A 57,671-nucleotide genomic window follows, 5' to 3' on the forward strand; every position below is an offset into this window, starting at 1 on the left:
GATGGTACTGCAGGGGGGACCCTGTGGGAGAGTAGGACGCCGCCGAACAATCATTCAGAGAAGCCCCCGCCGGGTAACCGGACGGGGGCTTTTCTGTTGTAGGGTCATCGTGCAGAACTGTCGCAACTTACAGGAGGCCCCCGGGTGGAGGTCCAGGAGACGCGGGTCCAGACCGATCGCGTCCTCACCATCCCCAACCTGCTGAGCATGGGCCGGCTGGTCGGCGTGCCGATCTTCCTCTGGCTCATCCTGTGGCCGGTGTTCGACGGGCCGAACAACGACGGCTGGGCCGTCCTCCTGCTGATGCTGAGCGGCATCAGCGACTACCTCGACGGCAAGCTGGCCCGCAGGTGGGGGCAGATCAGCCGGGTCGGCCAGATCCTCGACCCGCTGGCGGACCGCCTCTACGTGCTGTCGACCCTGCTGGGGCTCACCTGGCGCGGCATCCTGCCCTGGTGGGTGACGGCGATCCTGCTGGCCCGTGAGGCCTTCATCGGCTGCCTGCTGCCGATTCTCAACCGGCACGGCTACGGTCCGCTGCAGGTGAGCTTTCTCGGGAAAGCCGCGACCTTCAATCTGATGTACGCCTTTCCGCTTCTGCTGCTGGGCACCGGGGACACCTGGATCGCCGAGCCGGCGAACGTGGTCAGCTGGGCCTTCATCTGGTGGGGGACCACCCTCTACTGGTGGGCCGGCATCCTCTATGCGGTGCAGGCCCGGCAGATCGTGAAGGCGGACGCGGCCTCCGCCGTTTGAGACGCGATTGGGAGAAGTCCCACGACGACACGGTGCGTCGGATGATTTCATCCGGGTAGAGAAGCTCTGGAACGGTTTGATGGATCCGCAGGGTCCACCACCGCGAAGGAGGACGCACCCGTAATGAAAGCCGTTGTGATGGCAGGGGGCGAGGGCACTCGACTCCGCCCGATGACCTCAAGCATGCCCAAGCCGCTGCTGCCGGTGGCCAACCGGCCGATCATGGAGCACGTGCTTCGGCTGCTGAAGCGGCACGGCCTCACCGACACCGTCGTCACCGTCCAGTTCCTGGCCTCGCTGGTCAAGAACTACTTCGGTGACGGCGAAGAGCTCGGTATGCATTTGACATATGCCAACGAAGAAACGCCGCTGGGCACCGCGGGCAGCGTCAAGAACGCCGAGGACGCGCTCAAGGACGATTCGTTTCTGGTGATCTCCGGTGACGCCCTCACGGACTTCGATCTCTCCGACCTGATCGCCTTCCACCGTGAGAAGGGGGCCCTGGTCACCGTCTGCCTGACCCGGGTGCCCAACCCGCTGGAATTCGGCATCACGATCACCGACGACGAGGGCCGGGTCGAGCGCTTCCTGGAGAAGCCGACCTGGGGCCAGGTCTTCTCGGACACGGTCAACACCGGTATCTATGTGATGGAACCCGAGGTCTTCGACTACGTCGCGGCCGGCGAGTCGGTGGACTGGTCGAGCGACGTCTTCCCGCAGTTGCTGAAGGAGGGCAAGCCGGTCTTCGGCTACGTCGCCGAGGGCTACTGGGAGGACGTGGGCACGCACGAGAGCTACCAGAAGGCCCAGGCCGACGTCCTGGAGGGCAAGGTCGAGGTCGAGCTGGACGGCTTCGAGATCTCGCCCGGGGTCTGGGTGGCCGAGGGTGCGGAGGTCGATCCGGAGGCCGTCCTGCGCGGGCCCCTCTACATCGGCGACTACGCCAAGGTCGAGGCCGGCGTGGAACTGCGCGAGCACACCGTGCTGGGCAGCAACGTGGTCGTGAAGCGCGGCGCCTTCCTGCACAAGACCGTCGTCCACGACAACGTGTACATCGGGCCGCAGAGCAACCTCCGCGGCTGTGTGATCGGCAAGAACACCGACGTGATGCGGGCCTCCAGGATCGAGGAGGGCGCGGTCATCGGGGACGAGTGCCTGATCGGCGAGGAGTCGATCATCGCGGGCAACGTCCGGGTCTACCCGTTCAAGACCATCGAGGCCGGCGCGGTCGTCAACACCTCGGTGATCTGGGAGTCGCGCGGCCAGGAGCACCTCTTCGGGGTCCGCGGGGTCTCCGGCATCCTCAACGTCGAGATCACGCCGGAGCTGGCCGTCCGGCTGGCGGGGGCCTACGCGACGACGCTCAAGAAGGGCGCGACGGTCACCATCGCGCGTGACCACTCGCGTGGCGCGCGTGCGCTCAAGCGGGCGATGATCTCGGCGCTGCAGACCAGCGCGATCGACGTCCGTGACCTGGAGAACGTACCGATGCCGGTGGCCCGGCAGCACACCGCGCGGGGCAGTGCGGGCGGGATCTTCCTGCGGACCACGCCCGGTGTGCCGGACTCCTTGGACATCCTGTTCTTCGACGAGCGCGGCGCCGACCTCTCGCAGGCCGGGCAGCGCAAGCTCGACCGGGTGTACGCCCGGCAGGAGTACCGCCGGGCCTTCCCCGGTGAGATCGGCGACCTGCTCCACCCGGCCAGCGTCTTCGACTCGTACGCGGGCAACCTGCTGCGGGCGATCGACACCACGGGTGTGCGGGAGGCCGGGCTCAAGGTGGTGGTGGACACCGCCCACGGCAGTGCCGCGCTGGTGATGCCGAGCATCCTGGGGCGCCTGGGCGTCGAGGTGCTGACCGTCTCGGGCGGCCTGGACGAGTCCAGGCCGACCGAGGACGCGGAGTCCCGCCGGGCCGGCCTGGCCAGGCTGGGCGAACTGGTGGCGTCCTCCCGGGCGGCCTTCGGCGTCCGGTTCGACCCGGTCGGTGAGCGGGTGTCCTTCGTGGACGAGCTCGGCCGGGTGATCCAGGACGACCGGGCGCTGCTCGTCCTCCTGGACCTGGTCGCGGCCGAGCGTCGCAGCGGGCAGGTGGCCCTGCCGGTGACCACCACCCGGATCGCCGAGCAGGTGGCGGCGTACCACGGCACCCAGGTCATCTGGACCACCACCACCCCGGACGACCTGGCCAAGGCGGCCTCCGCCGAGGGCACGGTCTTCGGCGGTGACGGTCGTGGCGGCTACGTGGTGCCGGAGTTCAGCGGTGTCCTGGACGGGGCCGCGGCCTTCGTCCGGCTGGTCGGCCTGGTGGCACGGACGCAGCTGACGCTGAGCCAGATCGACGCCCGGATCCCGCAGGCCCACATCCAGCGGCGGGACATCGCGACGCCGTGGGCCGCCAAGGGCATGGTGATGCGGTCCGTCGTGGAGGCGGCCGGCAGCCGCCGGCTGGACACCACCGACGGGGTGCGGGTGGTCGAGGCGGACGGGCGCTGGACGCTCGTCCTGCCCGACCCGGCGGAGGCCGTCACCCACCTCTGGGCCGAGGGGCCGGACGACCAGGCGACCAGCCAGCTGCTGGACGAGTGGGCCGCCGTCGTCGAGGGCGCCGGGAGGTAGGCAGCGGGACCGGCGCCGGGAGGCGAGGACGAGGGGTGGTGCGGCGGTTGCCGTGCCACCCCTGTCCGGTTCGTCCCGTTGGTCACGATCCGACGGGCAATCCGGCTTCCTGGCCCAGGGGTTGTGGTCAGGGCACTCCGCCGACGTGGGACGATGGTCCGCATGCCAGCGACGCCGACGCCGAGTGCCAGGGACGGACGATACAACCGCCCCGACGCATCGATGTCCCTGCTGACCGCTGTGATGGACCACGGGTTGGACGAGGGCTACGCGGAGGCGGCCGCGGCCAGGGGTGACGGCCGGGCCAGCCGGGTCCCGACCACCCGGCGCGGGCTGGCGACCCTGGGGCTGGGGCTCGCCCTGGTGGGTGTCGTCCTGACCATCGGGGCGGTGAACGCGCACGACGCCCAGCCGGCCCTCGCCAAGGAGCGGGACGCACTGGTCCACCGCGTGACGGACACCGCGGGGGCCGCGGACCGCCTGCAGCAGCAGGTCCAGGAGCTGCGGCGCAAGGTCGAGAGCACCCAGCAGCAGGCCCTGCAGGCGGCCGGCGGCGGCGGTCTCGCCGACCTGGCCGGCGCGGTCGGGACGGGAGAGGTCTCCGGGCCCGGCATACGCCTGGTGCTGGAGGACGCGGCGGGCACCGGTGCGGGCGGCAACGTGGACCCCCGCCAGGCCGACGGGTTCGAGAACAGCGGCCGGCTCCGCGACCGCGACCTGCAGCTGGTCGTCAACGGGCTCTGGCAGGCCGGAGCCGAGGCGGTCTCCGTCAACGGACAGCGGCTGACCGCGCTCTCCGCGATCAGGGCGGCCGGCGAGGCCGTCCTGGTGGACAACCGCCCGCTGGTGCCGCCGTACACCGTGCTGGCCGTCGGCGACGGACCCAAGCTCGGCCCGGCCTTCGAGAGCGGGGTGGCGGGGCACTACCTGCACCTGCTGCAGGACAGCTACGGCATCAAGTTCAGCCTCTCCGTGCAGAGCAAGGTGACCCTCCCGGCCGCGGTCGGTGTGACCTTGCGGACCGCGCAGCCCGTACCGTCGGCGCCGGCGACCTCGCCCGCCGCCGCACCGGAGGTCCCGGCCGCGACCGGGTCCGCCGCCGGCCCGTCGGGGACGCCGGGTACCGGTCCGTCGCCGTCCGCGTCCTCGCCGGGCGCGCACCCGTCGGCGACGAAGCCGTCCGGCAGCAAGACGACCAGCAGCAACTCGCCCAGAGCGACCGGCAGCTCGCCGACCGCGACCGCCGGGTCGACCTCCGCAGGGACAAGGAGCAACTAGACCGTGATTGCCGTACTGGGTCTCGTGATCGGGGTGGTCGTCGGACTCTTCGTCCAGCCCGAGGTGCCGGACGCCGTCGTGCCGTACCTGCCGATCGCGGTGGTGGCGGCGCTGGACGCGGTGTTCGGCGGTGTCCGGGCGATGCTGGACGGGATCTTCGACGACAAGGTCTTCGTGGTGTCCTTCCTGTCCAACGTGGTGGTCGCAGCGCTGATCGTCTTCCTCGGTGACCAGCTCGGGGTCGGCTCGCAGCTGTCGACCGGTGTGGTCGTGGTGCTCGGCATCCGGATCTTCTCCAACGCGGCCGCGATCAGGCGCCATGTCTTCCGGGCCTGAGCCGGACCGGGCGGGGACCGGCAGCGAGGACGTGCCCGAGCGGGGCGCGGGGGCGGCAGGACCGGGGGGACCGGCGGGACCACCGGGATCAGCGGCGAAGTCAGGAGCGGACGTGGCGCAGGACGAGACGGCGAAGGGCCCCGGGCGCGCCGAGGCTCCCGAGGCCGCAGGGGCCACCGAGGCTCAGAGGACTGCCGGGGCCCCGGACGCGCCCGAGCCGTCGGCGACCGGTCCGGCGGATGCCGCGGAGCCTTCGGCCCCCGCCGGGCGGACGCCTGCCGTCGTCCGGGCCGTGGACGCGGAAGGGGCCGGTCAGGAGGCCGGGCCGGCGCCCGTCGCCGGCTCCGGGACCGCCGGGGCGGTGCGGCCCGCGGCGGACCACGGCGAAGCCGGGCAGGGCGAGCCGGCCCCGGTGCGGCCGCCGCGGGTGCGGGCGGCCCGGGTGGAGTCGGACACGGTCGTGCTGGGGACGGCCGGGCCCCGGAACGACGAGCGGGCCGGCACCGATGCGGCGGCCCGCTCCCTCGCCGAGGGCCCGGACGAGGCGGCTGCCGCCCCGGAGCCCCAGGCTGACGCGGCGGCCGTGGGCGACGAGGTTCCCGTCCCCGCCCCCGAGGTGCGGCCTGCGCCGATATCCGAGGCCGCTTCGGAGCCGGAGCCGCAGCCGGAGCCGGAGCCCGCTTCGGCGTCGCAGTCCGAGGCCGGGCCCCGGCCGGTGCCGGCCGCGGCCGGCGGTCGTAGGCGGCTGCGGGCCGCGATGTGGCCGCCGCGGGTGTCCCGCGGCCAGCTGGTGGTGGCCCTGCTGCTGTTCTCCCTGGGGCTGGCGCTGGCCATCCAGGTGCGCTCCACCAACGACCACGACCAGCTGCGCGGTGCCCGGCAGGAGGATCTGGTTCGCATCCTCGACGAACTGGACAGCCGTCAGCAGCGTCTCCAACAGGAGAAGGCACAGCTTGAGCAGTCCATGGCCCAGTTGGAGAACAGTTCCAACCAGGCCAAGGAGGCCCAGGAACAGACCAGGAAGAAGTCGACCGAGCTCGGCGTCCTCGCCGGGACGGTCAAAGCCACTGGTCCGGGCATCGTACTGACGGTCGATGATCCCCAAGGGCAGGTGAAGGCGGATATGCTGCTGGACACCCTGCAGGAACTGAGAGCGGCGGGGGCGGAGGCGATTCAGATCAACGACGTGCGTGTGGTGGTGAACACCTTTTTCACCGACGCTCCGGGGGGCGGTGTGCAGATCGACAGCAAGAAGGTCTCGCAGCCCTACCGCTTCACCGTGGTCGGGAACCCGCAGGACCTGACGCCCGCGCTGAACATCCCGGGCGGTGTGGTCCGCACCCTGGAGAGCCACCAGGCCCGCGCCACCATCGCCGAGCAGCAGAAGATCGTCGTCGACGCGCTCACCGAGCTGCGCACGCCGCAGTACGCCAAGCCGGCGGCGAAGTGACGGGGCGCCTCTCGTACGGTCCGTCACCTGCGGGGAACCCCCGGTGGAGGCTGCCGCAAGGCGGTCAGAGACACTGGTTCGTGCCGCTGTTTGTCGGAGCACCACTCCCATCGGCCCGGCGCTCAGCCGGGCTCGCAGCCTGTCCGAGGTTCTCACCCTGCCCCGCGGGCGGGTCTGTCACACGCAAGGGGATTCGCCCGTGAGTTTCTTCTCGAAGTTGTTCGGCCGCAACAACCGCAGTGGTGCGGCTGTCGAGGCGCCCACCGCGCGCCACCGCCGGGCCGACGAAGAGCCCGCCGTGCCGGGCATGCGCTCCGCTCCCGAGGGAGTCGAGTACGCGGCCGACCGGCCGCTCTTCAGGGACGGTGCCGGTGCCCCCCAGGGAGGGAATCCGGCGGGCTACGGCGCGTCGGTTGACCCCTCCGGCGCCCCGCGCATAGGTTTCCCGACAGGACCCTCAACCTCTGGTGGAGGGTTTGCCCCGGATCCCTACGCCGGGCACGACCCGTCGGGTCTGCCGCGCCAGGAGGCTGTGAACATGGGTGGCCCCACTCCGTGCCCCAGGTGCGGGAACCAGAACCCCGTCGCGGCCCGCTTCTGTTCCAACTGCGGCACCGCTCTGCGTGGCGGCCTGCTCCCCGAGGGCGCCGCGGAGACCACCTCGACCATCTCCATCTCCGGCCTTGAGTCCTACGACCCCAACGCCACCCAGGCCGGCACGGGCACCCAGCCCGCGCTCTCGCCCGAGGTGCTGTCGGCGATCGACGCGCTGCCGCCGGGCTCCGCACTGCTGATCGTGCAGCGCGGCCCGAACTCCGGCAGCCGCTTCCTGCTCGACTCGGACAAGACGACGGCCGGCCGCCACCCGCAGGGTGACATCTTCCTGGACGACGTCACGGTGTCGCGCAAGCACGTCGAGTTCCGCCGGACGCCGGGGGGCGGCTTCACCGTCGCGGACGTCGGCAGCCTCAACGGCACGTACGTCAACCGGGAGCGGATCGACGAGGTGGCCTTGAACAACGGCGACGAGGTGCAGATCGGCAAGTACCGGCTGGTGTTCTTCGCCAGTCACCACCGGGGGTACTGACCACGACTTCGGCAGGAGCCCGAGTGAGCGCGAACCCTCCCACATCTCTCGGGGCGATCACCCCCGCACACCCCGGCCCGGAGCCGGCGCCCCCGTCGCAGCCGCGGCCGGAGCAGGGTGTGCGGGGGGTGATCGCGGCCCCCAGGCAGCACGGCCGCACCGTCCACCGTCCCGGTGAGTCCCGGTGGCGCGGTGAGGAGCTGCTGAGCATCGGCGCGGTGCTGGCCTTCCTCCGGGACGACTTCCCCGAGGTCACCATCTCCAAGATCAGGTTCCTGGAGGCGGAGGGCCTGGTGGAGCCGCAGCGCACGCCCTCGGGCTACCGCAAGTTCAGCCCCGCCGATGTCGAGCGGCTGGCGTACGTGCTGAGGATGCAGCGCGACCACTACCTCCCGCTGAGAGTGATCCGCGAGCACCTGGACGCGATCGAGCGCGGGGAGGCGCCGCCGGCGCTGCCCGCGCCGGAGACCCGCCCGGGCCCGATGGAGGAGGCCGACCGCGAGCTGGTGGCCGCCTCCGGTGCGGCCTCCGGGGTCCGGCTCGGCCGCGCCGAGCTGCTGGCCGCCGCCGAGGCGGGGGAGCGCGAACTCGCCGAGTGGGAGTCGTACGGCCTGGTCGTGCCGGGCCCGGACGGCGGGTACGACGGCGAGGCCCTGCAGGTCGCCCGGCTGGTGGCGGAACTGGGCCGGTACGGGCTCGAACCGCGCCACCTGCGCGCGATGAAGGCCGCCGCCGACCGTGAGGTCGCCCTGGTGGACCAGGTGGTCGCCCCGCTGCGGCGGCACCGGAACCCGCAGACCCGGGCGCACGCCGAGGCCACCGCGCGCGATCTCGCCACGCTGTCCGTCCGGCTGCACGCCGCGATGGTCCAGGCCGGGATGCGGACCCGTCACTAGGCAGGCCGCTCACCGGGCCGGCCGGCCTCGGGCGGTGGCCTCCGGGGGCCGGTCGCAGGGCTGTGACCAGCCCGGTCCTGGTTGCGCTTTCATATCCGGGGTGTGGGCCATAGGGTTGCGACTGTGAATGAGCTCGACGTCGTGGGTGTCCGGGTGGAGATGCCGTCGAACCAACCGATCGTGCTGCTGCGCGAGGTCGGGGGCGACCGCTACCTGCCGATCTGGATCGGTCCGGGTGAGGCGACCGCGATCGCCTTCGCCCAGCAGGGCATGACGCCGGTGCGCCCGCTGACGCACGACCTCTTCAAGGACGTGCTGGAGGCCCTGGGCCAGCAGCTCACCGAGGTGCGGATCACCGACCTCCGCGAGGGCGTCTTCTACGCCGAACTGGTGTTCACCGGCGGGGTCGAGGTGAGTGCCCGCCCGTCCGACGCGATAGCGCTCGCCCTGCGGACCGGGACCCCGATCTACGGGAGCGAGGAGGTGCTCGCCGAGGCGGGCATCGCGATCCCGGACGAGCAGGAGGACGAGGTCGAGAAGTTCCGCGAGTTCCTCGACCAGGTCTCGCCCGAGGACTTCGGCGGCGGCCAGCAGTAGGCGCCGCCCGCCGGCTCCCCGCCCGTGCCGTTCGCGCGGGCTTCTTCTGCTGTCGCCGGCCGGCGGTGCACCCCGCCCCCGAGGTGGCCCGACGGGCGGCTGAAGGCCTCGTTGCCCGGCGCCCCCGGCCCGAGGCCGGCCCGCCCGGTGTCCCGAATGACCGGCCTGGTGTCCCGGAGGGGTGGGACGGGTCTTCCGGCAGCGGTGGCAGCACTACCCGATGTGAGCGCCGGACGCACCCGCAGCGATCGCCCGCGCCACGGACGGTGACCGGCCGTTCTGCCTGCGGTGACCGTCGAAGCCCGTCCTAGGGGGCCGTACCGGCTGCTCGGGCCCGCCGTCGCGGTTTTGCCAAAAGTCGTCCACTTACCCACACTGGGGGCACGAAAAACCACTCTCCCGAGTGACGCGGTTTGGCGTGCCCGGCGTGGCGATCGTTGACGGGCCATGGGTGACTGCCTACCGTCAGGAGTGGCTGCGGATTGTCACCCGTGGCCGGGCAGCCCGCAGCACAGGTGGACGGAGGTAGGCATGACCAGCACCGGCGATGACGTGGCCGTGGGTGGTGTGTGCTCCGTGCATGTGCAACGCACCGGCCGGACCGCGGCGGACCGCGGCTGGGAGGCCAGGCCGGCGGAGCCCGGCGGCGCCGAGCCGGCCCGGGTCGGGCCCAGGATCGGGCGCTTCCCCGCCGTCCAGGGCGGCCAGCCGGACATCGAACGACTCGCCCCCACCTCCGCGCTGGTCGGCTACCGGGGTCCCACCGCCTGCGCGGCGGCCGGCATCACCTACCGCCAGCTGGACTACTGGGCGCGCACCGGGCTGCTGGAGCCGAGCGTGCGGTCGGTGTACCCGGCGAGCACGCACCGCCTCTACAGCTTCCGCGACATCCTGACCCTGAAGATCGTGAAGCGCCTGCTGGACGCCGGCGTCTCGCTGCAGAACATCCGGGTGGCCGTCACCCACCTGCAGTCCGCCGAGATCGGCGACCTGGCGGGGCTGACCCTGATGTGCGACGGCGCGACGGTCTACGAGTGCAGCACCCCGCAGCAGGTGGTCGACCTGCTGAAGGGCGGTCAGGGCGTCTTCGGCATCGCGGTCGGCGCGGTCTGGAAGGAGCTGGAGTCCTCCCTGGGCCGGCTGCACGCCGAGCGCACCGACACCGGCGAGACGCTGGTCGGCCAGGACCCGGCGGACGAGCTGGCCCAGCGGCGCAACCGCGCGGGCTGACCGCGGGCGGTCCGCCACCAGGAGCAATCGAAGAGCACGAGCGATCCGGCAGCACCGGAGACCGGCCCGGACGGGGAACCGTCCGGGCCGGTCGTGTCGTCACCGGTGGTGAACCGATCAAGGAGGGGTCGTGCGGGTCATACGCTTCGTGCGGGTCGTACTCGGCGGGCCGGCCTGGCTGCGGCAGCGCCGCGGGCAGCGCCGGGCCTTCCAACTGCTCGTCCTGCTCTGCGTGCTGGCACTGGCGCCGAGCGCCTGGCTCTGGACGAGCACGGCCGACCGGGTCCGCACCGTGCAGAGCGTGCCGCAGGCCCCCGTCGCGGTGGTGTTCGGCGCCGGCCTGGAGAACGGCACGCCGTCCCCGTACCTCGCGCACCGGCTGGACGCGGCGCTGGAGCTGTACCAGCGGCAGAAGGTCTCGGCGATCCTGGTGACCGGCGACAACGGTCGGGCCGCCTACGACGAGACCGACGCGATGCGGCGCTACCTGATCGAGCACGGCGTGCCGGAGATCCGGGTGGTCGGCGACTACGCGGGCTTCGACACCTGGGACTCCTGCACCCGGGCCCGGCGGATCTTCGGGGTCCGGCGGGCGGTGCTGGTCAGCCAGGAGTTCCACGTCCGCCGGGCGCTGGCCCTCTGTCAGGCGGCGGGCGTCGACGCGTACGCGGTCGGGGTGCAGGAGTGGCACGACGTCACCTGGTACTACGGCGGCCTGCGGGAGATCCCCGGTGCCGGGAAGGCCGCGTTGAACGCCTGGCTGCGGCCCGACCCCGCGCTGCTCGGCCCGCAGGAGCAGGGCATCCCGCGCGCGCTGGCGGACGCGGGCGCGCGCTGACCGGGCCCCGAGCGGCGGGACCTCGCGCCGCCGGGCGTGGCCACGCGCCGCGGGCCCGGGGCCGCCCGCGGGCGCGCCGGGCCGGTCGCGTGGACGCCTGATTGTCGGACCCCTGCGGCATGATCGGCAGGTGCGGTCACTGCCGAGCATCATCCACCTCGACATGGACGCCTTCTTCGCCTCGGTGGAGCAGGCGGCCAAGCCGAGCCTGCGCGGCAAGCCGGTGATCGTCGGGGGTCTGGGCGGCCGCGGCGTGGTCTCCACCGCCTCGTACGAGGCCCGCACGTTCGGGGTGCACTCCGCGATGCCGATGGCCCAGGCCCGGCGGCTCTGCCCGAACGCGGCCTTCCTGACCGGCCGCTTCGAGGCCTACCGCCGGGTCAGCGACCTGGTGATGGGCCTGCTGCGGGAGCTGTCCCCGCTGGTCGAGCCGCTCAGCCTGGACGAGGCCTTCGTCGACCTGGCGGCCGGTCCGTACGGCCCGGCACTCGCCGCCTCCTCCGACGCCGCGGCCCTGGTGCTGGCCCTGGCCGAGGACCTCCGGGCCGACATCGAGCGGCGGACGGGGCTGACCGCCTCGGTCGGCGCGGCGGGCTCCAAGCTGATGGCCAAGATCGCCTCCGAGCAGGCCAAGCCGGACGGCCTGGTGCTCGTCGTGCCCGGCCAGGAGCGGGCGGTGCTCGGCCCGATGTCCGTCCGGGCGCTGCCGGGCGTCGGCCCGGCCACCGAGCAGGTGCTGCGCCGGGCCGGGCTGACAACGGTGGCGGACCTGGCCGAGGCGGGCGAGGCCGAGCTGGTGCAGCTGCTCGGGCGGGCGCACGGCGCCGGCGTGCTCCAGATGGCCCTGGGGCTGGACGACCGGCCGGTGGTGCCCGACCGGGACGCCAAGTCGGTCTCGGTGGAGGACACCTTCGAGGTGGACCTGGCGGACCGTGACCGGATCCTGCACGAGGTGGACGTGCTGGCGGCGCGCTGCGTCGGCCGGCTGCGGGCGGCCGGGCGCTCGGGCCGCACGGTGGTGCTCAAGGTGCGGCGCTTCGACTTCTCCACCCTGACCCGTTCAGAGACGCTGCGCGGTCCGACCGACGACGAGACGGTGATCACCGACACGGCGCGCCGGCTGGCGGCGCAGGTCGACGTCACCGGTGGGGTGCGGCTGCTCGGGGTCGGCGTCTCGCAGCTCGCGGACTACACCCAGGAGGACCTCTTCGCGCAGGCCGTGCGCGAGGCGGCGCGGGAGCAGGCCGAGCTGCGGGAGCAGGCGGCCGCGGCGGAGCCGGGGCAGGAGGGTGCGCCGGAGCCGGCGGAGCGGCCGGCCGAGGCGGTGGAGGAGGCCGCGGAAGCGGGGGAGGGGCCCGTCGTCCGGCGCTGGATGCCGGGGCAGGACGTGACGCACACCGAGTTCGGGCCGGGGTGGGTGCAGGGCAGCGGCGTCGGGCGGGTGACCGTGCGGTTCGAGACGCCGTGGAGCGGGCCGGGCCGGGTGCGGACCTTCCTGGTGGACGATCGGGCGCTGGAGCCGGCCCGGCCGCTGCCGTTGCGGCAGGAGTGACGCCGCCCGCCGGAAGGGCCGCCGGCGCCGGGTGCCGGAACGACGGAGCGGCCCCGCCCGGAGTCGTCCGGGCGGGGCCGCGTGTCGGGCCGGGCCGTGGGTGATCGCGATGCCCTCGTCGATCCCCGGTGGCCCGGTCCCCCCGCGCCCTGTCCCTGGGCACGGGGGAGGACGCCTCGTCAGGCGTCGGTCTTGACCAGCACGGGGCTGGAGTTCGGTGCGTCGGCCAGGTCGGCCGCGGGTGCGGCCGGCTTGATCCGGCGGATCAGGAAGGGCACGGCGCCGGCGACGAGGCAGACGGCGGCGGCGGTCCAGAACGCGTGCTGGTAGGCGTTCAGGGTCGGCAGGGCGACCGGCAGGCGCGGGATGGTGTCGCCGGTCAGGATGGCGGCCATCACGGCGGTGCCGATGGCGCCGCCGACGGTGCGCAGCACGGCGTTCATGCCGTTGGCGATGCCGCTCTGCTCGACCGGGACGGCGCCGTTGATGTAGGCCGGCATCGCGGAGAAGGCGAGGCCGATGCCCAGGCCGAAGATCGCCGAGGCGGTGTAGAGGTCGGCCTCGTGGCTGTGCCGCACGGCCAGGTAGGACATCGCGACGGCGCCGAGGACGCCGCCGAGCACCAGCGGCAGGCGCGGTCCGCGACGGGCGATCAGGACGGCGCCGAGCGGGGCGGCGACCATGCTGCCGACCGCCGACGGCAGCAGCATCACGCCGGCGTGCAGCACGGTGGCGGTGAAGCCGTAGTGGGTGAGGCGCTCGGGGGTCTGGGCGAAGTTGCTGATCACCATGAAGGAGCCGTACATGCCGAACCCGATGAGCAGACCGGCCAGGTTGGTGAAGGCGACGGCCGGGCGGGACATCATCGACATGTCGACCAGCGGGTGCTTGACCTTGACCTCGATGATCCCCCAGATCAGGGCGACCACGGCGGCGACGGCGAACAGGCCGAGGGTCTTGTTGGAGGTCCAGCCCCAGGCGTTGCCCTGGCTGACGGCGACGAGCAGGGCGGAGAGCCAGCCGGCCAGGGTGATGGCGCCGAGCGGGTCGGCCCCGCCCTCGGTGTCGACGACCGGGTCCTTGGGGACGCGCAGGGCCACCAGCGCGACGGCGATCAGACCGAAGACCAGGCCCATCCAGAAGATGGACTTGTAGCTCCAGTGCTCCAGCAGCAGGCCGGTGGCCACCAGGCCGAGGCCGCTGCCGACGCCCATCGATGCGCTGATCCCGGCGACGCCGCCGGTGACCTTCTCCTTGGGCAGCTCGTCCCGGACGATGCTGATGGCGAGCGGCAGCACGCCACCGCCGGCGCCCTGGAGGACGCGGGCCACCACGAGCCAGGTGAAGGAGTGCGTGCTCACCGCGAGGGCCGAGCCGGCGACCAGCCCGGTCAGCGAGATGAGCAGCATCGGCTTGCGGCCGCGCAGGTCGCCGAACCGGCCGAGCAGCGGGGTGAGGACGGCTGCGGAGAGCAGGTTGGCCGTCATCAGCCAGGTGATGTTGGAACCGGAGACGTTCAGTTCCTTGGCCAGCGAGGGCAGGATCGGGACGACCGCGGTCTGCACCACGCTGAACGCCAGCATCGCCAGGATCAGGGCAGGGAGTACCCGGGCACTGCTCTGCTTCGCTGCCGCGGTGGTGGGCTGTGGTGCCTCACTCACGGTGCTTCCTCCAGTAGGTGTGCCCGAGGACATTGCTTCAGGCGAGTGAAAGTGAACTAGCTGAAGTAACTTTGGCGGCAGATACTTCAGTGTGTCAAATATCGATCGGTGAAGCTTTGGCAAAGTGCAGGCCGGAGCGGGTCCGGCCGGCCGGCCCCGGCCGCGCTTCCCGGCGTGCCGGCGTGCCGGGGACGCGCACGCCGAGCACCGGCATGTCCTACGCAGCGCGGCACGCCGAGGACGGGCGCGCCGATGGCGGGCATGCCGATGGCGGGCATGCCGATGGCGGGCATGCCGAGGACGGACATGCCGAGGACGGACATGCCGAGGACGGACAGGGCTCCGGACCGCGTACGGTCCGGAGCCCTGCCCGTCTGCCGGGGGTGGGGCGGCCGCTCAGCCCAGGGTGCGCAGCGGCTCGGGGTGCGACTGCACGCCGGTCTGGGCCGCGGCCGGGGCGGCGGCCGAGCTGTCGGTCGGCCGGCCGGCCGAGGGGGAGTCGGCGGCGGAGTCCGGCCGGCCCGCCGCGGGCCCGCCGGACGCGGACGTACCGCCCGAGGGCTGCGAGGCCTGGGCCGGCTGCGCGGCCGGGGAGGTGTGTCCGGCCTGGGCGGAGTGCCCGGCCGGTGCGGCGTGCGCGGCGGCCGGCCCCGGGGTGCCGGCCGTGGAGCCGTCCTGGATCTCGACGTGCTCGCGGTGCAGCTCCTCGCGCACCACGTGGTCGTCGGTGAACCGCTCGACCACCAGCCGCACCCGCTCGATCGGCACCAGGTACTTGCGCACCACCGGCCGCTCCTCGCGCAGGGTGACCTCCTCCACCGCTTCCGCGATCTCCTCCTGGGTCAGCGCGTCCCGCTCGCCCTCGGTCACGGGCACCCGCTCCACCCGGACGCGCTCGCGCACCACCGGGACGTGCCGCTCGACCGTCTCGCTGGTGACGTACTTGCGGAGCCGGGCCGTGTACGTCACCTGCCACTCGGTGGTGATGTCGAGCCGTTCCTCGTGGCAGGTGATCTCGACCGGGCCGCCGGGCGCGGAGGTGGCGGCGTCCGCACCGGGCGCGGCGAGCGGCGCGGCCTCGGCCGGCTTGGCGTACATCGGGGCCGGGGCGGCCTGGGCGGCGGCGGGCGCGGGAGTGCCCACGGTGCGGACGTTGGTCTCCTCGGCGGCCGGCGTCCGGCGCTCGGGTGCGGCGGCCGGGGCGGCCGCGGCGAGGCCGACGGCGGTGGCGGGCGCGCCGCCCGCCGGCGGCTCGACGGGCCGCTCAAGCTTCTCCAGCTTCTCGGCCTTCTCCGGTGCCGGGGTCTCGGTGCCCCGGCCCGCCGTGGCGGCGGCCGTGCCACCCGCCACCGCCGCAGCGGCGGCCGCCGGCGCGGCCGCACCGGGCACGGCGCCGAAGTCCAGGTCCGCGGGGCGGTCGTCGGCGCCGGTGTCCTTGGCCGAGCCGGAGCGGTTGTCCGCCGGGGTGTCGAGCCCGTAGTAGCGGTACAGCTGGAGCTCCTGGGCGGGGGAGAGGTGCTGGCCCACGCCGAAGTCCGGTGAGTCCTTCACCAGCGACTTGTCGTAGGGGACCCGCAGCTCCTCGCCCGAGAACTCGCTGGTGGTCAGCGGGACGAAGGCGTCGCGGCCGAAGATGCCCGTCCGGACGGCCGCCCACTCGGGCTCGCCGGTCGCGTCGTCCAGGTACACCTCGTCCACGGTGCCGATCTTGTCGCCGTTGCGGTCGACCGCCCGGTGCCCGATCAGGTCTCTGGGGTCGATGTCGGTTTGCACTCAATTCCTCCGGTGCGGATGCTCCTGCGGAACTCCCGCAGGGGTACGGCTGGAGGGTCCGGCCCATCCGCCACTTCATACGAAAAGGCATGAACCGGGCGCCTGCGAGCGGAGCGCCGCCGTCCGGGCGGGCCGTCCGCCCGCCCGGACCAGTGCGTACTCCGGTCCGGGGCGGGGGCGCACCCGTGATCGGGAGGGCTCCCGCTGGTACCCTGGGCGCGACCGCCGAGCCCGCTCGGGAGAGTCCCCGGCCGACGAGACGCCGGCGGGGGCGCCGAAGGAGCAACTCCTCCCCGGAATCTCTCAGGCATCCGTACCGTGTGGGATAGGTCACTCTGGAAAGCAGGGCAGGACCGCCGGCGAGGGAGCCGACGGCCACCACCCTCACCGACGGTGCAAGCCGACGGGATGCTCAGGCATCCCGCGCGGGCGAAGCTCTCAGGTCCCGATGACAGAGGGGGAGGCCTGTTGGGTTCGTTCGCCAGGGCCGGCCCGCTGTCCGCAGCGGTCACGGCCGACCGGCGTGCGCGCCCCCGCCGGTCCGTGACCAGGAGGCCTCGACCATCATGAACGCCCAGCCGAACGCCGGTCGCCCGCTCAGCTCCGCGACCCTCACCGAGCTTGAGCAGGCCAGCCCCTTCGAGACCCGCCACATCGGCCCCGACTCCGGGGCCCAGGAGAAGATGCTCGCCCACGTGGGCTACGGCTCGCTGGACGAGCTGTCCGCCGCCGCCGTGCCCGAGGCGATCCGCTCGATCGACGGCCTCGACCTGCCGGCCGGCCGCAGCGAGGCCGAGGTCCTCGCCGAGCTGCGCGAGCTGGCGGCCGCCAACCAGGTGCTCACGCCGATGATCGGCCTGGGCTACTACGGCACCTTCACCCCGCCGGTGATCCTGCGCAACGTCATGGAGAACCCGGCCTGGTACACCGCCTACACCCCGTACCAGCCGGAGATCTCGCAGGGCCGCCTGGAGGCGCTGCTCAACTTCCAGACCGTGGTCTCCGACCTGACCGGCCTGCCGACCTCCGGCTCCTCGCTGCTCGACGAGGGCACCGCCGCCGCCGAGGCGATGGCGCTGACCCGCCGGGTCACCAAGGTGAAGGGCGGGGTCTTCCTGGTCGACGCCGAGACCCTGCCGCAGACCGTCGCCGTCATCCGGACCCGCGCCGAACCGACCGGCGTCGAGGTGGTCGTCGCCGACCTCTCCGCCGGCATCCCGGCCGGGATCGCCGAGCGCGGCGTCTTCGGCGTGCTGCTGCAGTACCCGGGTGCCACCGGCGTGGTCCGCGACCTGGAGCCGCTGATCGAGCAGGCCCACGGGCTCGGCGCCGTCGTCGCCGTGGCCGCCGACCTGCTGGCGCTCACCCTGCTCAAGTCGCCCGGCTCGCTCGGCGCCGACATCGCCTGCGGCACCTCGCAGCGCTTCGGCGTCCCGATGGGCTTCGGCGGCCCGCACGCCGGCTACCTCTCGGTCCGCGCCGAGTACGCCCGCTCGCTGCCCGGCCGCCTGGTCGGCGTCTCGGTCGACGCCGACGGCAACCGCGCCTACCGCCTGGCGCTGCAGACCCGCGAGCAGCACATCCGCCGTGAGAAGGCGACCAGCAACATCTGCACCGCGCAGGTCCTGCTGGCCGTGATGGCCTCCATGTACGCCGTCTACCACGGCCCCGACGGCCTGGCCGACATCGCCCGCCGCACCCACCGCTACGCCGCCGCGCTCGCCGCCGGGCTGCGCGCCGGGGGCGTCGAGCTGCTGCACGGCGAGTTCTTCGACACCGTCACCGCCCGCGTCCCGGGCCGGGCCGCCGGGATCGCCGCCGCCGCGCGGACCCACGGCATCAACGTCCACCAGGACGGCGCCGACCTGATCTCGGTCTCCTGCGACGAGACCACCACCCGCGAGCACCTGGCCGGTGTCTGGGCCGCCTTCGGCGTGCCGCAGGCCGAGATCGACGAGACCGCCGAGGCGCTGCCCGCCGCGCTGCTGCGCGAGGACGAGTACCTCACCCACCCGGTCTTCCACAGCCACCGCTCCGAGACCGCCATGCTGCGCTACCTGCGCCGCCTGTCGGACCGCGACTACGCGCTGGACCGGGGCATGATCCCGCTGGGCTCCTGCACCATGAAGCTCAACGCGACCACCGAGATGGAGGCGGTGACCTGGCCCGAGTTCGGCCAGCTGCACCCCTTCGCGCCGATCGAGCAGGCCCAGGGCTACCTGACCCTGATCCGCCAGCTGGAGCAGCAGCTGGTCGAGGTGACCGGCTACGACGCGGTCTCCATCCAGCCCAACGCCGGTTCGCAGGGCGAGCTGGCCGGCCTGCTGGCGGTCCGCGCCTACCACCACGCCAACGGCGACACCGGCCGCGACGTCTGCCTGATCCCGTCCTCCGCGCACGGCACCAACGCGGCCTCCGCCGTGATGGCCGGCATGCGGGTGGTCGTGGTCAAGACCCTGGTCGACGGTGACGTCGACGTCGACGACCTGCGCGCCAAGATCGAGCAGCACCGCGACCAGCTCTCGGTGCTGATGGTCACCTACCCGTCCACGCACGGCGTGTTCGAGGAGACCATCACCGACATCTGCGCGGCCGTGCACGAGGCCGGCGGCCAGGTGTACGTGGACGGCGCCAACCTGAACGCGCTGGTGGGCCTGGCGAAGCCGGGCAAGTTCGGCGCGGACGTCTCGCACCTGAACCTGCACAAGACCTTCTGCATCCCGCACGGCGGCGGCGGCCCGGGCGTCGGCCCGGTGGCCGTCCGCGCCCACCTGGCGCCGTACCTGCCGAACCACCCGCTGCAGAGCGAGGCGGGCCCCGCCACCGGTGTCGGCCCGATCTCCGCCGCGCCGTGGGGCTCGGCCGCGATCCTGCCGATCTCCTGGTCGTACGTCCGGCTGATGGGCGGCGAGGGCCTCAAGCACGCGACCCAGGTCGCGGTGCTGAACGCCAACTACATCGCCAAGCGCCTGGCCCCGCACTTCCCGGTGCTCTACACCGGCCCCGGCGGGCTGGTCGCGCACGAGTGCATCATCGACATCCGCCCGCTCACCAAGGAGACGGGCGTGACGGTGGACGACATCGCCAAGCGCCTGATCGACTACGGCTTCCACGCGCCGACGATGTCGTTCCCGGTGGCCGGCACCCTGATGATCGAGCCCACCGAGTCCGAGGACCTGCACGAGATCGACCGGTTCTGCGCCGCGATGATCGAGATCCGCGCGGAGATCGAGAAGGTCGGCTCGGGCGAGTGGGCCGCGGAGGACAACCCGCTGCGCGGCGCCCCGCACACCGCCGCCACCCTGGCCGGCGACTGGACCCGCGGCTACACGCGCCAGGAGGCGGTCTTCCCGGCGGGCGTCAACCCGGCGGACAAGTACTGGCCGCCGGTGAGCCGGATCGACGGCGCGTACGGCGACCGCAACCTGGTCTGCTCCTGCCCGCCGATGGACGAGTACGGCGCCTGACCGGTGCCGCGCCCGCGGGCGTGAGCTGACCCGGTGCGAAGCGGTGGGCCCCGGCGGATTCGATCCGCCGGGGCCCACCGCTGTCCGCCGTACCCGCCGCGGGGCTTCGCACCACGCGCCCGGGGCACCCTGCCGTACGGACCCGGTGCTGCGCCGGCGGCGAGCGGGTCAGGCCGCGAAGGCCAGCGGGCGGCGCGGGGCGATCACCCGGCCGTCGGGCAGCAGTTCGCCGGTGTCCTCGAAGAGCAGGACGCCGTTGCAGAGGAGGCTCCACCCCTGCTCGGGGTGGCAGGCCACGGTCGCGGCGGCCTCGCGGTCCTCGGAGTCGGCCGAAGGGCACTCCGGACGGTGCTGGCACATGGGTCGTACCCTCGCTTCGCTAGCGATCCTCCCCGTGATGCGGTTGCCGTCGGAATAGCCGGCGGGAGCCGCCGCGGTAGCCGGATCCTGTCCCGCCGGCCCAGGTGTGAGCCGGCGAATCTGTGGGTAGGACAGGTGGTCCTTCCACGCTGGCTCCCAGTGTCGGCGTCCGTCGGCCTTTGCGCAGCAATTTGGTGACATGCGCCACAACTCCCGGGCATAGATCACCCATTCAGATGGCGCGAAGCCGAAATACATGCCGGACGGGCCATGCCGGGCATGGCCCGATCGGGCTACCCGGGATGACCCGTCCGGAGGATCGGGGCGTCAGGAGACTCCGAGCACCAACGGCTTGGCCGGCGCGGGGGCGGCGAGCAGCGCCAGCAGGTCCGTCGCCGGGTAGGCGCGGTGCGCGGTGACCCCCAGCGGCGCGGGGGCCAGCGGGATCATCAGGTCGGCCCCCGGTGCCGCGTCCGGTGCGTGCAGCCACAGCGCCGTGGCGTACTGCCCGGGGAAGGTCAGCAGCCGCGGCTGGTGGCGGGCGCGCGAGGTCTGCGCGAGCTGCCAGGCCTGCCGCAGCGCCCGGACGGTCGAGTCCAGGTAGGGGCCGGCCGTGAAGTGGGAGAAGGTGTGCCCCTCGACGCTCTGGACCACCTCGGCCGCCGCCGCCACCTCGCTGCCGTCCTTGATCAGGAAGCGCCAGCCCGTCCGGCGCGCCGCCGTCAGCCGGGGCCTGGGGCCGTCCAGGACGTGCACCGCGAGCGGGTGCGCGGGCAGCAGGGTGCCGTGGGGATGGCGCAGCGCGGCGGCGGCCGGCTGGCGCAGCGCGGTCTCCGAGTCGAGGGCCGCCAGGACGGCGCGCAGGGCGCTGGGCGGAGGCTGGGGGGTCTGCAATGTCATGGCGGGGTCGCCTCTCCGTGAGAGATCGGCGTGCGAGTGCGGCATACCGGCGTGGCGTGTCTGGTGTGACGGGACCTGGGCCGTGTCCGGTTGTGCATGATCGCGGTGCGGGCGCGGCCGCCACCGTAGGGGGCCCCGGCATCGTCGTCGACGTCGGAGCGGTGGCAGGCCGGGCTTGAGCGCAGTGCGAATTCTACTCGAACAGGTGCGCAGGGTGACCTGTTTATCACGTTCAGTTGCGCGAGGCAAGTCGGCATTCGACTGAAAGAGCGTCAGTTTCCTTGCTTCGTACGACGTTCGACCCCGTCGGGTATCGATCTTCGGGATGGGCATGATGCTTGCACGGTCGGCCTAGAGGAGGGGACCCATGGGCGAGAAGGTCGTGGCCACGCGCGCGGACCTGTCGGACCGGCAGATGTACCGCCGCAAGCTCCAGTCCTGTCTCGACGTGCTCGAACGGATGCTGCGTGAGAACCGCTTCGACCGCCCCCGGGCCGTGATGGGGCTGGAGATCGAGCTCAACCTGGCGGACGAGCAGGGTCAGCCGCTGATGCGCAACGAACAGGTGCTCGGCGCGATCGCTTCCAGCGACTTCCAGACCGAACTCGGTCAGTTCAACATCGAGGTGAACATCGCCCCGCACCGGCTCACCGGCCACGTGCTGGAGGAGCTGCGGGAGGAGATCGACACCGGCCTGCGCTACGCCGACCGGAAGGCCGCCGAGGCCGGCGCCCGGATCGTGATGATCGGGATCCTGCCGACCCTGGAGCACGACCACACCGGCCTGGACTCGATGTCCCACAACCAGCGGTACAGCCTGCTCAGCGACCAGATCCTGGCGGCCCGCGGCGAGGACATCGCGCTGGACATCGAAGGCGTCGAGCGCCTCCAGCTGGAGTCGGTCACCATGGTCGCGGAGGCCGCCGCCACCTCGCTGCAGATGCACCTCCAGGTCACCCCCGAGCGGTTCTCCTCGGTCTGGAACGCCGCCCAGGCGCTCTCCGCGGCGCAGGTCGCGCTCGGTGCCAACTCGCCCTTCCTGTTCGGACGGGAGCTGTGGCGGGAGACCCGCCCGGTGCTGTTCCAACAGGCCTGCGACACCCGTTCGGCGGAGCTCAAGGCGCAGGGCGTCCGCCCCATCACCTGGTTCGGCGAGCGGTGGGTCGACTCCGCGCTCGACCTGTTCGCCGAGAACCTGCGGTACTTCCCCGCGCTGCTGCCGATCTGCGACGACGAGGACCCGGTCAAGGTGCTGGCCTCCGGCGGGATCCCCAAGCTCGCCGAGATGCGCCTGCACAACGGCACCATCTACCGCTGGAACCGGCCGGTCTACGACATCGCGGACGGCGTGCCGCACCTGCGGGTCGAGAACCGCGTCCTGCCGGCCGGGCCGACGGTCGCCGACACGCTGGCCAACGCCGCCTTCTACTACGGACTGGTCCGGGTGCTGGCCGAACAGCCCCGGCCGGTCTGGACCAGGCTGCCCTTCCTCCAGGCCGACGAGAACTTCCACAACGCGGCCCGGCACGGGATCGACGCGGTGCTGCAGTGGCCGCGGGCCGGCTGGGGCGGCCGGGGCGGCGGGGTGACCGCCGTGCCGGCCGTCGACCTGGTGCTGAACGAGCTGCTCCCGCTGGCCTACCAGGGGCTGGACGAGTGGGGGGTGGAGCCCGCCGACCGGGATCGCTACCTCGGCATCATCGAGCAGCGCTGCCTGCGCCGGACCAACGGCGCGGCCTGGCAGAGCGCGACCTTCCACCAACTGCGCGAACGCTTCGGGATGGACCGGCCGGCCGCGCTGGCGGCGATGACCCGGCGCTACGCCGAGTACATGCGCGGGGGAGAGCCCGTGCACACCTGGCCGGTGGGCTGACCCGGCTCCCGGCTCCGGGGCCCGGCTCCCGGCGAGGGGGCCGGGGCGAGGCCGGTACCGCGACGGCCCGCGAGGGCCCTTGACGGCCCGCGGCGGTCTTCGCCGGCCGAGGTGCGAGGGACGCCGCACGCCCGCGTGAGCCACGGGGCACGGGCACCGCGCGGGGCGGATCGGGTGGGGCCGTACGCCCGTATGGAAGGATGATCGCCCCGGCGGTCGGCCGACCCCCGGGCGAAGCCCGCCCGCTGGAGCCGCCGTGAGCACCGTCTCGACCGAGCCCGGGCGCCTGCCCCTGTCCCGCCGGCTGCTCGGCGCCGAACTGCTGATCGTCCTCGGCCTCTCGCTGGGCGCCAGCGGCCTCAGCGCCCTGATCAGCTTCGCCGGCTCGCTCACCCAGCCGCTCGCGCTCGGCCAGCAGGTCGCCACCCTCAACGGGTCCCGCGCTCCGGGCCGCCCGTGGCTGGACCTCGCCTGGCAGCTCTACTACATCGGGCGCGGCCTGATGCCCGTCGTCCTGGTCGGCTACCTGCTGGTCCGTGAGGGCACCTCGCTGCGCGTCCTCGGCTTCGACCTGACCCAGAAGCGGCGCGACCTCGGCCGGGGGACCGCCGTCGCCGCCGCGATCGGCGGCTCCGGCCTGGCGCTCTACCTGATCTCCCAGGCGGCCGGCTTCAACCTGACCGTCGCCCCCTCCGGCCTGCCCGACGTGTGGTGGCGGATCCCCGTGCTGGTCGCCTCGGCCTGGGAGAACGCGATCCTCGAAGAGGTCATCGTGCTCGGCTACCTGATCCGCCGGCTGGGCCAACTCGGCTGGAGCTGGCCGGCGATCGTGGTCGCCAGCTCGGTGCTGCGCGGGTCGTACCACCTGTACCAGGGGGTCGGCGGGCTGGTCGGCAACATGGTGATGGGCGTGGTCTTCTGCCTGGCCTACCGCCGCTGGGGACGGGTGATGCCGCTTGTGACCGCGCACGCGCTGATCGACACCGTGGCCTTCGTCGGTTACGCCCTGCTGGCCGGCCACGTGAGCTGGCTGCCGACCGGCTGAGCCCGGCCGGCCGACGTCTGTCACCCGTCCGGACGCGCGCCGCCGACCGCTGGTTGCCCCGTCCGTTCGCCCGTTCGCCCGTTCGCCCGTCTGTCCTCGCCCGTCCGTCCTCGGCCGGTCGTCCGGCGGGCGGGCCCGTTCAGCCGACCGGTGCCGGCGTGGCGGCGGCCTCCACCGGGGCGGCGGTGCGCCGGCTCAGCCGGCGGACCTGCGGTTCCGCCAGCACCACGACGCTGAGCAGGATCGTGACGGCGGCACACGTCCAGAGCGCGCCGCCGGTGCCCAGCGCCCCGGCGGCCGGGCCGGCCAGGGCGGTGCCGACCGGGGCCAGGGCCAGCGAGCCGAAGGCGTCGTACGCGGAGACCCGGGACATCAGCTCGGGCGGGATCTCCTGCTGCAGCGCGATCATCCAGTTCACCCCGAAGACGGTGACGCCGGCGCCGGAGAGGAACATGGCGACCGCCAGCAGCGGCAGCGGTGCGGCCATCGCGAGGGCGGCCGCGGGCAGGGCGAAGAGGAAGACGCCGTAGTTGCCGACCAGCAGGATCCGGCGGGGGCGCCAGCGGGCCATCAGCAGCCCGGTGAGCACCAGCCCGGCGCCGTCGGCGGCGAGGGCGAGACCCCAGTCGCGGGCCCCGCCGAGCCGGGTCTCGGCGACGATCGGTCCGTACACGGCGTCGACCGCGCTGACGCAGGCCATCAGGACGGAGAACTGCAGCACGATCACCCAGAGCCAGCGCCGGGAGGCGAACTCCGTCCAGCCCTCGCGCAGTTCGCGGATCATCCCGCTGCCCTCCGGCTGCTTCGCCGCGGGCTCGACCCGCAGCAGGACGCGCAGGGCGGCGGCGGCCAGGAAGCAGCCGGCGTCGATGGCGAGCACCCAGCCGGCGCCGACCGTGGCGGTGAGGGCGCCGCCGAGGGCCGCGCCGCCGATCTGGGCCCCGTTCATGGCCATCCGGTAGACCGAGAAGGCGTGCGAGGCGTGCTCCGGCGCCACCGTCTGCATGATCAGGCCGCCGGAGGCGGGACCGTAGAAGGCCTGCCCGGCGCCACCGGCCGCCGAGAGCAGCACCAGCTCCCACAGTCGCACCGTGCCGGTCAGCACCAGGGCCGCCAGGACCGCCTGGGACAGGGCGTTGAAGGTGTTGGCGGCGACCATCACGTGGTGGCGCGGCAGCCGGTCGGCGAGGGCGCCGCCGACCAGGAGCAGCAGGACCAGCGGCACCAGCCGGGCCGCCGTGACGTAGCCGATCTCGGTGGTCGAGCCGCCGACCCCGAGGACGGCGAAGGCGGTGGCGATCGGCGCCCCGGCGTTGCCGAGGCCGCTGACCACCGTCGCGGCGGTCTGGATGCGGTAGTTGCGGCCGGCCCAGGCGAAGCGGCGGGGGAGGGTCGTTTGGCTGTGCACGTGCGCGACTATGACGGGTACCCGGTCAGGTGTCTAACCGATATTTGGTCCTGCCGGACCGGAGACCGGTCAGGGGGGCCGGCCAGGGAGGCGGCGGGGAGACAGGCCGGGGAGTCGGGCCGGCGAGTCGGGCCGGGGAGTCAGGTCAGGGAGGGGCTCGTCCGGGGTCCGGCTCGGGCCGACGGTCCGGCGCCGGTTCCGCACTGCGGCCCCTGCGGCCGGCGCCCGTGGTCAGCCGAGGTGCCCCCACAGGAAGCTGAGGGTCCGCCGCCAGGCGATCCGGGCCTGCAGCGGGTCGTGGCGGCCGCCCGGGTTCTCGTCGTTCATGAAGGCGTGCCCGGCCGGGTAGAAGTGGATCTCGGGTCGGCGGTCGGTGGCCTCCCCGATCCGGATCGCCGCCTCGTCCACGGCGGCCACCGGGATCGAGCCGTCCAGTTCGCCGTAGTGCCCGAGGACATGGGCGGTCAGCCCGCGGAAGTCGAACTCCGGGTCGGGCGGCAGCCCGTAGAAGGGCACCACGGCGGCGACCCGGTCGCCCTCCTGCGCGGCCAGCACCAGGGCGAACCCGCCGCCCATGCAGAAGCCGACCACGCCGATGGCGTCGCCGACCACCGCGGGGTGTCCGAGCAGCAGGTCGACGGCGCCGCGCAGGTCCCGCGCGGCGCGCTCCACCGGCAGTTCGCGCTTCAGCCGGGCGGCCTCGGCGCGGTCGTGGGTGGTCGCGCCGCCGTAGAGGTCGGGGGCGAGGGCGACGAAGCCCTCGGCCGCGAAGCGGTCGGTCAGGGCCGCGATGTGCGAGGTGAGCCCCCACCACTCCTGGATCACCACCAGCCCGGGGCCGGTGCCCTGCGGCGGCAGCGCGAGGTAGCCGTGCGCCCGCCGGGCGGCCCCGCCGGCGCCGTTCCCGCCGTTCCCGCCGGGCGGGCCGTCGGTGCCCTCGGCGCGGGGGAAGGTGATGTTCTGCCGGGAGCCGCCCTGGTCAGGCATGGCTGTCTCTCCGTGGGACGGGGCCGTGGCCGGTCGCGGCCCGGCGGGGGAGGGGGGTGTCGTGGGGAGGGCGCGCGCCGGGAGCGGGCGTCAGCCCATCGACTCCAGGGTGCGTCCCTTGGTCTCCTTGATGCAGAAGGCCACGAACGGGATGGACAGCAGGGCGAAGCAGGCGTAGATGACGTAGGTGGCCGACAGGTTCCAGTCCGCGAGGTCCGGAAAGGTGACGGTGATGGCCCAGTTGGCGATCCACTGGGCGGAGGCGGCGACCGACAGGGCCAGCGCCCGGATCCGGTTGGGGAACATCTCGCCGAGCAGCACCCAGACCACCACGCCCCAGGAGAACGCGAAGCAGAACACGAAGACGTGGGCGGCTACCAGCGCCGTGGTGGCGTAGGCGTCGTCCAGGGTCGCGGTGGCCCCGGTGCCCACCCGGAAGGAGAAGGCCCAGGCGGCCACGCCGAGCGAGACGGCCATGCCGGCCGATCCGGCCAGCGCCAGCGGCTTGCGGCCGATCCGGTCCACCAGGGTCATCGCCAGCACGGTGCCGATCACGTTGACGATCGAGGTGGAGAGGCTGATGAGCAGCGAGTTGCTCTCGTCGATGCCCACCGACTGCCAGAGGAAGGACGAGTAGTAGAAGATCACGTTGATGCCGACGAACTGCTGGAACACCGAGGCGCCGATGCCGATCCAGACGATCGGCAGCAGCCCGAACCGCCCGCCCAGCAGATCCCGGAGCCGCGGTTTGTGGGTGGACCGCAGCACCGCGCGGATCTCGGCCGTCCGGGCGTCCAGGTCCACCGCCTCGCCCTCCACCTCGCGCAGCACCTCGCGGGCCTCGTCCTCGCGTCCGGCGGCGATCAGGTAGCGCGGCGACTCGGGGATGGCCAGTGCCATCAGCCCGTACACCAGGGCGGGCACCGTCTCCACGCCGAGCATCCACTGCCAGGCCTGGATGCCGGCCAGGTGCCCGGTGGACTCCCCGCCGGCCGCCTCGTTCAGTGCGTAGTTGGCGAGCTGCGAGACGGTGATGCCGAGGACGATCGCCATCTGCTGGAACGAGGCCAGCCGGCCCCGGTACGCCGTCGGCGCCACCTCGGCGATGTAGGTGGGCGCGATCACCGAGGCGATGCCGATCGCGACGCCGCCGACCACCCGCCAGAGTGCCAGGACCTGGATGGTGGGCGGGAACATCGAGCCCACGCCGCTGATCGCGAAGAGCACGGCGGCCAGCAGCATCGTCCGGACCCGGCCCAGGTGGTCGGCGAGCCAGCCGGCCGCCATCGCGCCGCCCGCGGAGCCGAGCAGGGCGATCGCCACCACGAACGCCGTCTCGCCGTTGCCCACCTCGAAGTGCTTCTGGATGCCGGTCACGGCGCCGTTGATGACGGCACTGTCGTAGCCGAAGAGGAAGCCGCCCATCGCGGCGGCCGCCGAGATGAACACGACATGCCCCAGGTGCGCCTCGCCGGCGTCCTTGGGTGGGTGGGTGGTGGCCACGACGAGCTCCTGAGGGTGCGACGGCCCGCCGGCACGGCCGAGTGGACAGGATCCGCCTCACATTCGATCAGGCGGGTGACCCGTCCGCCCGGCCTGCAGCCCGTTCGGCGGCATGTCGCGGCGGACGCAACCCGTCCGGGCGTACGGGGCCACGGCCCGTCAGCTCCGGCCGGCTCCCGGCGGCGCGGTCCGGCGCCGGCCGGACCCGCGGTCCGGGCAACGTCCCGCCGGCCGGTCCGGCGCCGGCCGGCCCGTGGTCCACCCGGCTGCTCAGCCCGCCGGACAGCCCCCGCGATCCGTCGCCGCCGGCCCGGAACGTCCGGCGCGCTCGGCCCGGACGGGCGCCGGGCCGTCGCCGCGCCGGGCGTTGCGCCGCAGCAGCTGCGTCCGGGCGCCCGGGTCCAGCCCCTGCCCGCGCTCCGCCAGCAGCCCGGCGATCGCGAACTGTTCCGCGGCCGGCTTCTTGTCGTCGTACTTGAACTTGGCGCGCACCTCGCGGACGGTCAGCCGCAGCCCGCGCAGGCCCGTCAGCAGCGGGCCGAAGGGCCCGGCCCCGGGCACCACCCGGACCTCGGGCGTCTCCGGCTGGAAGTGCGCCAGCTGGCGGTTCAGGATGGCGGCCTTGCCCGCCGCGTCCTCCACGATCTCGGCGGTGCAGGCGAACTGGACCGAGGCGTAGTAACTGGTCGGGGTGCCCGGCTCGCCGCGCCAGTGGCCGGGGGCGAAGACGTAGTCGTCCGTCACCGACAGCGTCACCTGCGGGTCGGCCCGCAGCGCCGCCCAGATCGGGTTGGGCGTGGCGAGGTGCAGCAGGATCTCGCCCGCGTCCGGGTCGAGGAGGAAGTGGGTCGGGACGAGGACGGGCCCGTGCCCGGGGGCGCCGTTGGCGGCGAGCAGCCCGAAGTCGCGTCCGGCGGCGAGCCAGTCGCGCCATTCGGCCTCGTCGCCGCGGTCCCAGCTCCTGATCAGCATCTCCCCCTCCGGTCAGCGCAGTTCGCGCAGGTAGGCGGGCAGGGGCACGGTGCTGGAGGCGTCCGGGACGGGGGCGCCGTGCACCGTCGAGACCGGGACGACGCCGGCCCAGTAGGGCAGGTCGAGGTCGGCCTCGTCGTCGTCCGCGCCGTCCGCGCGGGTCTTGGCCGAGACCTCGTCGAGGTCGAGCCGGACGACGGCGGTGGCGGCGAGCTCCTTGGCGTTGGGCCGGCGCACGTCGCCCGAGCGGCCGGGGACGGCCTGGTCGACCAGGGCGTCCAGGGCGACGGTCAGCTCCTCGGGGTCGGTGACCTGGCGGGCCGTGCCGTGGGCCACCACCGAACGGAAGTTGACGGAGTGGTTGAACGCGGACTTGGTGAGCACCAGCCCGTCCACCAGGGTGACCGTGACGCAGACCGCCAGGCCGGGGCCGGCCGCGCCGCGCATCGGCCGGCTGCCGGTGGAGCCGTGCACGTAGAGGCGGTCGCCGACCCGGGCGTAGATGGTCGGCAGCACGACCGGCGCACCGTCGGCGACGAAGCCGAGGTGGCAGATGTACGTGCTGTCGAGGATCGCGTGGATCGCGTCGCGCTCCCAGGTGGCCCGGTCCTTGTACCGGGTCGGGGTGGTGCGCGCGGTGCGTGCGTAGGCGGTGCCGTCCGACATGACAACCTCTATGTACTAGTGCATAATTCCTTTTGTGCTAGGAGAATATACGATCAAGGGACGCCGGGCCAGCGATATCGCGGCGGACATCGAGGCCGCCGTCGGCTCCGGGCAACTGGCACCCGGCGCGGCCCTCCCGCCGCTGCGCGATCTGGCCGAGCGGCTGGACATCAACCCCAACACCGTCGCCGCCGCCTACCGCCTGCTGCGCGACCGCGGGGTGATCGAGACGGCCGGCCGCAAGGGCAGCCGGATCCGCCCCCGCCCGACGGTCGCCGCGCGCGACCGGATGCGCGTGCCCGTCCCCCCGCACGCCCGCGACCTCTCCGCCGGCAACCCCGCCGTCGACATGCTCCCGCCGCTCGCCCCGGCGCTGGCCGTCGCGGGGGCCGCCGCCGACCGGGCCCCCGTGCTGTACGGGGAGCCGTCCGCCGACCCGGGCCTGCTCGGCCTCGCCCGGGCCTCCTTCCTGGCCGACGGCGTGCCCGAGGGCCGGCTGATGGTGGCCTCCGGCGCCCTGGACACCATCGAACGCGTCCTCGGCGCCCGGCTGCGCCCCGGCGACCAGGTCGCGGTGGAGGACCCGGGCTGGGGCAGCCTGCTCGACCTGCTGCCCGCCCTCGGGCTCAGGCCCGTCCCGGTCGCGCTGGACGAGCAGGGCCCGATGCCCGCCGCGCTCGCCGCCGCCCTGGCCGCCGGCGCCCGGGCGGCGATCGTCACCGGCCGGGCCCAGAACCCGACCGGGGCCGCCCTCACCGCCGGCCGGGCGCAGGAGCTGCGCGAGGTGCTGGCCGGCCACCCGGGCGTCCTGCTGATCGAGGACGACCACGGGCACGGCATCGTGGACCAGCCGTTCCGGTCGCTGTCCGGCGGTCCGCGGGGGGTGCCGGTCACCGCGCACTGGGTGGTGGTCCGTTCGGCGGCCAAGGCCTACGGCCCGGACCTGCGCCTCTCGGTGGCGGTCGGGGACGAGGAGACGGTGGCTGGGGTGCTCGGCCGGCAGAGCCTCGGCGCCGGCTGGGTCAGCCACCTGCTCCAGCGCACGGTCGCCGAACTCTGGCGCTCGGAGGCGGCCCCCGTGCGGCGGGTCGCCGCCGCCTACCGCGCCCGTCGCGAGGAGCTGATCGCCGCGCTGGCGGCGCACGGCATCGCGGCGTACGGCGCCAGCGGCCTGAACGTCTGGGTGCCCGTGCAGGACGAGACCGCGACGGTGGCCGGGCTGGTGCAGCACGGCTGGGTGGTCGCGCCGGGCGCGCGGTTCCGGCTGCAGTCCCCGCCCGGGGTGCGGATCACGGTGGCGGACCTGGCGCCCGGCGAGGCGGCCCGGCTGGCGGCGGACCTGGCCACGGTGCTGGCCACGGGCGGCGGGGACTCGCGGTCGGTCTGAGCGGACGGCGGCCTCCCCGGCGCCGCACTCCCCGGTACGGGCCTCCCCGGCAGCGGCCTCCCGCGGCCCCCGCGGCCCCCGTGGGCAGCGGCCGGCTGCGGCGGGGCGGCCGCTGCCCGGCGGCCCCTGACCGGTCGGGACGGCCGGCCGGGGTGGTGCGGCGGGCCCGGCCGAACCGGCGGGTAACAGGGCGAGAAAGTCGCTGCAGATACCTAGCGGTAACAAGCGCGCGCATGTCATGTTTCTCGCGCCACCGGCCGGCGGCCCACCCTCACCCCCGCGTCGCGCCCGTCCCCAAGCAACGGGCGCGACCGAACGCAGGAGTTCCGCCGTGCCCGAAAGCTGTCAGAGCACCGCCGCCGCACGCACCAGCAGAACGCGGCGGCTGCTCGCCGCCGTCCTCGCACTTCCCCTGCTCAGCACCGGCCTGTTGGCCGCCGCCGCCCCCGCCCGCGCCGCCACCGGCCCCACCGCCAGCGTGACCATGGGGGACAGCTACATCTCCGGAGAGGCCGGGCGCTGGAAGGGCAACAGCGTCACCACCTCCGGCAGCCGCGCCGGCACCGACCGGTCCTGGACCGGCAGCGCCTACGACCCGGCCCGGGTCTACGGCGCCACGTACGCGAGCGGGTGCGACCGCTCGGACGTCGCCGAGGTCCGCAGCGCCCCGGCCCTGGCCCAGACCCAGATCAACCTGGCCTGCTCCGGCGCCGTCACCGCCAACGTGTACCGGGCCGCCAACGGCGGCCAGTCGTACAAGGGCGAGGCCCCGCAGGCCGACCAGCTCGCCGCCGTCGCGCGCGCCAACAACGTCAAGCTGATCACGCTCTCGATCGGCGGCAACGACCTGGGCTTCGCGGACGTCATCCAGACCTGCGTGAAGGACTACCTGATCTGGTACTCCTACTGCAACGACGACCAGCAGGCCGCCGTCGACGCCAGGATGGCCACCGCGATGGCGGGCGTCCGCAAGTCGGTCGACGAGATCCGCGCGGTGATGACCGCCGCCGGGTACGCGGCCGCCGACTACCGGATGGTCCTGCAGTCGTACCCGTCGCCGATCCCGCGCAGCTCCGAGATGCGCTACGCCGAGAGCGGCTGGAGCCGGGCCGACACCGGCGGCTGCCCGTTCTGGGACGGCGACGCCGACTGGGCCCGCGACTCGCTGGTGCCGCAGATCTCCGACGCGCTGGCCGCGGTCGCGGCCGCCAAGGGCGTGCAGTTCATGGACCTGCGGGACATGCTGCAGGGCCGCGAGGTCTGCGCCGCGGCCGCCAGGCAGGCGACCCCGTCCGCCGCGCCCTCCGCGACCACCAGCGAGTGGGCCCGGTTCGTCGACGCCGGCCTGAGCGCCTCGCAGGGCACCGTCCAGGAGTCGATGCACCCGAACTACTACGGCCAGCTCGCCCTCGGCCGCTGCCTGACCCTGCTGGGTGCCAGGCCGGCCGGCAACTGGAGCTGCCGCAACACGGCCGGCCAGGACACCGACGGGATGTACCTGACCGCGAAGTAGCCGCGCACGCCCCCGGCGCCCGTACCCCGTGCGGGGGTACGGGCGCCGGCGGCCTGGCGTCGGGCCGGTCAGCCCTTGGCGAGCAACGCCTGGGCGTGCGCCCGGACCTGATCCTTCGTCAGGTAGGCGTCGGTGTACTCGAAGTCGCGCAGCCGGGCGGGCTGCCGGGCGAGGAACCCGGTGCGGACGAAGTCGTCCCCGGCGGTCGCGTTGAGCAGCCAGTTCGCGCCGACCCGGAACTTCGCCGCGTTGGTCCGCATCGCCATCAGGTGGTACCCGCGCGCCACCAGCTGGGCGGGCACGCCCTCCAGCTCGATGCCGACCGGCTTGGAGACGGCGTCCTTGCCGCCGAGGTCCACCACCAGGCCCAGGTCCTTGTGGTAGTACGGCTCCAGGGGCCGGCCGCGGAGCGAGGCGATCAGGTTGTCGGCGACCGCCTTGCCCTGCCGGGCGGAGTGCTGGGCGGTCGGCGGGCAGACCGCGCCGTCGCCCTTGGCGAGGTCCGGGACGGCGGCCGCGTCGCCGAGCGCGAAGACGCCCTCGAACTGCGGCACCCGCATCTCCGCGGTGACCGCCACCCGGCCGCGCACCGTCTCGGCGTCCAGGGTGGCGATCAGCGGGCTGGCCGCGACCCCGGCCGTCCAGATCAGCGTCCGGCTGGGCAGCACCCGGCCGTCGGTGAACTTGACGCTCTCGGCGCCCACCTCGGCCACCGAGACGCCGAGCGACACCTCGATGCCGCGGGCGCGCAGCACCCGCAGCGCCGTCTCGCCCAGCGCGTCGCCGAGTTCGGGCATCAGCTTCGGGGCGATGTCGATCAGGTGCCACTTGATCTGCCGGGCGTCCAGCCGCGGGTAGCGCCGGGCCGCGGCGGTGGTCAGCCGCTGCAGGCAGGCCGCCGTCTCGGTGCCGGCGTAGCCGCCGCCGACCACCACGAACTGCAGCCGGGACTCCCGCTCGCGCTGGTCCAGGCTGGCCGAGGCGAGGTCGAGCTGGGCGATCACGTGGTCCCGGACGTAGGTCGCCTCCGCGAGCGTCTTCATGCCGCGCGCGTAGTCGGTCAGGCCGGGGATGTCGAAGGTCCGGGTCACGCTGCCGGGGGCGAGCACCAGGTAGTCGTAGCGCTCGGCGACCACCTCGTCGGTGATCTTCCGGACCACGCAGACCTTCGAGCGCGGGTCGACGCCGATCGCGCCGCCCGGCACGATGTGGGTGCGCCGCAGGGTCCGCCGCAGCGACACCGCCACCGACTGCGGGGTGAGCACGCCGGCCGCGACGTGCGGCAGCAGCGGCAGGTAGAGCTGGTAACTGAACGGCGTGACCAGGGAGATCTCCGCCTCCGCGGGCGTGAGCTTGCGTTCCAGGCGGCGCGCGCATTCCAGTCCGGCGAAGCCGCCACCAACGATCAGGATCCGAGGTCGTTCCATCGTTCATCCCTTACAGTGCTGGTCCGAGCCGAGCCGGGACAACCAGGCCCCTGTCGGCGCGGCACGTCCGGCCGGGCGGGGCCCACTGCCCGCCACACTCGCACGGACCAACCGGCCCTGCCACCGCAGCGGTGCGGACGGTTGACCTGACGGATCGGTAGGCTGTCCGGGTGCTCACCGAGGTGACGGCGGTCCGTTATGTGACGCCACTACGTGAAGGCGGCTCGATGCCGGGCCTGGTCGAGGCCGACGACCACCGGCTCTACGCGCTCAAGTGGGTCGGGGCCGCGCAGGGCCGGAAGGCGCTGGTCGCGGAGGTGCTGGCCGGCGAACTGGGCCGGCGGCTCGGGCTGCCGGTGCCGGAGCTGGTCACCGTGGACCTCGACCCGGTGCTCGCCCGCAGCGAGCCCGACCAGCAGGTGCAGGACCAGATGCGGGCCAGCGGCGGGACCAACCTCGGGATGGCCTTCGTCAGCGGGGCGTTCAACTTCGACCCGCTCTGCTTCGAGGTCGAGCCGGAGCTGGCCGGGCAGGTGCTCTGGTTCGACGCGCTGATCGGCAACGTCGACCGGTCCTGGCGCAACCCCAACCTGCTGGTCGCCACCGGCGGCCTGCGGCTGATCGACCACGGCGCCAGCCTGATCTTCCACCACCACTGGGCGGGTGCGGCCGGCTGGATCCGTCGCCCCTACGACGCCGGTGACCACGCCCTGCTGCGGGCCCGGCCGGACGTCGCGGCCGCCGACAAGCTGCTGGCACCGCTCGCCGAGGAGGCGCTGGCCGGTGCGGTGGCGCAGATCCCCGAGGTCTGGCTGGCCGACGAGCCCGGCTTCGACTCGCCGGACGCGGTGCGGGCGGCCTACCTGGACCAGCTCACGGCCCGGCTGGCCGGCCCCCGCGACTGGCTCCCGGAGGTGTCGGGGTGAGCGCGGCCCAGACCCGCCAGGACGCCGGCCCCGAGGAGACGAAGGACACCGTGAGCACCACCGACGGCACGCTGCACGACTACGAGTACGCGCTGGTCCGGGCGGTTCCCCGGGTCGAGCGCGGCGAGTGCGTCAACATCGGCGTGCTGCTCTACTGCCGGCAGAGCGCCCACCTCGGCGCCCGCACCCACCTGGACCAGGCCCGGCTGCTGGCGCTCGACCCGGTGGCCGACGTGGCCGCGGTGCGCCGGGCGCTGCACGGCATCGAGGCGGTCTGCGCGGGCGGCCCCGAGGCCGGCCCGGCGGCGGCCGACAACCCCGGCCAGCGGTTCCGCTGGCTGACCGCCCCGCGCAGCGCCGTCGTCCAGCCGGGGCCGGTGCACACCGGCCTGACCGCCGACCCGGAGGCCGAACTGCGCCGGCTCTTCGACCAGCTGGTGCTCTGACCCGGGCCGTCCGGTGCTCCGGGTCGGGCCGTCCGGTGCTGCGGCCCCGGCCCGGTCCGGGGTGGGGTTGGACATTTGCGGTGGTCAAAGCTGGAGCAGGTGAACCTTCTACGCGTACGCTGGCCGCATGGGTTCGACACCGACGGCGACCGCCGCACCGACCACCGCCGAGCTGATGGAGGCGCTGGCCGCCGTCGGCGCCGCCTACTTCCAGGACTTCGCGGGCGCGGCGGCCCGGCACGGGCTCTCGTCCTCGCAGGCCAAGGCGCTGGGAGCGGTGCACGAGCCGGTGCCGATGCGGGCGCTGGCGGGGCGGCTCGGCTGCGACGCCTCCAACGTGACCGGCATCGTCGACCGGCTGGAGGCCCTCGGGCTGGCCCACCGGGAGGCGGCGGCGGGCGACCGGCGGGTCAAGATCGTGGTGATCACCGAACAGGGCCGGGAGATCCTGGCGCTCATCCGGGCCGAGATGGCCCGGACCCATCAGGCCTTCGACGCCATGAGCGAGGAGCAGCGGGTGGCGCTGTACTCCATCTGCCACCAGGTGCTGCCGGTGCTCACCGGCCGCCCGGCGGCCTGAGGCCGACGCCGCGCGGCTGCCGGCGCAGGGCGCGGCCGGGCGGCGCCCGCGCCGCAAGCAGGCCCTCGCGCCGGGATCAGGCCCCGGTGTCCGCCCCCGGTGCCAGCAGCCGGGTGGCCGCGAGTCCGGCCAGCCGTTCGGCGCCCGGGGGCAGTGGGGCGCCCGCCCGCAGGTGGCGGCGGACCACGGCCAGCGGCAGGTCGACCAGGGCCAGCGTGACGGCCTCCGGATCGGCGCCGCCGAGCCGGCCGGTCAGCCCGGCCAGCGCCGCCCGCACCTGTGCCGTTCCCCGGGCGGCCCGCTCGGCGGCCCCCGCGGGCCAGTCCGCGCGCCCGTAGTCGTCCGGGCCGTACAGCAGCACGGCCGCCTCCCGCGGATTCAGCCGGCTCCAGGCCACCACGTGCCGGGCGGCGGCGGCCGCCGCCGCGACCGGATCGCCGGGGGCGGCGAGCGCGGCCAGCCAGCCGGCCTGGAACCGCTCGACGGTGCGCAGCCACAGCTCGGCGAGCAGCGCCGGGCGCTGCGGGAAGCGGTGGTAGACCGAGCCGCTGGGCGCGCCCACCTCCTTGGCCACCGCCGTCATGGTCACCGCCGTCGGTCCGGCCGCGGCGGCCAGCCGTACGGCGGCGTCCAGAAGCTGCGTCTCGTCGTACCGGGGTGGTCTGGCCATGTAATCGAGAGTACTCTCCAGAATATTGGAGGGGGGTCTCCAGAATGTGGGCCCCGACGGCCGGGAGGGTGGTCACGATGGCGGTGCTGAACGTCCACGAGCGGGTGCTCGAAGCCGGCGAGCAGGAGGTCGGGGCGCTGATCGACGGCCTGGCGGGCGGGCCGGCCGACGCGCTGTGGCCGCACGGGCGGTGGCCGGCCATGCGGCTGGACCCGGGCCTGGAGCTCGGCGCGGTGGGCGGCCACGGCCCGGTCCGGTACGCGGTGGCGGCGTACGTGCCGGGCCGGTGGGTGCGGTTCGAGTTCACCGGGCCGCGCGGGTTCCACGGCTTCCACGAGTGCAGCGTCCACCCGGCGGGCGCGGGCCGTACGCTGCTGCGGCACACGCTGGCGATGCGGCCGTCCGGGCCGGCCCGGCTGAGCTGGCCGCTGGTCTTCCGCCCGCTGCACGACGCCCTGCTGGAGGATGCCCTGGACCGTGCCGAGGCCGTCTTCCCCGGGGCCGCGCCGCCCGCCCCCGCCCGCTGGGGCCGGTACGTGCGGCTGCTGCGCCGGGTCCTCGCGCGGTGACCGTGCGCGGCCGCGGCGGCGCGCTCGGGGTGGTCCGCCGACGGTCCGGCTGACCTCGGCTGTTAGGCTTGCGAAGCGTGAGCGCGAAGCCCCAGATCCCCAATGTCCTGGCCTCCCGGTACGCCTCGGCGACCCTGGCCCAGCTGTGGTCCCCCGAGCACAAGGTGGTCCTTGAGCGCCACCTGTGGCTCGCCGTCCTGAAGGCCCAGCAGGACCTCGGTGTCGAGGTGCCCGCCACCGCCGTCGCCGACTACGAGCGCGTCCTCGACCAGGTCGACCTCGACTCCATCGCCGCGCGTGAGCGCGTCACCCGACACGACGTCAAGGCCCGCATCGAGGAGTTCAGCGACCTCGCCGGCCACGAGCAGATCCACAAGGGCATGACCTCTCGGGACCTCACCGAGAACGTCGAGCAGCTGCAGATCCGCCAGTCCCTGCAGCACGTCCGCGACCGTACGGTGGCGGTGCTGGTGCGCCTGGGCCGGCTCGCCGCGCAGCACTCCGAGCTGGTCATGGCCGGCCGCTCGCACAACGTGGCCGCGCAGGCGACCACCCTCGGCAAGCGGTTCGCCACCGTGGCCGACGAGCTCCTGGTGGCGTTCAACCGCCTGGAGGAGCTGATCACCCGGTACCCGCTGCGCGGGATCAAGGGACCGGTCGGCACCGCCCAGGACATGCTGGACCTGCTGGGCGGCGACACCGCGAAGCTGGCCGATCTGGAGCAGCGGGTGGCGGGCCACCTCGGCTTCGACAACGTGCTGACCAGCGTCGGCCAGGTCTACCCGCGCTCGCTGGACTTCGAGGTGCTCTCCGCGCTGGTCCAGCTGTCCGCCGCGCCGTCCAGCCTGGCCAAGACCATCCGCCTGATGGCCGGCCACGAGCTGGTCACCGAGGGCTTCAAGGAGGGCCAGGTCGGCTCCTCCGCGATGCCGCACAAGATGAACACCCGCTCCTGCGAGCGCGTCAACGGCCTGGCCGTCATCCTGCGCGGGTACGCCTCGATGACCGCCGAGCTCGGCGGCGACCAGTGGAACGAGGGCGACGTCTCCTGCTCGGTGGTGCGCCGGGTCGCGCTGCCGGACGCCTTCTTCGCCTTCGACGGCCTGCTGGAGACCTTCCTGACCGTCCTCGACGAGTTCGGCGCCTTCCCGGCCGTGATCGAGGCCGAGCTGGACCGCTACCTGCCGTTCCTCGCCACCACCAAGGTGCTGATGGGCGCGGTGCGCGCGGGCGTCGGCCGGGAGACCGGGCACGAGGTCATCAAGGAGCACGCCGTCGCGTCCGCGCTGGCGATGCGGGCCGGCGCCCGGGAGAACGAGCTGCTGGACCGGCTGGCCGCCGACGAGCGGATGCCGCTCGACCGCGCCGAGCTGGACGCGCTGCTCGCCGACCGGATCTCCTTCACCGGCGCGGCCGGGGCGCAGGTCGCCGAGGTCGTCCGCCGGATCGAGGCGGTCGCGGCCGCCCACCCGGAGGCCGCCAAGTACGCGCCCGGTGACATTCTCTGACGTGTCGTCAGTTCCTTCTCAGGGCCCCGTCGCACTTCCCGCGGCGGGGCCCCTGGGCTTTTCGGGGCGCTCGTGCCCCGGGTCGATCGGCGGCCCGCAGGCGCCGCAGCTCCAGGCCGCGTCCGGCTCGGCGACCGGGTGGTCCTCGGGGGCCAGCACATTGCCGCGGACGGTGGCCAGCGCCAGCAGGCCGCCGGTGACCAGGAGTCCGGCGCAGATCAGCATCGAGGTCCGGAAGGCCGCGTCCACCGAGGCCGGCACCTGGTAGGCGTCGCCGCTCAGCCCGGACAGCGCGGGCAGGGCGGCGACGGCGAGCAGGCCCGCCGCCCGCGCGGCCGCGTTGTTGACGCCGCTGGCGATGCCGGCCCGGCGGACCTCGACGGCCGCCAGCACCGTCGCGGTGAGCGGCGCCACCAGCAGGACCATCCCGCAGCCCATCACGGTGGTGGCCGGCAGCACCTCCGTCCAGTAGGAGGCGTCGGGTCCGATCCGCAGCATCAGCAGCACGCCGGTCGCGCAGACCAGCGGTCCGAGGAACAGCGGCAGCCGGGGGCCGATCCGCTTGCCGAGGCGCCCGGCCCGGGCGGACAGCGCCAGCATCAGGACGGTGATCGGCAGCAGGGCGAGCCCGGAGGTCAGCGGGGTGAAGCCGGAGACCGTCTGGAGCTGCACCACCAGCAGGAAGAACACGCCGCTGAAGGCCGCGTACACGCAGAGGGTGACCAGGTTCACCGCGGTGAACAGGCGGGAGGAGAACAGCTCCAGCGGCAGCATCGGGTGCGGGGTGCGCCGTTCGACGGCGATGAACACCGCGCCGAGCAGCAGTCCGGCGGCGCCGGAGAGCCAGACCACGGGGGAGAGCCCTTCGCCGGCGGCCGTCAGCGCGTAGGTCACCCCGCCGAGGGCGAGCGCGGCCAGCACCGCACCGGCGACGTCGAAGCTGCCGGTGGCGCTCTCGTCCCGGCTCTCCGGCACGTGCCGCAGCGAGACGGCCAGCACCACCGCGGCCAGCGGCACGTTCAGCAGGAAGATCCACCGCCAGCCCGGGCCGTCCACCAGCCAGCCGCCCAGGAAGGGGCCGACCGCGGCCGCGACCCCGCCGAGGCCCGACCAGAGGCCCACCGCCGCCGAGCGGTCGTCGGGCCGGAAGGTCGCCTGGAGCATCGCCAGCGATCCCGGTGTGAGCAGGGCGCCGCCGATGCCCTGCAGGGCGCGGGCCGCGATCAGCACCCCGACGTCGGGCGCGGCCGCGCAGACGGCGGAGGCCGCGGCGAACCAGCAGACGCCGATCAGGAAGACCCGGCGCCGGCCGTACCGGTCGCCGAGCGCCCCGCCGAGCAGGATCAGCCCGGCCAGGGTCAGCAGATAGGCGTTCAGAGTCCATTGCAGGGCGGCCAACGAGGCGCCGAGGTCCTCGCCGATCCGCGGCAGTGCGACGTTGACGACGGTGCCGTCGAGCATGGCCATGCTGGAGCCGAGCACCGTGGCCAGCACCACCCAGCGCCCCTGCGGGGTGCCGATCCTGAGTGCGCCGGCGTCGTCGGTTTCCACGGCTCGATCCTGCGCCCGGGGGGCTGACGTGACAAGGGTCACCGGCGGCGCGTCCGGGTGGTGGCTGAGCGTGTCCGGCGGTGGACGCAGGGCCGAAATTGTCGGCGCAGGGGGGTCGGGCGGTTGCGCAGCGCGATTGGATTGTGCACGTACTGCACAGTCGATCATTCGGAGAGTCACTGAATTCCCTGGGATTTTTGTGAAATTCCGGGGGTGAATGTGATCGACATTGATTAACCCGGGCCGATGGGCTTTGCTTCAGCGACCGCCCGGCCAATGTCCGGGTGGGCCCACCGGGTGGAACGCCTAGTCCTGCCGCTGCCCGGGGGCTTCGAACGAACTCTGTACGGCAGGAGTGGGGGACCCACAGGTAAGTCGCCGTCCCGGCAACCGGGACGGCTTGGGGTGAAGCCGCGCTTGCGGCCGGGCAACTCCAGCCCGAACCCGACAGCTCACCTCGCAGGCGTCGGAGAGGAAATACCCCATGCCCGCACAGGCAAAGCACCGTCGTAACCGTCTGCCCCGTCTCGCCCGGATCGGCATCGCCACCGGTGTGACCGGCGCGGTTCTCGCCCTTCCCCTGGTGACCGCCGTCAGCGCCTCGGCCCACGAGGTCCCGGCCGCCAAGTCGCAGTCCGCCACCTGGACCGGCGCCACCAGCGCCGACGCCGTGGCCGTCAAGGCCGCCGCCGTCGAGACCGCCCCGGCCGCCGCGCCGGCCGCCGCCGTCGACGAGACCTACAAGGTGGTCGGCGGTGACACCCTGTCGAAGATCGCCGCCGCGAAGAACGTCGACGGTGGGTGGCACGCCCTGTACGAGACCAACCGGTCCGTCGTCGGCGCCAACCCGAACCTGATCTACCCGGGCCAGCAGCTCGTGGTCGGCAAGGCCGCCGCCCAGGCGCCCGCCGCCGCCCCGGCCCCGAAGGCCTCCTCCGACTCCGCGCCGGCCAAGAAGGCCACCCCGGCCCCGAAGGCCACTCAGGCGCCCAAGGCCGCCGAGGCCCCGAAGGCCACTCAGGCCGCGAAGCCGGTCGAGGCCCCCAAGCCCGCCGCCACCACCGCGCCGAAGCCGGCCGCCACCCCGGCCCCGGCCGCGGCCGCCAGCACCTCCGGCTACACCGCGCCGATCGCCGGCGCCCGCCTCGGCACCGCCTACGGCGTGGCCGGCTCCATGTGGTCCAGCGGCCACCACACCGGTGCCGACTTCGTCGCCGCCACCGGCACCCCGCTGAAGGCCGTCGCGGCCGGCACCGTCGTCAAGGCGGGCCCGGGCGGCGCCTACGGCAACGAGGTCGAGATCAAGCTGGCGGACGGCAAGTACGCCCAGTACGCGCACCTCTCCTCGATCGGCGTCAAGGTCGGCCAGACCGTGACCGTCGGCCAGCAGATCGGTCTCTCCGGCGCGACCGGCAACGTGACCGGCCCGCACCTGCACTTCGAGATCCGCACCGGCTCGGAGTACGGCTCGGACATCGACCCGATCGCCTACCTCCGTGCGCACGGCGTCAGCATCTGACACCGGGTACGAACCCTCGCGGCCTGATGCGCCGCGGTAGTTGAACACCGGCCGGGCCGGCAGCGAACGCTCATCGCTGCGGGCCCGGCCAGTTCGCGTTTTCCTCGGGGGGGGGGGGGATTTCCGGTGGCTCCCTGTTCATCCGGTCAGGCCGGCACGCTTTCCCGGTGCTGGTCGTCCTCGTACAGTCTGGTCGCGATGGCCTCGACCGCGCGGTCGAGCCGGGCCCGGTCCGCGGGATCGGTGACGTCCCAGTCGTCCAGGTGCCGGTCGATCCAGTGCCGCCAGGCCTCGGCGAGGCGCTCGACCTCGCGCTCGCCCTGCGGGGTGAGCGCGAGCACGCCGTGCTCGCTCTCGGCGAGGCCCGCGCGCAGGGTCCGCTCGGCGGCGGGCCGGACGACCTCCTCCGGCATGTGGTGCGCGGTCGCGATGGCCAGCAGCGTCGCTCCGCCCTGGAGCTTGGTGCGCCAGTAGATCTGACCGAGCATCCAGGCCTGGTCCGGGCCGACCGTGCTGCCCGAGTCGGCCAGCAGCCGGCGACCGATCTCCGGCCGGCCCTTGGCCTTGCGCAGCAGGTTGGCGAGCGCCCGCTCCAGCTGCCGGTCGGCGTCCCCGCTGTCCGGTGCGCCGAAGGCCTCGCCCATGTCGGAGGCGCCGGCCCGGGCGCTGTCCCGAAGCGGCACCTCCTTCAGGAACCAGGCCACCACGAAGCCCACCAGGGCGACCGGCACCACCCACTGGAAGACGTAGTTGATGGTGTCGGCGTAGGCCTGGACGAAGGGCTGGGCGACCTCGGCGGGCAGCTCGCGCAGCGCCTGCGGGCTCTGCACCGCGGCCGGCGGCACACCGGGGGACTGCGCGAAGGCCTCCTCCAGGTTGGGGGTCAGCTGGTTGGTGAAGAGGGTGCCGAACACCGCCGTGCCGAAGGAGCTGCCGAGCGTCCGGAAGAAGGTGACGCCGGAGGTCGCGGTGCCCAGCTCGTGGTAGGGGACGGTGTTCTGGACGGCGATGGTCAGCACCTGCATGGCCAGCCCGATGCCGACGCCGAGGACGAACATGTACAGGGACTCCAGCCAGACGCCGGTGTCCGGACCCATCGTCGACATCAGGTACAGGCCCAGCGCCATCACGGCGGTGCCGAGGATCGGGAAGATCCGGTAGTGGCCGGTGCGGCTCACCACCACGCCCGAGAGCACCGACATGCCGAGCAGGCCCACCACCATCGGCAGGGTGCGCACCCCCGAGCCGGTGGCCGAGACGCCGTCGACGAACTGCAGGTACGTCGGCAGGTAGGTCATCGCGCCGAGCATCGCGAAGCCGACGATGAAGCTGAGCACCGAGCAGACCGTGAAGACGGAGTTGCGGAACAGGTGCATCGGCAGCATCGGCTCCGGGGCCCGCAACTCCACCAGGACGAAGGCCACCAGCAGCAGCACCGAGCCGGTGAACAGACCGATGATCACGGGCGAGGTCCAGGCGTACTCGTTGCCGCCCCACTCCAGGCCGAGCACCAGGCCGCTGGCGCCGAGCGCGATCAGCACGATGCCGAGGTAGTCGATGACCGGGCGGACCGCCGCCCGCACCGAGGGGATCGTCCGGGCGGCCATCACGATCATCACCGCGGCGATCGGGATGTTGACGTAGAAGCACCAGCGCCAGGAGGCGTGGTCGGTGAACAGCCCGCCCAGGGTCGGCCCGACCACCGTGGTGACGCCGAAGACGGCGCCCAGCGCGCCCTGGTACTTCCCGCGTTCGCGCAGCGGGATGACGTCCGCGATCAGGGCCATCGCGGTGACCATCAGGCCGCCGCCGCCCACGCCCTGCACCGCCCGGCCGATGATCAGGACCGCCATGCCGTTGGCCGCGCCGGAGACCACCGAGCCGGCGATGAAGATCACCGCGCTCACCTGGAAGACGATCTTGCGGCCGAACAGGTCGCCGAACTTGCCGACCAGCACGGTGGCGACGGTCTCGGCCAGCAGGTAGGCCGTCACCACCCAGGCCATGTGCCCGCCGCCGCCGAGGTCCGCCACGATGGTGGGCAGCGCGGTGGAGACGATGGTCTGGTCGAGGGCGGCCATCAGCATGCCGAGCACGATGGTCAGGAAGACGACGTTGGTCTGGCGCCGGCTCAGTGAGGGCGGCGACGGCGGCGCCGGCACGGCCTCGGTCATGGTGGTGTCGGACATGGCCGGGCCTCCTGGGCGGGGAGCAGGTCAACCCAGCTTTGGCGCGGTGGGGCGGGCCCGCCACCGGAGCGGGCGTCCGGGTGGCCGGCGGTGCCCCGGGCCGGGACGGGCAGGACGGGCGGGACGGGTGGCCGGGTGGGCGGACGTGGCGCGGCCCCGGACGGTCCTGCCGTCCGGGGCCGCGCCGGCGGGGGTTCCGCCGTCCGTCAGCCGATCACGGCCTGGGCGTCGATCTCCACCAGCATCGGCTCCTGCGGCAGCTCGCAGAAGATCGTCGTGCGGCAGGGCTTCACGCCGCCCGGCTTGATGTTCTCGTCGATGAACTCGGCGTACACCTCGTTCATCAGCGCGAAGTCGGAGCGCTTGGTGAGGTAGACGCGGAACATCACCACGTCCTCGACGGTCGCGCCGCCGGCCTCGACGATGGCCTTGACGTTCTCCAGGGTCCGCCGGGTCTGCGCCTTCACGTCGCCCGGGTAGAGGTACTCGGCCGTCGCCGGGTCCTGCGGGCCCTGGCCGGACACCTGGAGGATCGGGCCCTTGCGGACGCCCTGGGAGAACATCCAGGCGGGGGCGGGGGCGCCGTCGGTACGGATCTCGGTCTTGTCGCTCATGGCGGGGTGCTCGCTCATCCTGTGGGGTTCCTCGGTCGGTACGGGTCCGGGCGGCGCCGGGTGCTGCGGGCGGCGCGGTGCCGGGTGGTGACGGTCGGTGGGGTCCGGCCGGGTGGGCCTGGTGAACCAGGGCGGTGGGACGGGCCGGGCGAGGCCGGGTCAGGCGGTGCCCGGCGGCAGGCCGCAGTCGGCGGAGACCGCCCGGGCCGTGGCCAGCAGCTGGGGCAGCAGCTCCAGCACCCGCTCGTACGGGAGCACCACGTCGGGCACCGAGATCGAGGCCGCGGCCACCACCCGGCCGGTGGCGTCCCGGACCGGCGCCGCCACACAGTTGATGAAGGACTCGTGCTCGGCGTGGTCCTGCGCCCAGCCCCGGGCCGCGACGGTGTCCAGCTCGGCCAGCAGCGCCTCGGGCGTGGTCAGCGTGTTGGCGGTGTACGGGGTGAAGTCGATGCCCGCCGCCACCCGGCGGCGCTCGGCCACCGGCAGGTCCGCGAGCAGCACCTTGGCGACCGCCGCACAGTGCAGCGCCGCCCGCAGGCCGATCCGCGAGTACATCCGCACCGGGTGCCGGGAGTCGTACTTGTCGATGTAGACCACCTCGCCGCCCTCGTACGCGGCCAGATGGACCGTTTGGCCGGTCGCCGCGTTCAGTGCCGCCAGGTGCGGCGCCGCCGCCCGGCGCACCCCGCGCTGCTCCAGCGCCAGGCTGGAGAGCGCGAACAGGCCGGCGCCCAGGTGGTAGCGGTACGCCGCGTCGCGGTAGACGAAGCGCTCCTCCTCCAGGCTCTGCAGCAGGCGCAGCGCGGTGGTCTTGTGCACGCCGAGCAGCTCGGCCAGCTGGTCGAGGGAGCGCTCACCCTCGCCGAGCTCGGCGAGCAGGCGCAGGGCACGGGTGACGGTCTGGCTCATCTCGCTCCAACCACGGGGGACGCGCCCTGCCGGGACGGGAGCGCGGGAAGTACCGGGGACACGATGCCATCCGCCGAGACCCGGGTCGCGGCCCAGTCCCCGGCCGAGGCGTCCAGCAGGGCCGCGACCACCTCGCGCGGGGGCAGCTCGGCCTGGTCGCCGGGGGCGGTCAGGGCGCAGGCGGCGCTGAGGTGGCCCAGCCGCAGGCGGCGGCGCTGGTCCAGGCCGCGCAGGGTGCCGGCCAGGTAGCCGGCGGCGAAGGCGTCGCCGGCGCCGGTCGCCTCGACCACCTCCACGGTCAGGGCGGCCTCGCCGACCGCGGTGCCGTCCCGGCCCACGGCGGTGACCAGCCGGTCGGCGTCCTTGACCACCACGTTGGCGGGGGAGGGGAAGCGGGCCCGCAGGGCGTGCGGGTCGCCGGTGCCGAGCACGGCCTCGGCCTCGTCGGCGCCGAGCAGCAGGACGTCGGCGGCGTCCATCAGGGCGGGGAGCACGGCCGGGTCGCGGCCGTGCCACAGTGCCGGACGCCAGTTCAGGTCGAAGCTGACCAGCAGGCCGCGGGTGGCCGCCGGGCGCGGGCGGACCAGCAGCGTCCGGACCAGCTCCAGGCAGCCGTCGGAGAGCGCCGCGGTGATCCCGGACAGGTGCAGCAGCCGGGCGCCGGCCAGCAGCCGGGCCGCGGCCGGCTCCGCGAGCAGGGCGGGGGAGAGGGCGGCGGCGGCCGAGCCGGCCCGGTAGTAGTGCAGCCGGCTGCGCCCGCTGCCCAGGTCGTGGGGCTCGCCGGTGGAGCCGCCGACCTCCTTGAGGTAGATCCCGGTGGGGCGGGCGGGGTCGACCACGACCGCCGAGACGTCCACGCCGCGGGCGGCCACCCCGGCCGTCAGCCGCCGGCCGAAGCCGTCGTCGCCGACCCGGCTGATCCAGCCGCTGCGCACGCCCAGCGCCGCCAGCGCACCCGCCACGTTCGACTCGGCGCCGCCGAGCGAGACCCGGAAGCCCTCGACCGTCTCCAGCGGGCCCGGCCGTTCGGGCAGCAGCACGGCCATCGACTCCCCCAGGCACACCGCCTCCGGGAGGCCGGTGGCGGCCTCCGGGTCCACGGTGGCCGCGGTGTCCTGACCTGCCATCTGGTGCGCTCCCTCATGTCGTGCCGTCGACCGTGACCGGTGCTTCGCCGACCGGTGTCCCGTGGCCCGGTGTCCCGTGGCCCGTTGCCCCGTGGGCCGTTGCCCCGTGGGCCGGTGCCTCGCCGGCCGGCGTTCCGTTGACCGGTGTTCCGTTGACCGGTGTTCCGCGCCGATGCTAGAACCGTCTCATCAACATATGCAATAGTCGTTGCACATGTTGCAACCTCGCCGCCCGAGCAGGGTCCGAGGAACAACCGGAGGCACAGGGTGAATCACACGCAGGCAAGCAGCGGCACCACGTACGCGAGCAGCAGCACCGGGCCCGGCATCGACGCCGCCAAGGTCGCCGCGCTCGCCGAGGAGACCCTCGACTGGCGGTTCAAGGCACTGCCGGCCACCGCCCACGGCCTGACCGTGCGCGAGTTCCTCGCCGGCCGGCCCACCCTCGCCGGCCTCGGCACCCCGCTGCTCACCCTCGACGCCGGCGCCCTCGACCACAACCTCACCACCATGGCCCGCTGGTGCGCCGGGGCCGGGGTCGCCCTCGCCCCGCACGGCAAGACCACCATGGCCCCCGCCCTCTGGCAGTCCCAGATCGAGGCCGGCAGCCACGGCATCACCCTGGCCAACCTCCCGCAGCTGCGGGTCGCCCGCGCCTTCGGCGTCGACCGGATCCAGCTCGCCAACACCCTGCTCGACCCGGCCGGCCTCGGCTGGCTCGCCGCCGAACTCGACGCCGACCCCGGCTTCGCCTTCACCTCCTGGGTCGACAGCGCCGACAGCGTCCGGCTGATGGACCAGGCGCTGCGCGCCGCCGGCGCCCGCCGCCCGGTCGAGGTGCTGGTCGAACTCGGCGGCCCCGCCGGACGCACCGGCGCCCGGACGCCGGCCGAGGCCGTCCGGGTCGCCGAGGCCGTGCTCGCCGCACCGACCCTGCACCTGGCCGGCGTCGGCGGCTACGAGGGCGCCCTCGCCCACGACGCCGGCGACGAGGCCCTCGCCACCGTCCGCGGCTACCTGCGCCGGCTCGCCGGACTGCACCGGGCCCTGGCCGGCCGGTACGAGAGCCCGCGGCCGCTGGTCACCGCCGGCGGCAGTGCCTACTTCGACACCGTCGTCGAGGAGTTGAAGCCCCTGGACGACGCCCTGGTGGTCATCCGGGCCGGCGCCTACCTGGCCCACGACGACGGCTTCTACCGCGGCATCTCGCCGCTCGCGCGCGGCGCCGGCACCCCTCTGCGCCCGGCCCTGCACGGCTGGGCCCGGGTGGTCTCCCACCCCGAGCCGGACCTCTCCCTGCTGGACGCCGGCAAGCGCGACCTGCCCTTCGACGAGGGGATGCCCGAGCCGCAGCGCGTCCGCACCGCGTCCGGGGTCGGGAGCCTCGACGGCACCGGGGCGCGGATCCGCCAACTCAACGACCAGCACGCCTTCCTGGTCGGGGCCGGCGAGCGGGCCCCGGTCGGCGCCGTCGTCCGGCTCGGCCTCTCGCACCCCTGCACGGCCTTCGACAAGTGGACGATGATCCCCGTCCTCGACGATGCCGACAGCGCCGAGCCGCGGGTCGTCGGCCTGGTCAGGACGTACTTCTGATGGCCGGGCCCGCGACCCCCGCGCCGGACCTGGTCCTCCGCGGCGCCACCGTGGTGGACGGCAGCGGCGACCCCCGCTACCGCGCCGACGTCCGGGTCACCGACGGCCTGATCGCCGAGATCGGCCGCCCCGACCTGGGCGGCGACCCCCGCGGCGCCCGGACCGTCGACGCCGACGGGCTGGTGCTCGCCCCCGGCTTCATCGACATGCACGCCCACTCCGACCTGCGGCTGCTGGTCGAACCCGAGCACCCGTCCCGGGTCACCCAGGGCGTCACCTGCGAGGTGCTGGGCCAGGACGGCCTCTCCTACGCGCCGGTGGACGACCGCACGCTGCCCGCGCTGCGCCGCCAGATCGCCGGCTGGAACGGTGACCCGGACGGCTTCGACTGGAACTGGCGCGGCGTCGGCGAGTACCTGGACCGCCTCGACCGGGGCATCGCCGTCAACGCCTGCTACCTGGTGCCGCACGGCACCGTCCGGATGCTCGCGATGGGCTGGGACAACCGCCCGCCCACGCCGCTCGAACTCGACCGGATGCGGCACCTGCTCGCCCAGGGGCTGCGGGAGGGCGCGGTCGGCATGTCCAGCGGGCTCACCTACACCCCCGGGATGTACGCCGGCACCGCCGAACTGGTCGCCCTCTGCGAGGTGGTCGCCGCCCACGGCGGCTACCACGCGCCGCACCAGCGCTCCTACGGCGCCGGGGCGTTGGAGGGGTACGCGGAGATGGTGGAGATCGCCCGGGAGTCCGGCTGCCCGCTGCACCTCACCCACGCCACGATGAACTTCGGCGTCAACCAGGGCCGGGCGGGCGAACTGCTGGCCCTCGTCGACCGGGCGATCGCGGACGGCTGCGACCTCACCCTGGACAGCTACCCCTACCTGCCCGGCTCCACCACCCTGGCCGCCCTGCTGCCCAGTTGGGCCACCGAGGGCGGGCCGGACGCCACCCTCGCCCGGCTGGCCGACCCCGCCGCCCGGGAGCGGATCAGGATCGAGGTGGAGGAGAAGGGCAGCGACGGCTGCCACGGCGTGGTCACCGACTGGGCCACCGTCCAGATCTCCGGCGTGGGCAACCAGGGCCTCGCCGCCACCGTCGGGCGGACGGTCGCCGACCTCGCCGCCGAGCGCGGTCGCGGCGGCACCGAGGTCTTCTTCGAGCTGCTGCTGGACGACGGGTTGGCCACCACCATCCTGCAGCACGTCGGCCACGAGGAGAACGTCCGCGCGATCATGGCTCACCCCGCGCACACCGTCGGCAGCGACGGGCTGCTGGTCGGCGCCCGGCCGCACCCCCGGGCCTGGGGCACCTTCGCCCGCTATCTCGGCCACTACAGCCGGGAGTTGGGTGTCCTCACGCTGGAGGAGACGGTCGCCCGGATGACCGGCCGCCCGGCCCGCCGGCTGCGGCTGGACCGGCGCGGACTCATCCGTCCCGGGTACCACGCCGACCTGGTGCTGTTCGACCCCGCCACCGTCCGCGACACCGCCACCTTCGACCGGCCCAGGCTGCCCGCCGCCGGCATCGAGCACGTCTACGTCAACGGCGTCGCCGTGGTCGAGCGGGGCCGCACCACCGGTGCCCTGCCCGGCCGCGCCCTGCGCCGTACCGAACAAGGAGCCCGAGCTCTGTGAGCAGCCCCAGCAACCTCAACGATCTCACTGGCCCCACCAGTGCCACCGGCCCCACCGGTACGGTGCTGGCCGACGCCCGGGCCGCGCTGGCCGCCGACCCGGTGATCGCCGTCGTCCGCGCACCCCGGATACCCGACGCCGCCGCGCTCTGCGCCGCCCTCGCGGCCGGCGGCATCAGCTGGGTCGAATTCACCTACACCACACCGGATGTGACGGACCATCTGCGCAAGGCCGCGACCGCCGGCTGGCGGGTCGGCGTCGGCACCGTGCTGACCGCCGAGCAGGCCGCGCAGGGCGTCGAGGCCGGTGCGTCCTTCCTGGTCACCCCCGGCGTCCGGCCCGAGGTGGCGCACGCCGCGCACGCGGCCGGCGTCCCCGTGGTGCTCGGCGCGCTCACCCCCACCGAGGTCGCGCGGGCGGCGGAGCTGGGCGCCGCCGCCGTGAAGATCTTCCCCGCGAAGGCCTTCGGCCCCGGCTACTTCAAGGACCTGCACGGCCCCTACCCCGGCCTCCCGCTGGTCGCCTCCGGCGGCGTCAACGCGGGCAACGCGGCCGAGTTCCTCGCCCACGGCGCGCTCGCGGTCTGCGCCGGGACGGACGTCGTCCCGCCCGCCGTGGTCGCCGCCGGGGACTGGGCCGAGATCACCCGCCGGGCACGGGCCTTCACCACCGCCTGCCGCCCGAGCTGATCCCGCCGCGTCCGCCGCGTCCGGCGCGCCGCGCGGTGCGCCGGGCGCCGGGCGCGGTCCCGGGCGAACCCCCGGCCGCGCTGTCGCACCGGGCGGCGATGGACGAGAATCCGTAGTCCGGCACCACCCCCGGACCCGGCAGGAGGACCCATCCCCATGACCTCGACCCGCCCCGGCCCCGCCTGGCTGACCGACGCCGTCCTCTACCAGATCTATCCGCAGACCTACGCCGACTCCGACGGCGACGGCATCGGCGACTTCGCCGGCATCACCGACCACCTGGACCACCTCGCCTGGCTCGGCATCGACGCGCTCTGGCTCAACCCGTGCTTCGCCTCCCCGTTCCGCGACGCCGGCTACGACGTCTCCGACTACCTGAGCACGGCGCCCCGTTACGGCGGCACCGACGACCTGGTGGCCCTGGTGGACGCCGCCCGCGCCCGGGGCATCAGGGTCCTGCTCGACCTGGTGGCCGGCCACACCTCCGACCGGCACCCGTGGTTCCTGGCCTCCGCCGGCGACCCGGGGGACCACCGCTACATCTGGTCCGACCGGCCGGCCGAGGGGTTCGTCGCCTCGCCCGGCACCCGGGCCGGCTGGTACCTGCCGAACTTCTTCGACTGCCAGCCCGCCCTCAACTTCGGCTACGCCCGGAGCGACGCGGCGGAGCCGTGGCGCCAGGGCGTGGACGCCGAGGGCCCGCGCGCCAACCGGGCGGCGCTGCGCGAGATCATGGACCACTGGCTGCGGCTCGGCATCGCCGGGTTCCGGGTCGACATGGCCTCCTCCCTGGTCAAGGACGACCCCGGCAAGACCGAGACCGCCAAGCTCTGGACCGAACTGCGGGACGGGCTGGACCGCGACCACCCGCAGGCGGCGCTGTTCGCCGAATGGGGCGACCCGGCCGCGGCCGTAGCGGCCGGGTTCCACGCCGACTTCTTCCTGCAGTTCGGCGGCCCCGACAACGGCCTGCCGCTGCGCTCGCTGTGGAACAACAACGCCGGTACGGTGCACGAGGAGTGGCAGCAGGGCCCGTGCTACTTCGACGCCCGGGCCGAGGGCTCGGCGCGGTACTTCATCGACGCCTGGCGGGCCGCCGCGGACCTCACCGAGGGCGCCGGGCACCTCGCGCTGCCCACCGCGAACCACGACTTCTCACGGCTCTGCACCGGCCCGCGCACCCGGGAGCAGCTCGCCGCCGCGTTCGCCTTCCAGCTCACCTGGCCGACCGTGCCCGCCGTGTACTACGGCGACGAGATCGGCATGCGCTACCTGCCCGGACTGCCCGACACCGAGGGCAGCGTGCTCGGCCCCCGCTACAACCGGGCCGGCTCGCGCACGCCGATGCAGTGGGAGCCCGGCCCGGGGGCGGGCTTCTCCAGCGCCCCCGCCGACCGGTTCTACCTCCCGCTCGACCCCGACCCGGACCGCCCCGACGTGGCCACCCAGCGGGCCGACCCGGACTCCCTGCTCCAGCTGGTCCGGCGGCTGATCGCGCTGCGCCGCGCCCACCCCGCCCTCGGTGCCCACGGCACCGTGGAGGTGCTGCACGACGGCTACCCGCTGGTCCACCTGCGCGGCGGCCGCTACCTGGTCGCCGTCAACCCCGGCCGGGCGCCGGTGGAGCTGCCGCTGCCGCTCGCGGCCCCGGCCGTGGCGGGCGCCCGGGCGCTGGAGGCCAGGGGCGTCGCCGTCGGCGGCGGCGCGCTGCGGGCGGAGGGGTTCTCGTACGGGATCTTCGAGCTCGGCTGAGCCCGCCGGATCCGTCCTGCGGTCCGCCGGTGCGACCGGCCGGTGCGAGACTGACCGGCCGGAAGCGGACGGCGGTCTCGGAGGAGCGGGCGGATGGACGAACAGCGGGCACAGGTGACCTGGGAGCAGCGGTTGCCGCGCTTTCTCCACCCGCCGGTCCTGCTGGACACACCGGGGAGCAGCACGGACCGGGTGGTGACGCCGCGGCTGGCGCTGTTCTTCCTCGCCGCGGCGGCCGTCCTGGTGCCGTGGACGACCTGGTTGTTCCTGACCCTGCCGGCGCGGGAGCAGGCGGAGCGGTGGAACGTCGCCTGGGGCGGCTTCGACGCCCTGCTGGTAGTGGTGTTCGCCGGGGCGGCGGTGCGGATCCTCCGGCTGTCGGTGAAGAGCGCGGCCGTGAACGCGGTGGCCGCCGCGCTGCTGGTGGTCGACGCCTGGTTCGACGTGATGCTGGCACCCGCCGCGGAGCTGCCGGTGGCGCTGCTGATGGCCGGGCTGGTCGAGCTGCCGATGGCGTTCCTCTGCGCGCGGACCTCGCTGCGGGTGCTGTCGTTGATGGAGCAGGCGCGGCCGTACCTGGTGGCGGCCGGGTTCACCGTCCGGCAGGGCCGGCTGGTCCCGCCGGAGGGCTGGGTGCCCGAGGGCCGGGCGCCGGAGGGCCGGGCGCCGGAGGGCCGGGCGCCGGGGCGGCCCGCCGACGTCCCGGGCGACGAATGGTTGTAGACTGCATCTGTAAAGGTTGCATTTGCCAACCTTGGCACACGGTTGCATTTACCACCTACTCGGAGGACCGTCCCGACCATGGCCGCCACCCCGGCCCCAGCACTGGGGCCCTCGCTCAAGCACCTCGCCGTCCACCTGCTCACCCCGTTGCTGATGTGCCTGGGGATGGCCCTCGCCTACCAGGGCGCCTTCCACCAGCCCGAGCCGCACCGCCTCGCGGTCGCCGTCGTCGGCACCACCCCGCAGGCCACCGGACTGGCCGGAGCCGTCCAGGACAAGGCCGGCCCCGCGCTCGACGTACGGACCCTGGCCACCCGGGCCGACGCCGAGCGGCAGCTGCGCGACCGCGAGCTGACCGGCGCCTTCGTCCCGGACCCGAAGAGCCCCGAGCTGATCGTCGCCAGGGCCGGCTCCGACACCTCCGCCATGGCGGCCGAGGCGGTCTTCCGGACGGTCGCCACCCAGCAGGGCGTCCCGCTGACGGTCACCGACCTCGCCCCCACCGCCGCGGGCGACCCGACCGGCCAGGGGCTGTTCTTCCTGCTGGTGACCCTGAGCATCGGCTCGTACGGGAGCGTGGCCGCGATCGGGGCGGCCGGGGCGGGGCTCGGCATGCGGGTACGGGCGCTGGCCGGCCTGGCGACCTCGCTGGTGGTCAGCGTGATCGGGATCGTCACCGCCGGGCCGGTGTTCCACGTCGTCGACCACGACCTCGCGGCCGTCTGGGCGATGGGCTGGCTCTACTCGGCGGGCGTCGTCGCGATCGGGACGGGCCTGCACACCTTCCTGAAGCGGTGGACCACGCTGGCGCTGATGGTGCTGTTCGTGATGCTCAACTTCACCACCTCGGGCGGGATCTACCGGCCGGAGCTGCAGAACGGCTTCTTCGGCGCCCTGCACTCCTTCTGGAACGGCGCGGGCTTCCTGGAGGGCGCCCGCGACGTGCTCTACTTCGGCGGTGGAGCCGGCCTCGGCGGCCGGCTGGCGGCGCTGGCCCTCTGGCTGCTGGCCGGCCTCGCGCTGCTGGCCGGCGCCGGCTGGTACGAGCGGCGCCGGGCGGTGGACGCGACCGCCGGGGCGCGGCCGGTGGAGGCGGCGGCCGAGGAGGAGATGGACGAGGCCGTCGGGGTCTGACCCCACCCTCCCGGCGTGGCCTCCGGGGCCCGGGGCGGCCCCGGCCCCGGCGGCGCCCCGGGGCGGCGGTCAGGCGGGGCGATGGTCGTCGTGGGGCAGCGGTCATGGCGGCTCAGCGGTCGTCGTGGCGCGGCGGTCGTCATGGGGCAGTGGTCATCGCGGGGCCCGCGGCTCCGTCCGCCCCTCTACCAGGCCGGTCAGGCCGTCGAGCAGCGAGCGGAGGCCGAACTCGAACAGCGTGTCGAGGTCCAGGTCGTAGCCGCCCTCGAAGGACTGGACCAGCCTGCTGAACACCGGGTACCGGGGGGAGCTGGTGATGGCGCGGAAGGCGGGCGCCTGCCGGTCCATCCACTCGTCCTCGGAGAGGCCGGTGGCGGCCTCGGCCTGGGCCTCGCGCTCCAGGTTGGCCGCGATGCCCTCGACGTAGCCGTAGAGCAGCACGTGCACGTCGAGCATGGCCCTGGCGTCGAGGCCTCGGCCGTCCAGCGCCCTGAGCGCCCATTCGGCGTGGACCATCAGGTTGGGCAGCAGCAGCGGGCGGGTGAGCGAACCCAGCTGGGCCAGCCAGGGGTGCCGGCGGAACAGCGACCACAGCGTCCGCGCGCTCAGTTCCAGCTGTGCGCGCCACCCCTCCGGCGGGACCGCGGGGTACGCGGCCTCGCCGAACGCGGCGTCGGCCATCAGCAGCAGGAGCTCCTCCTTGCTGCCGACGTACCGGTAGGGGGACATCGCGGCCACGCCCAGCCGGGCCGCGACCCCGCGCATCGACAGCGCGGCGAGCCCTTCGGCATCGGCGATCTCGACGGCGGCCCGGACGATCCGGGCCCGGGTGAGGTCCTGGTCGCCCTCCGGGCCGTCCTGCTTCGCGCCGGTGACCGGGTCCGGGTCCGGGCCCTGGTTCCGGGGCCGGCCCCGGTCGGGGGCCGGGGTGCCGGCGCCCGGCGCCACCACGGTGCCGACCCGGGGGCGGGACTCCACCAGCCCCTCCAGGCTCAGCGTGGTGAGCACCTTGGTGGCGGTGGCCAGGGCCACCCCCCACTCCTCGGCGATCCGCCGGGTCGAGGGCACCCGCTCGCCCGGGGCGAGTTCGCCCTCGGTGATGCGGCGGCGGAGTTCGGCGGCGATGCGCCGGAACGGTGGATCGGTCTCCGGGGTCACGGCGGTGGTCTCCCAAGGAATTTTTTTCGCCCGCGTTTCCGCTCACGCGGGCCCTGTACTAGTGCAGAGGCTAGCAGGGGAGGCGCGTCCGGAGGGCCGGGAAAGTGGCCCCTGAGCTAGTACAGAGCCTGGATCCGGGCGATTGGCAGGGCTGCACGTACGGCGTACATTCAGTTGCGCGTACACCGTACAGAGGAGCTTTCCATGAAGACTGTCCTGATTTCCGGCGGCGGAATCGCCGGGTCCGCCCTGGCCCACTGGCTGCGCCGCCGGGGCTTCGCCCCGACCGTGGTCGAACGGGCGCCCGCCCCGCGGACCGGCGGCCAGACGGTCGACATCCGCGGCGCCGCCCTCACCGTCGTCCGGCGGGCGGGGCTGCTGGACCAGGTGACGGCGCTGCGCACCCGGATGCGCGGGATGTCGGTGCTCGACGCCGACGGCAAGGAGCTCTCGCGCTCCACCGAGGCCACCTTCAGCAGCGGCCGGCTCGACAGCGACGACCTGGAACTGCTGCGCGACGACCTCGTCGGCGTCCTGTACGAAAAGGCCCGCGCCGACGCCGAGTTCGTGTTCGGGGACGCCGTCGCCGCCCTCGACCAGGACGAGCACGGCGTGCAGGTGCTCTTCGAGAGCGGACGACGGAGCCGCTTCGACCTGGTGGTCGGCGCGGACGGCCTGCACTCCGCCGTCCGGCGGCTGGCCTTCGGGCCGACCGAGCAGTACCTCCAGCACCTGGGGATGCACCTGGCCGTCTTCGGGTCCGGCAACTTCCTCGGCCTGGACAACTGGCAGGTCTGGCTCCGGGACGGCTCGGCCGGGTACGGCATCTCCCCGGTGCGCGACAACACCGAGCTGCGGATCACCTTCGGCTTCGAGTCGGGTCCGCTCGACCCCGGCCGGCGCGGCACCGACGCCCAACGGCAGCTGGTCGCCGACCGGATGGCCGGGCTGAGCTGGGAGACGCCGAGGCTGCTGCGCGCCCTATGGGCGGCCCCCGACTTCTACGCCGACGCCATGGCCCGGATCAGCATGCCGAGTTGGTCGGCCGGGCGGGCCGTGCTGCTGGGCGACGCGGGCTACTGCGCGTCCCCGCTGTCCGGGCAGGGCACCAGCCTCGCCCTGGTCGGTGCCTACGTCCTGGCGGACGAGCTGGGCCGCGCCGACGGCGACCACCGGGCCGCGTTCGCCCGCTACGAGCAGCGGATGCGGCCGTTCGTCGACCTCAACCAGGCCCTGGCGACCGAGAATCCGGGCGGGCCGGCCTCCGAGGCCTCGGTCGGGCGCGCCAAGAACGCGATCGTCCTGGACGAATGAACCCCCGGATGAATGGGCCCTGGACGGCCGAGCCCGGACGGCCGGGGCGGGCCGGTGGCCGCCCCGGGCGCCCGGTGGCCGGGGCGGTTCAGCTGCAGAGGGCCGCGTCCACCGCGGCTTCCAGGCGCTCCGTGACGGCGTAGTCGGACGGGATGCCGGTCACCGTGATGTTCGCGGCCCGGCCGTCCTCGGTGGCTCCGCCCCGGGACTCGTACCCCGGGATGTCGCCGCCGTGGCCCCAGTAGACACCGCCGCAGGAGAGCGGCCTGCTGATGATGCCCAGCCCGTAGCCGGCGCCGCTGTCCCCGACGGGCACGGTGGCGCGCATCTGGGCGAGTTGGGCCGCGGGCAGCAGCCGGCCGCCGAGCAGCGCGGTGAAGAACCGGTCGAGGTCGGCGTTGGTGGAGATCATCTGGCCGGCCGCCCAGGCCGGCGAGGGGTCCAGCTCCGTGGCGTCGCGCGGCGGCGCGCCCGCCGCATCCCACCGGTACCCCTGCGGGTGCGGCTCCCGGATCGTCATGTCGCCGGGGGCGGGGAAGTAGGTGTGGCGCAGCCCGATGCGGCGGATCACGCGCCTGTCCACCTCCTCGGCGAGGGGCCGGCCGGTGACCTTCTGGACGATCAGGCCGGCCAGCAGGTAATTCGTGCTGCTGTAGCCGAACTTGGCCCCCGGGGCGAAGTCGGCCTTCTGCCGCAGGGCGATGTCGAGGATGTCGCGGGGTTCCAGGTACCGGTGTTGCAGGATGGCGTCGTCGACGTAGCTCTCGTACTCGGGCAGTCCGCTGGTGTGCTGCAGGAGTTGGCGGACGGTGACGAGGCGTCCGTCGATCCCCTCCCCGCGGACGAGGCCCGGCAGGTAGGTGTCGACCGTGGCGTCGAGGGCGATCCTTCCCTCGCCGACCAGTTGCAGCACGACCACCGCGGTGAAGGTCTTGGTGTTGCTGCCGATCCGCACCTGACCGTCCCCCGGGACCTTCGCACCGGTCGACAGGTCGCCCACCCCCGCGGTGTAGGTCCGGGTGCGGCCGGCCCGGTCCGTGACGCTCGCCAGCGCGGCGGGCAGGCCGTCGTCGCGGACCAGCGCGGTCAGGCGCTGCTGGACGGTGCCGGGCCTCGGGGCGGCCGGCGCGGGGGGCGCCACGACTCCCGCCGTCAGGAGGCCGACGGCCACCGCGGCCGCGAGGGACACGGCCCGTCGTCGGCCGGCCTGTCGGTGCCCGGTGGGGCGGGGCGGGTGTTCGGTCCGGTCGCGCATGGGTCAACTCCTGTGGAGGTCGGGAATCCGGTGCCCGTCCGTGCCGGGCACGGTCGGGCACCGGGACGGGGCGGGCCCGGACGGCCGTCCGGGCGGTGCGCCCTGGGCCGGGGAGGCCCGGCGGAACCGCCGGGCCGGGCACGATCCTGGCTTCCCGGAGGCCTCCCGCACATCGCGGAAAGGCGGGAGAACGCCCTCCCCCGATCGGGGGAGGCCCCCGATGA

The 57,671-nt window shown here is 74.0% G+C and carries 47 protein-coding genes and 3 riboswitches; of the genes, 29 read left to right on the forward strand and 18 right to left on the reverse strand.

Annotated elements, in window-relative coordinates:
* Positions 1-144: 144 nt before the first annotated feature.
* The 11 genes from IE329_RS23205 (at position 145) to IE329_RS23255 (ending at position 12,639) form a co-directional block, all read left to right on the forward strand.
* Positions 145-756 carry a CDP-alcohol phosphatidyltransferase family protein gene (locus IE329_RS23205; protein ID WP_190212897.1) on the forward strand — a complete coding sequence of 204 codons (612 nt, stop codon included), beginning with the start codon at positions 145-147 and terminating at the stop codon, positions 754-756.
* Between the two features lie 123 nt (positions 757-879).
* On the forward strand, positions 880-3,375 hold the full coding sequence (locus tag IE329_RS23210; RefSeq protein WP_190212898.1) for a mannose-1-phosphate guanyltransferase: 2,496 nt from the start codon (positions 880-882) through the stop codon (positions 3,373-3,375).
* Positions 3,376-3,537: 162 nt separating this feature from the next.
* Complete coding sequence (locus IE329_RS23215; RefSeq protein WP_308438393.1) at positions 3,538-4,653, forward strand: DUF881 domain-containing protein; 1,116 nt, start codon at positions 3,538-3,540, stop codon at positions 4,651-4,653.
* Between the two features lie 3 nt (positions 4,654-4,656).
* Positions 4,657-4,989, forward strand: a complete 333-nt coding sequence (locus IE329_RS23220; protein ID WP_073927316.1) for a small basic family protein — start codon at positions 4,657-4,659, stop codon at positions 4,987-4,989.
* A 583-nt stretch (positions 4,990-5,572) separates the two neighbouring features.
* A complete protein-coding gene (locus IE329_RS23225) occupies positions 5,573-6,439 on the forward strand; it encodes a DUF881 domain-containing protein (RefSeq protein ID WP_229927696.1) in 867 nt (288 codons plus the stop codon).
* A 538-nt stretch (positions 6,440-6,977) separates the two neighbouring features.
* Positions 6,978-7,526, forward strand: coding sequence for an FHA domain-containing protein (locus IE329_RS23230; RefSeq protein WP_373311262.1), 549 nt, complete (start codon positions 6,978-6,980; stop codon positions 7,524-7,526).
* A 203-nt stretch (positions 7,527-7,729) separates the two neighbouring features.
* Positions 7,730-8,422, forward strand: coding sequence for a transcriptional regulator FtsR (ftsR, locus tag IE329_RS23235; protein WP_190212972.1), 693 nt, complete (start codon positions 7,730-7,732; stop codon positions 8,420-8,422).
* Between the two features lie 123 nt (positions 8,423-8,545).
* Positions 8,546-9,019 (forward strand): bifunctional nuclease family protein, encoded by a 474-nt coding sequence (locus IE329_RS23240; protein WP_073927314.1) that lies wholly within the window; start codon positions 8,546-8,548, stop codon positions 9,017-9,019.
* A gap of 531 nt (positions 9,020-9,550) precedes the next feature.
* Positions 9,551-10,249 (forward strand): MerR family transcriptional regulator, encoded by a 699-nt coding sequence (locus IE329_RS23245; RefSeq protein ID WP_190212900.1) that lies wholly within the window; start codon positions 9,551-9,553, stop codon positions 10,247-10,249.
* A 139-nt stretch (positions 10,250-10,388) separates the two neighbouring features.
* Positions 10,389-11,087, forward strand: coding sequence for a SanA/YdcF family protein (locus tag IE329_RS23250; RefSeq protein ID WP_373311265.1), 699 nt, complete (start codon positions 10,389-10,391; stop codon positions 11,085-11,087).
* Between the two features lie 130 nt (positions 11,088-11,217).
* Positions 11,218-12,639: a DNA polymerase IV gene (locus IE329_RS23255; RefSeq protein WP_190212901.1), complete on the forward strand. Its 1,422-nt coding sequence runs from the start codon at positions 11,218-11,220 to the stop codon at positions 12,637-12,639.
* A 179-nt stretch (positions 12,640-12,818) separates the two neighbouring features.
* Here the strand turns inward: IE329_RS23255 and IE329_RS23260 are convergent, their stop codons facing one another.
* Both IE329_RS23260 and IE329_RS23265 read right to left on the reverse strand, forming a co-directional pair.
* A complete protein-coding gene (locus IE329_RS23260; protein WP_190212902.1) occupies positions 12,819-14,300 on the reverse strand; it encodes an MFS transporter in 1,482 nt (493 codons plus the stop codon).
* Between the two features lie 396 nt (positions 14,301-14,696).
* Positions 14,697-16,073, reverse strand: coding sequence for a PRC and DUF2382 domain-containing protein (locus IE329_RS23265; protein WP_190212903.1), 1,377 nt, complete (start codon positions 16,071-16,073; stop codon positions 14,697-14,699).
* A gap of 226 nt (positions 16,074-16,299) precedes the next feature.
* A riboswitch (glycine riboswitch) is annotated at positions 16,300-16,402 on the forward strand.
* A 1-nt stretch (position 16,403) separates the two neighbouring features.
* Positions 16,404-16,535, forward strand: a riboswitch (glycine riboswitch).
* 104 nt (positions 16,536-16,639) lie between these two features.
* Between IE329_RS23265 and gcvP the strand changes: the two genes are divergently transcribed.
* Positions 16,640-19,540: an aminomethyl-transferring glycine dehydrogenase gene (gene gcvP, locus IE329_RS23270; RefSeq protein ID WP_190212904.1), complete on the forward strand. Its 2,901-nt coding sequence runs from the start codon at positions 16,640-16,642 to the stop codon at positions 19,538-19,540.
* Between the two features lie 168 nt (positions 19,541-19,708).
* Here gcvP and IE329_RS23275 read toward each other — a convergent pair whose 3' ends face one another.
* Together IE329_RS23275 and IE329_RS23280 are read right to left on the reverse strand one after the other, a co-directional pair.
* Positions 19,709-19,900, reverse strand: coding sequence for a DUF5999 family protein (locus IE329_RS23275; protein WP_073927307.1), 192 nt, complete (start codon positions 19,898-19,900; stop codon positions 19,709-19,711).
* Positions 19,901-20,227: 327 nt separating this feature from the next.
* Positions 20,228-20,800: a hypothetical protein gene (locus IE329_RS23280; RefSeq protein ID WP_190212905.1), complete on the reverse strand. Its 573-nt coding sequence runs from the start codon at positions 20,798-20,800 to the stop codon at positions 20,228-20,230.
* Positions 20,801-21,167: 367 nt separating this feature from the next.
* Here IE329_RS23280 and IE329_RS23285 point away from each other — a divergent pair, with 367 nt between their 5' ends.
* On the forward strand, positions 21,168-22,673 hold the full coding sequence (locus tag IE329_RS23285; RefSeq protein ID WP_190212906.1) for a glutamate--cysteine ligase family protein: 1,506 nt from the start codon (positions 21,168-21,170) through the stop codon (positions 22,671-22,673).
* A gap of 256 nt (positions 22,674-22,929) precedes the next feature.
* Positions 22,930-23,718 carry a CPBP family intramembrane glutamic endopeptidase gene (locus IE329_RS23290; RefSeq protein WP_190212907.1) on the forward strand — a complete coding sequence of 263 codons (789 nt, stop codon included), beginning with the start codon at positions 22,930-22,932 and terminating at the stop codon, positions 23,716-23,718.
* A 139-nt stretch (positions 23,719-23,857) separates the two neighbouring features.
* Here IE329_RS23290 and IE329_RS23295 read toward each other — a convergent pair whose 3' ends face one another.
* The 5 genes from IE329_RS23295 to IE329_RS23315 form a co-directional block, all read right to left on the reverse strand.
* Positions 23,858-25,126 (reverse strand): MFS transporter, encoded by a 1,269-nt coding sequence (locus IE329_RS23295; RefSeq protein WP_190212908.1) that lies wholly within the window; start codon positions 25,124-25,126, stop codon positions 23,858-23,860.
* Positions 25,127-25,357: 231 nt separating this feature from the next.
* On the reverse strand, positions 25,358-26,113 hold the full coding sequence (locus IE329_RS23300) for a dienelactone hydrolase family protein (protein WP_190212909.1): 756 nt from the start codon (positions 26,111-26,113) through the stop codon (positions 25,358-25,360).
* Positions 26,114-26,203: 90 nt separating this feature from the next.
* Positions 26,204-27,616, reverse strand: a complete 1,413-nt coding sequence (locus IE329_RS23305; protein ID WP_190212910.1) for a sugar porter family MFS transporter — start codon at positions 27,614-27,616, stop codon at positions 26,204-26,206.
* 270 nt (positions 27,617-27,886) lie between these two features.
* Positions 27,887-28,588: an FMN-binding negative transcriptional regulator gene (locus tag IE329_RS23310; protein WP_190212911.1), complete on the reverse strand. Its 702-nt coding sequence runs from the start codon at positions 28,586-28,588 to the stop codon at positions 27,887-27,889.
* Positions 28,589-28,600: 12 nt separating this feature from the next.
* Positions 28,601-29,254 carry a pyridoxamine 5'-phosphate oxidase family protein gene (locus IE329_RS23315; protein WP_190212912.1) on the reverse strand — a complete coding sequence of 218 codons (654 nt, stop codon included), beginning with the start codon at positions 29,252-29,254 and terminating at the stop codon, positions 28,601-28,603.
* Between the two features lie 34 nt (positions 29,255-29,288).
* Here IE329_RS23315 and IE329_RS23320 point away from each other — a divergent pair, with 34 nt between their 5' ends.
* Together IE329_RS23320 and IE329_RS23325 are read left to right on the forward strand one after the other, a co-directional pair.
* The gene (locus tag IE329_RS23320) at positions 29,289-30,641 is read left to right on the forward strand and encodes an aminotransferase class I/II-fold pyridoxal phosphate-dependent enzyme (RefSeq protein WP_190212913.1); all 1,353 of its coding nucleotides are present in this window, start codon (positions 29,289-29,291) and stop codon (positions 30,639-30,641) included.
* A gap of 331 nt (positions 30,642-30,972) precedes the next feature.
* Positions 30,973-32,154 (forward strand): GDSL-type esterase/lipase family protein, encoded by a 1,182-nt coding sequence (locus IE329_RS23325; RefSeq protein WP_268257310.1) that lies wholly within the window; start codon positions 30,973-30,975, stop codon positions 32,152-32,154.
* Between the two features lie 68 nt (positions 32,155-32,222).
* On the opposite strand, the gene IE329_RS23330 is transcribed toward IE329_RS23325, so the two are convergent.
* On the reverse strand, positions 32,223-33,581 hold the full coding sequence (locus tag IE329_RS23330) for an NAD(P)/FAD-dependent oxidoreductase (protein ID WP_073927297.1): 1,359 nt from the start codon (positions 33,579-33,581) through the stop codon (positions 32,223-32,225).
* A 170-nt stretch (positions 33,582-33,751) separates the two neighbouring features.
* On the opposite strand from IE329_RS23330, the gene IE329_RS23335 reads away from it, so the two are divergent.
* From IE329_RS23335 to IE329_RS23345, 3 genes are all read left to right on the forward strand, one after another.
* Positions 33,752-34,507 carry a HipA family kinase gene (locus IE329_RS23335; protein ID WP_190212915.1) on the forward strand — a complete coding sequence of 252 codons (756 nt, stop codon included), beginning with the start codon at positions 33,752-33,754 and terminating at the stop codon, positions 34,505-34,507.
* Between the two features lie 50 nt (positions 34,508-34,557).
* Positions 34,558-34,953, forward strand: a complete 396-nt coding sequence (locus IE329_RS23340) for a DUF3037 domain-containing protein (protein ID WP_190212974.1) — start codon at positions 34,558-34,560, stop codon at positions 34,951-34,953.
* 127 nt (positions 34,954-35,080) lie between these two features.
* Positions 35,081-35,533, forward strand: coding sequence for a MarR family winged helix-turn-helix transcriptional regulator (locus tag IE329_RS23345; protein WP_073927295.1), 453 nt, complete (start codon positions 35,081-35,083; stop codon positions 35,531-35,533).
* A gap of 76 nt (positions 35,534-35,609) precedes the next feature.
* On the opposite strand, the gene IE329_RS23350 is transcribed toward IE329_RS23345, so the two are convergent.
* Positions 35,610-36,203: a TetR/AcrR family transcriptional regulator gene (locus IE329_RS23350; RefSeq protein WP_190212916.1), complete on the reverse strand. Its 594-nt coding sequence runs from the start codon at positions 36,201-36,203 to the stop codon at positions 35,610-35,612.
* 77 nt (positions 36,204-36,280) lie between these two features.
* On the opposite strand from IE329_RS23350, the gene IE329_RS23355 reads away from it, so the two are divergent.
* The gene (locus IE329_RS23355; protein WP_190212917.1) at positions 36,281-36,772 is read left to right on the forward strand and encodes an SRPBCC family protein; all 492 of its coding nucleotides are present in this window, start codon (positions 36,281-36,283) and stop codon (positions 36,770-36,772) included.
* A 77-nt stretch (positions 36,773-36,849) separates the two neighbouring features.
* Entirely contained in the window at positions 36,850-38,280 is a 1,431-nt protein-coding gene (gene purB, locus IE329_RS23360; protein ID WP_190212918.1) for an adenylosuccinate lyase, read from the forward strand.
* Positions 38,281-38,298: 18 nt separating this feature from the next.
* On the opposite strand, the gene IE329_RS23365 is transcribed toward purB, so the two are convergent.
* A complete protein-coding gene (locus IE329_RS23365) occupies positions 38,299-39,831 on the reverse strand; it encodes an MFS transporter (protein WP_229927690.1) in 1,533 nt (510 codons plus the stop codon).
* A gap of 330 nt (positions 39,832-40,161) precedes the next feature.
* Positions 40,162-40,312, forward strand: a riboswitch (cyclic di-AMP (ydaO/yuaA leader).
* A 3-nt stretch (positions 40,313-40,315) separates the two neighbouring features.
* Here IE329_RS23365 and IE329_RS23370 point away from each other — a divergent pair.
* Positions 40,316-41,350, forward strand: coding sequence for a M23 family metallopeptidase (locus tag IE329_RS23370; RefSeq protein WP_190212920.1), 1,035 nt, complete (start codon positions 40,316-40,318; stop codon positions 41,348-41,350).
* Positions 41,351-41,496: 146 nt separating this feature from the next.
* On the opposite strand, the gene IE329_RS23375 is transcribed toward IE329_RS23370, so the two are convergent.
* The 4 genes from IE329_RS23375 to IE329_RS23390 all read right to left on the reverse strand — a co-directional run bounded on the left by IE329_RS23375 (position 41,497) and on the right by IE329_RS23390 (position 46,192).
* Positions 41,497-43,539 carry an MDR family MFS transporter gene (locus IE329_RS23375; protein WP_190212921.1) on the reverse strand — a complete coding sequence of 681 codons (2,043 nt, stop codon included), beginning with the start codon at positions 43,537-43,539 and terminating at the stop codon, positions 41,497-41,499.
* Positions 43,540-43,745: 206 nt separating this feature from the next.
* On the reverse strand, positions 43,746-44,171 hold the full coding sequence (locus IE329_RS23380; RefSeq protein ID WP_308438394.1) for a RidA family protein: 426 nt from the start codon (positions 44,169-44,171) through the stop codon (positions 43,746-43,748).
* A 141-nt stretch (positions 44,172-44,312) separates the two neighbouring features.
* Positions 44,313-45,065 (reverse strand): IclR family transcriptional regulator, encoded by a 753-nt coding sequence (locus IE329_RS23385; RefSeq protein WP_190212922.1) that lies wholly within the window; start codon positions 45,063-45,065, stop codon positions 44,313-44,315.
* Complete coding sequence (locus tag IE329_RS23390; protein ID WP_190212923.1) at positions 45,062-46,192, reverse strand: sugar kinase; 1,131 nt, start codon at positions 46,190-46,192, stop codon at positions 45,062-45,064. The genes IE329_RS23385 and IE329_RS23390 overlap by 4 nt, the downstream gene beginning before the upstream one ends.
* A gap of 267 nt (positions 46,193-46,459) precedes the next feature.
* Here IE329_RS23390 and IE329_RS23395 point away from each other — a divergent pair, with 267 nt between their 5' ends.
* The 6 genes from IE329_RS23395 to IE329_RS23420 all read left to right on the forward strand — a co-directional run bounded on the left by IE329_RS23395 (position 46,460) and on the right by IE329_RS23420 (position 53,720).
* Positions 46,460-47,785 (forward strand): alanine racemase, encoded by a 1,326-nt coding sequence (locus tag IE329_RS23395; RefSeq protein WP_190212924.1) that lies wholly within the window; start codon positions 46,460-46,462, stop codon positions 47,783-47,785.
* On the forward strand, positions 47,785-49,422 hold the full coding sequence (locus tag IE329_RS23400) for an N-acyl-D-amino-acid deacylase family protein (protein ID WP_190212925.1): 1,638 nt from the start codon (positions 47,785-47,787) through the stop codon (positions 49,420-49,422). The genes IE329_RS23395 and IE329_RS23400 overlap by 1 nt, the downstream gene beginning before the upstream one ends.
* Entirely contained in the window at positions 49,419-50,111 is a 693-nt protein-coding gene (locus IE329_RS23405; RefSeq protein ID WP_229927691.1) for a bifunctional 4-hydroxy-2-oxoglutarate aldolase/2-dehydro-3-deoxy-phosphogluconate aldolase, read from the forward strand. The genes IE329_RS23400 and IE329_RS23405 overlap by 4 nt, the downstream gene beginning before the upstream one ends.
* 156 nt (positions 50,112-50,267) lie before the next feature.
* Entirely contained in the window at positions 50,268-51,863 is a 1,596-nt protein-coding gene (locus IE329_RS23410) for an alpha-amylase family glycosyl hydrolase (RefSeq protein ID WP_190212926.1), read from the forward strand.
* Between the two features lie 93 nt (positions 51,864-51,956).
* On the forward strand, positions 51,957-52,586 hold the full coding sequence (locus IE329_RS23415; protein WP_190212927.1) for a hypothetical protein: 630 nt from the start codon (positions 51,957-51,959) through the stop codon (positions 52,584-52,586).
* Positions 52,587-52,664: 78 nt separating this feature from the next.
* Positions 52,665-53,720, forward strand: coding sequence for an ABC-2 transporter permease (locus tag IE329_RS23420; RefSeq protein WP_190212928.1), 1,056 nt, complete (start codon positions 52,665-52,667; stop codon positions 53,718-53,720).
* A 153-nt stretch (positions 53,721-53,873) separates the two neighbouring features.
* On the opposite strand, the gene IE329_RS23425 is transcribed toward IE329_RS23420, so the two are convergent.
* Positions 53,874-54,878, reverse strand: coding sequence for a TetR/AcrR family transcriptional regulator C-terminal domain-containing protein (locus IE329_RS23425; RefSeq protein WP_190212929.1), 1,005 nt, complete (start codon positions 54,876-54,878; stop codon positions 53,874-53,876).
* Positions 54,879-55,082: 204 nt separating this feature from the next.
* Between IE329_RS23425 and IE329_RS23430 the strand changes: the two genes are divergently transcribed.
* Positions 55,083-56,192 (forward strand): FAD-dependent monooxygenase, encoded by a 1,110-nt coding sequence (locus tag IE329_RS23430; protein ID WP_190212930.1) that lies wholly within the window; start codon positions 55,083-55,085, stop codon positions 56,190-56,192.
* Positions 56,193-56,280: 88 nt separating this feature from the next.
* Here the strand turns inward: IE329_RS23430 and IE329_RS23435 are convergent, their stop codons facing one another.
* Positions 56,281-57,447 (reverse strand): serine hydrolase domain-containing protein, encoded by a 1,167-nt coding sequence (locus tag IE329_RS23435; RefSeq protein WP_190212931.1) that lies wholly within the window; start codon positions 57,445-57,447, stop codon positions 56,281-56,283.
* Positions 57,448-57,671 lie beyond the last annotated feature (224 nt).

It is taken from the genome of Kitasatospora indigofera (genome assembly GCF_014655955.1).
Classification (GTDB): Bacteria; Actinomycetota; Actinomycetes; order Streptomycetales; family Streptomycetaceae; genus Kitasatospora; species Kitasatospora indigofera.

Coding starts and splice junctions, on each gene's coding strand:
- IE329_RS23245 (WP_190212900.1), top strand. CDS start 9,551: ATGACCAGCACCGGCGATGACGTGGCCGTGGGTGGTGTGTGCTCCGTG.
- IE329_RS23275 (WP_073927307.1), bottom strand. CDS start 19,900: ATGTGCCAGCACCGTCCGGAGTGCCCTTCGGCCGACTCCGAGGACCGC.
- IE329_RS23215 (WP_308438393.1), top strand. CDS start 3,538: ATGCCAGCGACGCCGACGCCGAGTGCCAGGGACGGACGATACAACCGC.
- IE329_RS23420 (WP_190212928.1), top strand. CDS start 52,665: ATGGCCGCCACCCCGGCCCCAGCACTGGGGCCCTCGCTCAAGCACCTC.
- IE329_RS23410 (WP_190212926.1), top strand. CDS start 50,268: ATGACCTCGACCCGCCCCGGCCCCGCCTGGCTGACCGACGCCGTCCTC.
- gcvP (WP_190212904.1), top strand. CDS start 16,640: ATGAACGCCCAGCCGAACGCCGGTCGCCCGCTCAGCTCCGCGACCCTC.
- IE329_RS23230 (WP_373311262.1), top strand. CDS start 6,978: ATGGGTGGCCCCACTCCGTGCCCCAGGTGCGGGAACCAGAACCCCGTC.
- IE329_RS23315 (WP_190212912.1), bottom strand. CDS start 29,254: ATGTCGGACGGCACCGCCTACGCACGCACCGCGCGCACCACCCCGACC.
- IE329_RS23435 (WP_190212931.1), bottom strand. CDS start 57,447: ATGCGCGACCGGACCGAACACCCGCCCCGCCCCACCGGGCACCGACAG.
- IE329_RS23430 (WP_190212930.1), top strand. CDS start 55,083: ATGAAGACTGTCCTGATTTCCGGCGGCGGAATCGCCGGGTCCGCCCTG.
- IE329_RS23355 (WP_190212917.1), top strand. CDS start 36,281: ATGGCGGTGCTGAACGTCCACGAGCGGGTGCTCGAAGCCGGCGAGCAG.
- IE329_RS23285 (WP_190212906.1), top strand. CDS start 21,168: ATGGGCGAGAAGGTCGTGGCCACGCGCGCGGACCTGTCGGACCGGCAG.
- IE329_RS23350 (WP_190212916.1), bottom strand. CDS start 36,203: ATGGCCAGACCACCCCGGTACGACGAGACGCAGCTTCTGGACGCCGCC.
- IE329_RS23380 (WP_308438394.1), bottom strand. CDS start 44,171: ATGAGCGAGCACCCCGCCATGAGCGACAAGACCGAGATCCGTACCGAC.
- IE329_RS23280 (WP_190212905.1), bottom strand. CDS start 20,800: ATGACATTGCAGACCCCCCAGCCTCCGCCCAGCGCCCTGCGCGCCGTC.
- IE329_RS23330 (WP_073927297.1), bottom strand. CDS start 33,581: ATGGAACGACCTCGGATCCTGATCGTTGGTGGCGGCTTCGCCGGACTG.
- IE329_RS23300 (WP_190212909.1), bottom strand. CDS start 26,113: ATGCCTGACCAGGGCGGCTCCCGGCAGAACATCACCTTCCCCCGCGCC.
- IE329_RS23210 (WP_190212898.1), top strand. CDS start 880: ATGAAAGCCGTTGTGATGGCAGGGGGCGAGGGCACTCGACTCCGCCCG.
- IE329_RS23385 (WP_190212922.1), bottom strand. CDS start 45,065: ATGAGCCAGACCGTCACCCGTGCCCTGCGCCTGCTCGCCGAGCTCGGC.
- IE329_RS23415 (WP_190212927.1), top strand. CDS start 51,957: ATGGACGAACAGCGGGCACAGGTGACCTGGGAGCAGCGGTTGCCGCGC.
- IE329_RS23345 (WP_073927295.1), top strand. CDS start 35,081: ATGGGTTCGACACCGACGGCGACCGCCGCACCGACCACCGCCGAGCTG.
- IE329_RS23390 (WP_190212923.1), bottom strand. CDS start 46,192: ATGGCAGGTCAGGACACCGCGGCCACCGTGGACCCGGAGGCCGCCACC.
- IE329_RS23310 (WP_190212911.1), bottom strand. CDS start 28,588: ATGCTGATCAGGAGCTGGGACCGCGGCGACGAGGCCGAATGGCGCGAC.
- IE329_RS23400 (WP_190212925.1), top strand. CDS start 47,785: ATGGCCGGGCCCGCGACCCCCGCGCCGGACCTGGTCCTCCGCGGCGCC.
- IE329_RS23370 (WP_190212920.1), top strand. CDS start 40,316: ATGCCCGCACAGGCAAAGCACCGTCGTAACCGTCTGCCCCGTCTCGCC.
- IE329_RS23375 (WP_190212921.1), bottom strand. CDS start 43,539: ATGTCCGACACCACCATGACCGAGGCCGTGCCGGCGCCGCCGTCGCCG.